Raw genomic sequence first — 57,671 nt, 5'->3', positions numbered from 1 at the left:
CGGGACGAGTCGTCTGGGCAGAGACAGAGAGGCTGCTGGTCATGAGAACCGCAATCAACATCGACAATCGGGTAGTAGGCACGGCGTTTGTAATTCGAAACATGTGAGATTCCTGGGGGCGGAGCGTTCCCGCGTGTTGAGATCGAGCACGCTGGGGTTCATCGAAACGTGGATTCTAGCGGGCCAGTCGCCGCAGTGCAGCTCAGCCAAAAACTCAGTCCGCTGCCTCTGCAGTGGCACAGGCTCAAGCAGTGGCCACACTCTGATAACGTTTCAAAACCGATTTTCATAGCACCGGTGAAAATAGATATCGCTCATCCAGCCGTAGCAAGCTCCATCAGACCGGGACCTACCCACAGGTTTTCCGGCGCCGAAGGCGTATTTGAAAATAGAGGTGGATACACCGCAGGTGGCGCTGCGCTGACCTATGGCTATTCTCGTAAATCATTGACGGGATACTCGTGGGGAATCGCCAAGGTTGACTGCTTCCAATCAATTACCTTCGAGTCGTGCGCTCTCGCTCGCCTGCGGTTTCCGTTGGATGCGTTTGTGGAGGGTTTCCTTCCAGCTCGGTGAGAGCGATTCCAGTTCGGCGAGGCGGGCTGCCGCGGTGAGGTTGGTTCGGTCATGGTGCATGATCTGGTTGGCAGCTCCGATGGTCCACTCGGGGTGGGGCCGCTCGGCCAGCGTCAAGGACATTCCTTGCTGCACGTTCGCTTCGGTGAGAACGCGGAAGTACCAGCCTGTTCGTCCGGTTTGCTGGACTTGCAGGGCCAAATCCTTGATGCCCCAGCGGCGAGCCAATTTCCAACAGGGCTGACGTGGCTGAGAAACTTGCACAGTCGCTGCGCCGATTGTCCATACATCGCCGATGCAAACGTCACTCTCGGTCAGTGAATCGACGGTGAAATTCTCGCCGAACCCGCCACCGCAGAGTTCCGGCATTTCGAGCGTCTCGCGCCAGAACGGATAGTGCGCTGCCGGATAGACACAGACGGCTTTGTGGACACCGCCATGATGGGCCAGATCCGCCTGTCCATCACCGGCCAAGCTCGTCGTTCCTAGCCATAGCGGTTCGGACACGGGATTCTTGAGAAAGCCCGATGTCCACGGCTTCTCTCCGGAGATCTGCTGAGGTTTGCCCACTTGAATGGACAGAACTGCGGCGGTTATCGCGTTCATTGGCTAACGATCTTGATCCAGGGGCATCGAGATCAGCAGGCCGGCTGTGCGATCCTCGGTGCTGAGTCGATTCTTGACATGGCATTTCAAGCACTGTGACGCCAAACGGATGGGGCCGGCGAAGCGATAGCGACCATTTTCGATAGCCTCATGTCGTGGTTCGCCGCTGCGCAGCGCTTTTACGGCGGCGTTCTCAAATTCGTCTTGGGGCTCGTGATCTATGTTGAGAGTATCCGTTTCCACGATCAGCCAGCTCAGTTCGAGCTGATAGGAATCCTCGAGTGCGGCGAACACGTCCTCGAGTGAATTCGATGGGATCGCAATGGGATTGTCGTCATCAAAAAAATCACGATGAACGACTTGGAGGGTGCCATGGATCGACTCGTGCAACAACTGTGCACGCGATCGGGCTTGGGCGACAGTCGTTGGCTGCGAGAATGATTCACCTTCGCTGCCGAGCGGGTTCTTCGTGTCGCCGAGCGGGTTCTTCGCGCCGCTGGGCGGGCTCTTCTTGTCGCGGGGCGGGCTCTTCGTGCCGCGGGGCGGGTTCGCTTCGCCGGTGGAGGGGCTCTCTTGGGCGGGTAGCTTCAAAAAGCAAAACGCTACCCCCAGGATCAAGAGGGTGAGTAGCGTTCTGCGTTTCATCGATCATTTCCGCCGGTGTGAGGTGCACTGCCCGGCAGGGGCTGCGTAACGGCTCGCGGCCTCTGCCAGAGCGAAAAACTGGCTGGCAACAGCCAGTGACTTTCGAGCAGTTATTCTAGCCTATCGGCCGGCACCACCGCGACCGCCACCGCGGCCGCCGCGTTCACCACCTCGACCGCCGCGTTCTCCGCCACGCTCACCGCCTCGTTCGGCGCGATCGCCACCTCGGCCACCGCCCCGGCCGCCGCGATCTCCGAAGTCGAACTCTTCACCCTTCATTTCTTCGAACTTCTCTTTTTGTTCTGGAGTGAGGACACCTAGCACAGACTCTTCGAGCTCCTCTCGGGCTTCGCTCATCTTTTCACGCATTGAGCCACGATCGCCTGACTGCGCGAGTTCTTGCATTTTCTCACGCATGGCCGACTCTTGTTCGCTGCGGACTTTGTCGAGCTTGTCAACTTGCTGCGAGGTCATGCCGAGTGCTTTTTGAGTTTCGGCATCGCCCAGGGCCATCACGCCACGCTGTTGCAGGGCCAATTCATCGAGCCGTTCCAGTTGGGCGGGCATCAGGACTTCTTGGAGCAGTTCACGCGACTTGGCGGATTGCTCTTTCTGAGCCGCTTGCATTTTGGCGAAGAACTCTTGGCGTTCTTCTTCGCTGGCATTTCGAAAATCGAAATCACGGGCGCCGGCATTGTCGCGGGGCTGGCTCCGCACGTGCTCTTCGATCTTCTTGAGAGCAGCTTCTTGCTCGGTGTCGATCTTGAGCTCTTTCCGGACATCTTCAGACCGCAGCAGACTCATGACAGGATCGCCGCCACGTGTCGCGCCACCGCCGAAGCCTCGTTGTCCACCACCAGCTTGGCGACCGCCACCGCGGCCTCGGTCAGCATCGCCTTGGTTGCGGCCAGGGGGTTGTGCTGAGGCAGATGGGACCTCGGAGAGTTCCAACGCGACAACCATCGCGAACAGGGCAGCCATACCAGCAAATAAACGCGTCTTCATTCGGGGACCTACAAGAGAGAGGGTGGTGGGGCGAGTGAATCGCCCGCAAGATTAGTGAACTCCCCTATAGAACCCTCTTCGCACATTAAAGTTTCGCTCAGAGGGTGAATATATCCATCAGCGACTGGCGTCTCGGTCCCCACGCCAATCGCAGCGGCTTTAACGGCGAGCTTTTTTGACCTTGGCACCGCCTTGGCGGACCTTGAATTTCGGATTGCTCTTGCAGATCACATAGATGCGGCCACGGCGTTTGACCACTTGGCAATCGGGGTGGCGGTACTTCAAAGCGCCGATACTGCTGACGACCTTCATGGGTAGGATTCTCGGTTGGTGATCGATGGGAAAAAGGAGCGTTTTCGCTCCTGAATGTTTTTAGCATCGGCAGGATAGCGATTTTTCTGGCGTCGGCAACGCCAAAGCAAGGGCTATCGCAACATTTGCTCAAAGGCGCCCACGAGTTCGGGCAGCGGAAACAGGCAGAATGACAGCTCGCGACTGGCTAAAATCTGCTCCTCTTTGGATTCCAGCCGCAACCGCTGCAGCTCCGCCTGCATCTCCTGACGCTGCGACCGCAGTTCGTCAGCGAGGGTCCCGTTGACGCGGGTGATCTCCCGGTGCCAGTCGCCTCGATCGCCCCGCGGCGGCATGTGCTCGAGCAGTTCCTGCTTTCGCTCAATCAGCCGTTGGTTCGCCGCGCCGGTGGCGTCGACCCAATTCTCCCCGTGATACCGAGTCTCCCGAATTCGATTTTGCAATGCCTGGATCCTGTCGGGACGATTGGGATCGCGATCTTGGCCTGGCAGGCGCAGGGTGGCTGAAACGACTTGCAGGGCAGGCAGTGTCAGTTGAAAGAACCGACAGATAATGCGGTCAGCGAGCTGGTCGTATTTGCCGCCGCCGATGCCGTGTAAGAACAGATCGCTCAGCAATAGTCTGGCGAACATGGTCGTCATCAGGGCGCGCGGGCGGAGTTTCCACTCTGGTGAGGCGGCCTCGGCGAGTATTTCGGCTGCCGCGTCCCGGTCGTCGGCAGGGAGGACGACCGAGTGCCGCGGTGGACTGTTGCCTGCCGGGCCACTGCCCGCCAGATCGCTGGCGCGGTCACTGAGCTCGATCTGGCCCTCCCGACGACGCACCCAAATCGCTCGCCGCACAGGATGATCGTTGCCATAGACCCAAAGGGGGAGTTCCAGCCACTCACCGTCGCGGCCTAGATTGGGCACGGGGTGAGCGGTACTGCGGATTCCGTGCCAGGCCCGATAGTGGTCAGCGGCATCATTGTAGACCTGGTGGAAACGCTCTGCATCGTCGATGACTTCCATCACGAACCGCGCGAAGGGAACACCTCGGACGGCCACGCCCAGCGGAATTTCCAGGGTTTGCCAACCCAGATCAGCCTCGAGGCGATGGCGGGCTTGGGCCAACGCACAGCCCGCGATTTCGCAGCGGCGGATCGCCGCCCGCGCGTGCGGCCACAGTTCGCTCACACAGGGGTCCGACACCAGCGGCGAAATGGTTTGGCGGACGTCCTGGTCAAACCGGTCGAATTGACGCAGGTCTCGGATCTTCGCTTGCTCGAAGGGGACGCCTGCACCGCCCGCATCGTAGGCAACCGACTTGAAGTAGACGCGGCCGACCGAATCGCGGACGGGCACTCGAATCGATCGCCCGGCAGCCACGTCGTTGTCGATGACGAGATTGATGGCATGGGCCCCCACGCTGCTGGCGATCCCCTGCAACGCGAAGTTCTTGAACCACACGCCAGGATGAAACAGCGTTGGTTGGTGACCGGCCATCACGATCGGTCCCAGGCCATGCGTGCAGTCATCGCCCTTCTCCCCGGATTGGGCTGCCGGTCGGGCGGAGCCACCGGGGACATCGCGATAGGCCGCGGTATAATGGCGGGCGTCAGCGAGCAGTTGGGTTCTCGCCTGCTGCCGCAGTCCGGCCCAGAAGTCCGATGGTTGCCGACTGAGATTTTTCTTCAGCAACAATTCGGCGTCGTCGAGGGGTGGTTGGATCAGCGCGCTACGGTTCTCGCTGCAGGCGTGGTAGGCGAGGTATCCTGAAGGAGCAGCGTCTGCGGCCCCGCCGCCGAGTTCAGGGGCAGCGCAGCCAGCTTCGTTCCGTTTCAGGGCCATAGAGACGTCGCGGTGTGTCGTAGGAGCTTGGGTGGTGGCGGTATCGGTCAAAGCGAAATGTCAGGGCCATTGGGGATCAGTGATCGAGCGGTTCAAGGATGCTAGACGCGATTGAACATCGAGTAAACGTTGCCAAGCGGATTGTTTTAGCAAAACCTGTTCCGTCTCTTCGTCGGTCTCGGCTGTTTCAATCAGCCGTTCGAGCCGGTTTTGCAGGTAGTCCAGGATCTCGCATAATTGCGCTTTTTGCCCGGGGGTCAATCCATCGGGAACCGCTGGCAACTCATCGACCTGCATGGCTTCAACCGGCAGCGGGCTGACGGGTTCTTGGTGCAGATCCACGGCGAGCGATTCGTCGGACGATTTCACGTCGAGGTTGTGCGATCCGCTGCCCCCGTGGCCGTGACGCAAACGCTCGGCAATCTGTTGTTCCGACCCGAGTAACATCAGACTGCGTCCGACCGCGATCAGATCACCGTGCCGGAGTATCTTCAGTTGACACTCCGCACCGTTGACCTTGGTCCCGTTGGTGCTGTCGAGATCGGTCAGCACGAGCCGGTCGTTGTCACGCTGGATCTTCAAGTGACAGCGGCTGACACGCTCATCATTGAGCTGGATGTCGTTGCCCTCCTCGCGTCCGATGGTCAACGGCGGGTTGATCTCCTCAAAAATTTTGCCGCGATCCGACCCATGCAAAACCTTGATCGTTACATTCGTCACCAATAGCCTCGATCGTGATGAGGGTGAGTCGATAGTCATCTCGTGGCACATCCGTCGTGCCCGTGCCGCTCACTTCCAGTATAAACGCGTTCTCGTGCAGCGACGCGTGCAATTGTGACCTTTCAGGGTCTTTTGAGGATCTAACCGCCGGCGGGCTGGTGCTCTCGAGCAACCTGCCTCTGATTATATCGGAAATGCGGTGGGACGTCGCCCCGGCGATCGGTCGCGGGCCGCTATTGGACTTGGGCGATGACGCATTTCAGGTAGTCACTCTCGGGGCATGAGACGGCGCAGGGGTGGTCCGGGGAAGGGCCGCGCGACTGCAGGATGATGATATCCCGCTGGCGTTTGCGCCCCGCATCGACGAGCATGTTGAGGAAATCGGCGCGGGACACATGACCTGAGCAACTGCAGGTGACGAGGATTCCACCGGGCGGCAGGAGATCGATGGCCGACATGTTCAATCTTGCATAGGCCCGAAGTGCCGCATCGACTTGGCGGCGAGCTCCAGCGAATCGGGGGGGATCGAGGATCACGGCGTCAAATGACTCATTTTCAGCTCGCCGCGCCTTGAGATCGTCAAAACAGTCGGCGCGCTGAAAACTCACCTGCGTCAGTGAGTTTTCGGTCGCATTACGCTGGGCCATCTCTAGCGCCTTCTCGCTGCTGTCGACGCCGATCACCTCGCTGGCGCCAGCCCGGGCGGCCGCCAACGCGAACCCGCCGGTGTAGGTGCAGATATCGAGTACCCGCCGCCCCTCCATGTACCGCGCCGCCTCGGCGTGATTGGCTTGTTGGTCGAGATAGCCGCCGGTTTTTTGGCCGTCGCGTAGGTCGATCGCCATCTTCAATTCATTGTGTTGATACCAAACGGTATCTGACTCCTGGGATCCTGGCACGACCGCTTGATCGAGCGAGATGCCCCGGCTCCACGATTCCACTTCCGCTACCCGGCCACTGGTAACCCCTTCGTGGCGGGCCGTGGCTGCATCGATCCGCGAGATCACTCGTTGGCAGGGTGTGCCGTGCTTGCTCGCTGCCTGCAGGACCTGCTCAATCAACAGCGGCCCCCGCGAGAGCAGCGCCGCCGCAGTGAACTGCACGCTCAAACAGTCGGCATAGCGATCAACGATCAACCCGCTGATGCGGTCAGATTCACTGAAGATCAGGCGTTCGCCCGTCTCGCGCAGATTGGATGGGGTGGTCAGGCGGCGACGCCCGATGGCTTCGTCGATCCGCCGGGCAAACATCGCGTCGTCAATCGCTTCGTTACGAGAGAAACTGTACAGCCGCAACCGCAGCCGACTGGCCGGGTTGTACAAGCCGCGAGCGATCCAGTTGCCGTCGTGGTCGAGCAATTCCACGGCGTCGCCGAGTTCCGGAGTTTCTGCGGGCGGGTCTGCCGGTCCGGCCGCCGCGACAAATTCCCTCTCGCCGGCGGACGGTTTCGAGGAGGCGTCCGCTCTTCGCTCGCCGCCCTTTTTTCCCCGGTCAGCGATCGCGGTCGCTAACACCCAGGGATGGCGTGAAAGAAATGGGAAGTGACGATTGGGCTTGGTTCTCAGGGTCAGTGGTTGGGACTGGCCGGCGGGCGTCGAGAGGTCCGAGGACGGTTGATCGGGGTGTGAGTTCACGGAGCTGCGTTTCAGAGGGGAAAATGGGTTTTCAGAAGGAAGGCGTTTTCAGAAAGAAGAGGTGCGCCGATAGGACACATGGAAATAAGTTGAGATTTTCGCTGTTGGCCGGTTGGCTGGAAACTGCCGAATAGGCAAAATGGGGTGCCAGCGATTGAGTGAGTTCGTCGAAATGTCGCTAAAAGTGTCGTGCCTGAGATCGTTTTTTTGCGAAGTTCCAACTTCGACATGGTCGATACTCGATGGGTTGCTCGTCACCATGCTGCTCCGACGGACAGCGAGATCGCAACTGTTTTTTCAAAATAAGCAAAGGTAACCAAGTTATGCACGTCGTCGCCGAACCCTGCTCGGGATGCAAGTACACCGATTGCGTCGTCGTTTGTCCTGTGGAGTGTTTCTACGAGGGTGAGCAGATGCTGTATATCCACCCTGAGGAATGCATTGACTGTGAAGCCTGCGTTCCTGAGTGCCCGGTCGAAGCGATCTTCCACGAAGATAATCTACCTGAAGAATGGCAGAACTATATCGAAATCAATGCCACCGAGTCAGAAAATTGTGAAGTGATCACCGAGAAGAAAGAGCCGTTGGCCGATAATTAGTTCCACTGTGCGTTGGCTTGCGTGGATCAAACGTGCTGTTTTCCTACTCGTCGTGATCGGATTGATCAGTGCGGCGAGTCAAGCGGCCCAGCGATGGCACGCCGAAACGGCTGCCTTGACGGCCGAGGCGGAGCGGTTGCGAAGGGAGGCTGCGTCGGAGCCCGATCCCGTGCTCGCGGCGGCTCTACGGCAAGACGCTCAGCGGCATGAGTCAGCGATTCCAGGCTGGGGCAACGTCCGTTGGGGCTACGCCGCGTTGGCTGGGTTGATGTATGCCGCGGGTCTGGTGCCACCCGGATGGGTGCTCCACCGGGGATTGCAGGCGCTCTCGGTTCCCTGCTCGCGCCGCCGCGCGGTCGCCGCCCAATTGCTGGGACATGCCGGCAAGTACATTCCTGGCAAGGCCATGGTGGTGTTTTTACGTGTCGGGGCGATTCTGCCGAAATCGAGTTCCGCTGTTGCGGCGAGTTCTGACGTCGGGCCGAGTTCCGCTGGCGAGGCCCTGCACGCCCACACTACCTCGCTGGATCCTCGTGGGCAGGCCCCCGTTTCCACGCGGCCGATCGGCCGCGTGGCGAGCTGCGTGTTTTTTGAAACGCTGTTGATGATGGGGGTGGGCGGCGCCGTCGCAGGCCTGTTGTTGTGGCGTTCCCCGTTACCGGACTGGGTGCGTCTGATCGCAGCAGCGATGGCGATTGGGTCCTTGATCCCGCTCTGTCCGCCGCTGCTTCGTCGCCTGCTCGCCTTCATTGCGGCTCGCCGCAAAATCAAGCCCGATCAGAATCCGGCCGCGCGTGAGGAAACGTTCTCGCCCGATTCAATCACGTGGTCGTTGCTCATCCAGTGCTGGGGGCTGTCGCTCATCTCCTGGGCACTCATTGGTGGCGCGTTCGCCTTGCTGATCGCATCGATACCGTCGTTCGAGCCCCTGCCCGCTGCGAGCGAACTCGCAGCGGTCGCTACCGCAGCGATCTCACTCGGCATGGTGTTGGGGTTCGCCTCGCTTCTGCCGGGCGGCGCGGGTGTGCGTGAATACGTCACCCTGTTGGTCCTCACGCCGGTCATTGGGTCGACCCACGCTCTGCTCGCGGTGATCGCCGCTCGGCTCATGTTTATCATCGTCGAAGCGTTGATGGCGGGCCTCTCGGCGGCCTATCTTCGCCATCTCCATTACCTGCAACCCCTTGGGGAAGGATGACCTCAGCTCAATCGAACGCAGTCACGCATGGGTTTGGTTTTCTTCCCTACGCGAAACCGCACGGCATGACATCTCGCGAGCTCGTCAATCGAGTGCAGCGTCGCCTGCGCCGGGAACAGAACAATCGAAAGCTCAAAGTGGGGCACACCGGCACGTTGGATCCTCTGGCCGACGGGCTGGTGGTGATCGCCGTCGGTGCTGCGGCTCGATTGACACCTTGGTTGCTCCAGCACTCCAAGCGTTATGTCGCCCGCTTTGAATTCGGCGTCAGCAGCGTGTCGGGGGACCTGGAGGAACCCGTCACCGCACTGCCCAATGCACCGCGCCCCAGTCTCGAAGAAATCGAATCCGTCTGCGCGCAGATGCATGGGTGGCTCGATCAAGTCCCGCCCACCCATTCCGCGATCTGGGTTGACGGTGAGCGGGCGCACCTACGGGTTCGGCGGGGCGAGCAAGTCGAGATGCCCACCCGGCGAGTTTGGATCGATTCGATCGACGTACTCAAGTACGACTATCCGCACCTCGATGTCGATGTGCGTTGCGGATCAGGCACGTATCTGCGCTCACTCGGGATGGACATCGCCGCCCGCTGTCAAAACGTCGCCGTGATGACTCGTTTGACTCGTACCGAAGTCGGCCCCTTCCAACTCGCCGGCGCGGTGCCAGCGGTGCCGCCGGATGATCCACCCCCGGGTAACCCCGCGCAGCTCGCCGAGGGACTGACACCGATGGAAGGGACCGCGGAGCTGCAAAACAGTATTCAGGCTCCCGTCACTGGGCTGGCTCATGTGCCGTCGATGCCACTTTCTCCCGACGATGTAATACGGGTCCGGCATGGGATACGCATTGGTGGTGAGCCGCAGCAACCGCAGCAAACGGAGCTCGATCAAGAGAATGTGCAGGAGCAGTCGCTGCACTGTTCCGAGGGCTCCGGCCTGCCTCCGGATGAGTGCATGGCCGTGGACGCTGGCGGCGATCTTGTCGCCATTCTGCGACGCAAGCAAGGCCGCTGGGCACCCTACCGAGTCTTCGCCGAGTCCCGGCATTCCGTTGATGCAACAAAAAAAGCCGCCCGAACGTGAACCTCACATTCGGGCGGCTGACTCGGCTGTTGCTGCTACGCGGTGCGCCGTTTACTGATCCAGCTGAGCGGTCTCGCGAGAGGCCCGCGTGCCGAGTGCTCCCCACAGACCGAAGCTGCTTTGGGCACCCGAGTGGCCTGGCGTTGCCTGTTGGTTGCCCGACTCGATGCTGTCGGTGATGAATCGAACGGCACCGTCACCCATCAGCACGTGAGCACCCCCTTGGTGACGGCTCGACGCAGAGGAGATTCCCTGCGAGGCGTCACCGCCGCGGAAACAACTCAAGCTGTTGGGCGGCTTGATCGTTTGGAAGGCGGTGTACTGGATCCGGCCATCGGCCCAGCGTCCTCCACGGATCTGGTTGCCCCCACCCACGCTAGCGCTCTGCAGCCAGAACTGAGGCCGCGTTGGGTCGACCTGGTCGTCACAGGCCGCTGGGTTGGTGGTGATCAAATCAGGACCATTGAGCACGAACTCCGAGATGATCTCACGTCCACCGAGGATGGTCGCAATTTCGCCCATCGCAATGGTTCCCGAAAGGCCATCCAAGCAGTCGCGAAAGCGGGTAGTGTGCCGGCACCAGAACAAACCGCGGTTACGGCCCTGTGCCTGTTGAGCCCGGTTGTTGTTATTGCTCCCACCGCCGCGACGCATACTGCACTCGTCATGATCGAGCGGATCGGTCGCGTCATAAATGCCGCTTTCGTTTTTGCCGCCGCTATGCACCAGCTCGATCACGTCGCCGACGCAGACCGCGTAGTTGCAACGACCGAGTGCCGGCAGACCACGTCCGGGATCACTCGGGCAACGCAGCATCGGCAGTTCGGTCATCCACGGCTGGTAATACGTTTGCCAAGGGCCGGGGCCCATCGGAGGGCTGTCAGGGGGGTACGCGAGGACACCGTCACCATTGCGATCGTAGGGATTGGAAATGGTCTGCCACAGAGCTTGCTGCTCGAGGAACGGAGTCAACCCGACCTGGGCACTGATGTAGAGGCGGTTGCATACCTGCGAGTCGTTGGTGTGCGTCCGCGTGTTGCCCGTCATGTGTTGCGGCAACTGGTCATACGCCGAATGATAGTTATGTATCGCCAAACCAATCTGTTTGAAGTTGTTACTGCAACTCATCCGTCGCGCTGCCTCGCGGGCAGCTTGGACGGCGGGCAACAAGAGCCCCACCAGGACGCCGATGATCGCGATGACCACCAAGAGTTCGACCAGCGTGAACGCTGATCTAGAATACCGTTTCATCAAACTGAACCTTCGTAGAAAAGAAAAAAGTAGCGTTTAATCACTGCGCAGCGGCGCCCTCATCGAGAACCGAAACGAAGTGACTCTGAAGAACAAATGCGAGTCGAATCCGACTCGCCGATGATGGATCGAGCGGCGTCGATCAGTCCGGTGCCGGGCCGTCCATCTCGTTGACATAGGCTTCTTGCTCAGCCTGTTGCTCAGTCGTCATCCCTGAATCGTCGACGACCGTAGATTGGTCGCTACCGCAACCGACACAGAAAATCGCCAGAGCGGAAAGGAAAAAGAACTTTGTCATGTAAAACCTGCATGAATCGATGAGAAGAAATCTGGACAGCGAGAGTTCGCTGTGTCCAGCCATGCTCGAATCAGCTCCGCGTCTGGCGTCTGATTCCGTTTCATCGGGTGTCGTTGAAACCACTCAAGAAACTTAGCCAAACCGCGAGCAGATTGTCGCACTTACACTGTTTTAGCGGGTTGTGGGCCCGCGTCAGGTTTAGCCAGTGTTGGGATGTTTCACATTAAGGGGTTGCCAGGGGCTTGTCAACAAAAAAATGGCGTTTTTGTGAATCCTGTTCCCGGCTAGGCGCATCAACGGCCGGGGCGCATCGGCGGGGAGAGCATCCGTGGCTGGGAGGAACGCTCGTTACCGAATCCGTCGCCGTGGTTGAGCAACCGTGTTCGGGTTGCCCAGGTTTTACTGTGACGCGCGTCCTGCCTGCAGCAATTCGAGTGGCTCGGCGCGACCGATCTTGATCGCTGGCCAGAGACCGGCCAACAGGCAAAGCCCCACTGTGATGGCAAACCCTATGGAGAGCTGTGCCCATGGGATCGTGAACGAGGGTGGCCCCGCAAACCAGCCACCGAACTGTGCCATGCCGACCCCGCACCAACCGGCGGTGAGACCGAAGAGCAGGCTCAGCACGCAGGCGGCGATCGCGATCAGTACGGTCTCAGCGACAACCAATCGCACCAATTGCCCCCGCGTCACACCCACCGAACGCATCACACCGAACTCCCACGTCCGTGAACGGACCGATGCGATGACCGTGTTGGCAACAGCGAGCGACATGATTACCAACGTCACCAGGGGCAGGTAACTCATCCCCCAAATCATGTCATCGGCCCGCATCTCGATCGCCTTGCGAACGGTCTCCGACGCCGTCATGCGGGCGAAGGGACGGTAGGCCTTGATCTCTCCGACGCCGGTGGCGGTGAAAGATTCTCCAGCATGCCGTTCGGCGATCGACTGAAATTCAGCTTCCACAGCAGTCAGGTCCGCATGCGGTTTTAAATTCAACCAGAAGAATTCGGTGCGTCCGAGATGAAAGTCTTTGTGAACCTGTTCCCGGTTGGCAAAGATCAATGCTCCTGTCCGTACGAAGTGTCGTCGCACCCCCGAGAACTTGGTTACCCACTGCCAACCCGGCAATGAGACGATGCCAGCGATTCGGTAGCCCACTCGCTCACTATCGGCGGACGGTGGGATCATCGTGATCTCATCGCCGATGCCACGCCCTGTCGCCATGGAAAAGTCCTGCGAGACCACGCAGGCATTGCCTCGCGCAAGAGCAGCGATCGCCGATTCCCGATCTCCCTCGACAAATTCGACGGGCAGCATGGGATCGTCCGCTGCCCAGGCCGCTTGCGGATCGAGTCCGCAGATCACGCCGTTGTCGCCAAACTTCAGCCGGCTCGGCTGCTCGCTTTCCCCCCAATCGAATTTGGCCTGTTCGATTGCCAGTGGCATGACTTGCTCGGGTTCGACGCCGTCGACTTGCTCAATCAAAGGCTCGTCTGCCTTCTCCAGTCCAACGGGATGGAACGCAACAATCGCATCGGGCAACCAGTCGCCGGGGGTGAACGGCTTGAGCATGGAGTAGCCCCACGTTTGGGTTGAGGCATACAGGCCGAGACCCACCGACAGTGCCAACGTCGCGCTGACAGACCGCCACAGATTACTCGACAACTGCGTTTTCATCATGCGTCGGTCGAGCTTTAGCACGCTGTTCAATAGGGGTGCGAAGACACGTTCGCAGATCACCACGACCGCGGGAGCCAATAAAATCATTCCCAGCAACAGGACGGGATAGGTGACGAAGGCATAGCACCATTTTCGCCACGCGTCCGACATGGGAATCACGAACACACACAGCGGCGTGGCCGCCGACAAGACGATTCCGACCATACCCATCACCACCCATTTCCCCGCGTGCGGCGTGGTTACCGGCGCGGACATCGCATCGAGTGGTTCGATCCGCATCGCCCGCCAAGCCGGCAAGATCGCTGCTCCGAGTGCCCCGATCAATACGGTCAACCCCGTCAAGAGAACACAGCCCCACCCCAGCACTGCACCGGAGCTGAACAGTCCTGGCAGCACCCTGCTGCCGACGATCACCATCAACCACCCTGCCAATAATCCCGCCAACCATCCAATCGCAGCCAACAGCACGCTCTCAATCGCGATAATGCCTGCGATCTGCGTTCGTGTCAGGGCGACAGCACGCATCATCGCCAGTTCGCGGGCCCGTTCGCTCACCCCCATGCTCAATGTTGAAAAGATAATAAAGATGGCCGCCAGAGATGCCATGCCGGTAGCTGCCCAAGCCTGGGATTGCTGGCCCGATACCGAGCGGGTCGACTCCATCCCACCGCGGACGGCGGCAAAATCGACGATCTTGAGAGGCGGTCGATTCGACGCCAATTTCTCCTGCCAAACTTGGCGAAACTGGTCGGTCGAGACGGTATGGCGAACGGCAACCTGCAGCACCTGGGGCTGGGACGCGTAGCCGTTGATCTGCGCGGCAATCGAGGGGCGGACATAGATCGCGTTGGTCGCGACGCCTTGGACGAACCCGCTTGGGAGCCCCAGCTGAGTTCCGCCCGCCTCCGCAGCCGGCTTTACCGGGGGGCGTTCTTTGGAGGCTCGGTCGGGATCACGGCCAGCTCGTTTCGCAGCGTCCGGCTGGCCACCGCCGCCGCCGCCACGGCCCTCGCTCAGCGATGGTGTTTCGGGAGCTTGCTCAACCAATCCAACGACTTGCAAGCGAACCTGGTTGGCTAGAGCCGTGACGAGCAGTTCGTCACCGACGGCGACCCCCATCTCCTCGGCCACGTCGGCGCCCACCACCACGAACAGCGACTCAGGATCCGTTCCCAACCACTCACCGCTAACGATTTCATAGGGTGGGTCACTGGCGGGAGTGCTGACCAGGGTGGGGTCGATCGGCGGGGCCCCGTTGACGGGCGGGCGATTGCCCACGAGCAACCCCAGTGATGATGCAGGTTCGCGCGGCTCCGAGTCGGGCTGCACACGGTTGACGGAAACTCGCGAATTGCTGATCGGATTGACTTCGAGTACTCCCGCGTCGAGCCGCAAGCTCGCGATCAGTGATTCGTCGATCGGGGGTGTGGGGGATCCCGGAGGGCCGCCCCGAGAGAGAATCAACGCATCATAGCGACCGAGATACTTGCCAGCGTTCTCGTCGAACTGCGACACCAACGCGTCGTAGCCGCTGACGACCCACACAACCGCACACGTCGATGCCACCACACCGAGGGTCGTGATAACCGCGCGTCCCGGATGCAACCGCAGCTGTGACAATACCAACTTGGCAAGGAATCGAAGGTTGGCCATAGGGTCGGGTTTCTCGATGATGATGAAAGTGATTGCCAGGAAGCACATCGGGGGAAATGATTCCGCACAACTCTGGTGAGCCGACCTGCTCACGCAGCATAAAAACTGCGCGACCTCCAAACCGGAGGGGTGGGCGGATCACGGCGTGCCGCATGCAATCGACGCGCCATGGATACGAGAGGCCGCTAACCCACCGGAAATCTACCGATCGGGGTGAATAGGTGACAGCAGCGAGTCGCAATTTCCGCCTCTCGTGGCGGATTTGCCGCCGCCCTCTTTCACCTAGAATCTGTCCCTTTCGTTACTCTCAGAAGCCGGCCAGCCCGTGACCACACCTGACTCCTCTCTTCCACTCGACGTCGATCAGATCGGCAAGTCCTATCGCCAGGGACGGGCGAGCGTTCGCGCTTTGAAAAACGTGAGTCTGTCCGTGGAAGCGGGCGAGTTCGTCGCCATCATGGGCGCCTCGGGGTCGGGCAAGAGCACGCTACTGCACGCGATCGCAGGCCTGATCGATGTCGACGAGGGGCGTGTTGTGATCGCCGGCCAAGACCTTGCCCAGTTCGGTGACGCGGCGCTCACGCGGTTCCGGCGACGCCAACTCGGAATCGTGTTCCAGGCGTACAATTTGATCCCGACGCTCTCGGCCGAGGACAATATTCGGTTGCCCGCTACTGCCAGTGCCGGGCTCGATCGGGAGGTCGATGCCATGCTCGATCGGCTGGGAATGACCGATCGACGGCAACACAAACCTGCCGCACTCTCGGGTGGCGAACAACAACGCGTGGCGATCGCGCGAGCCTTGATCTGCAATCCTGCGATCTTGCTCGCCGATGAGCCGACGGGCAGTCTCGATTCCGTCAGTGGAACGCATCTTTGCCAGTTGTTGCGGGCGATGGTCGATGAGCAAGGACGTTCGATCGTGATGGTCACCCACGAACCCCACGTCGCGATGTGGGCTGATCGAGTCGTGGTGCTCAAGGATGGCGAGAACCTGGCTGAGTTTGCCACTGATGGTCGACGAGATCCTCAATCGCTGGGCAACCGATACCACCAGTCCCTCGATGCGGGGTGTGAACGTTGAAAGTTCTATCGCTCGCGATTTCATTTTTGCGGGAGCGGATTTCGCGAGTGGCCCTGACGACGGTCGCGACCGCCGCTGCAGTGTGCATGGTGATCTGGGTCAGTAGCGGCTATGAGGCCTTGCACCAAACCTACGACGACTACGCAGATCTTGCCCTCGGACGCTATGAGTTAGCAATCGCTCCGATCAGCGCCGCCGATACCGACTTCGTCGCGCCCGAGGTTCTGCCGCAGCTGCGGCGCGACCCAGCGGTGCGGGCGGTGGAACCGATGTGGGCGAATCGCTTTGGTGTCCGCACAGACGCAGCGAGCGCCGGAGACGGAACTTTCAATCCGACCGCAAGCAGCGGCAGTCCCACGCGCGGTCCGGGCACAGGGCCGCTCGCCCGCCTGCCCAGCATGATGTTCCTGGCGCTCGATTCCGATGTTTCGCCCTTTGACATTATCGCAGGCACGTGGATCGATATGTCCGCATCCACTGCACCGCAGGTGGTTTTGCGCCAGGACGTGGCGGCGCAGCGTGGGCTCGACATCGACGACTTCATCACCGTTGAGCTGCCACGCCCGGGGCTCAACGGAGAATCGCAACTCGACTTGCGAGTGGTCGGGATTGTCAGTGCCCCCGCCCTGATGGGAGCGGAAGCAGTGGGCATCCCGATGCTCACTCCGAGCACAGGAGAAGCCTTTATTGCCACGCCTGTCGCCGAACGCATTGCCGGCCGCTCGTCACAAATCAGCTTGCTCGGAGTGGCGGTGAATCCTGACGCGGATATCACCTCGTTTCGCTTCGGCTGGGCACCTCGTCTGAGTGGCTATGCCACGCCTTTGCAGTTCCAAGAAGCGTTTGAGATCGAGGAGGCATTGGACCAAGCGTCGGCCGCAGAGAACGTGAAGTTGCAGACCTATGCAGCGACCGGTGTGGCGATGCTCGTCGCCATGCTGGTCATCTACTGCACGCTGAGCATGGGCGTGTCCGAACGCACACGGCAGTATGCGATTCTTCGCGCCGTCGTTTTCACCCGTCGCCAAATCGGCTGGCTGATCCTGATCGAAGCGTTCGTCTTGGGGACCCTCGGCCTGGTTGCCGGCATCGCGATCGGCTGGATGCTCCTCCAGATCGTCGAATCCGTGTTCGCTGGATTGCTCCACCATGGTGTGGGTTTTGGTGCGAACAGTTTGCTGCTCGCTGGGATCGCTGGCATCGGTGGCGCATTGCTGGCGGCAATCGTTCCCGCCTATCGCGCCATCCGTGTGAAGCCGGTCGATGCGATGGCCCCCCGCCAAGAATCGGTGATGGAGGCATCTATCCACTGGCCACTGGTCACCCTGGCGGTGATCTTGATCTCGGTCACCCCACTGCTCGCACTCGTCATTCCGCTTCATCAGACCAGCATCGCCTGGGCGATGGGAATCGGGTTCGCTTGTGCCGCGTTGGGGTTCATCTTGATCACACCGCCAACGGTGATTCTCATCGATCGCTGGCTCAGCCCCATTTTTTCGCGGGTGTTCCGGATTGATCCCAAGCTCGTCTCTAGCCAAATAACCAGCAACGTATGGCGGGCTGTGGGGGCGTCGTTATCGCTGGCGTTCGGCCTGAGCCTATTCATCGGCATCCAGGTCTGGGGCTTCACCATGCTTCAGGCCTTCATTCCCGGTGATTGGGTCCCCGACGCAATCGTGATGATGGAGCCTGGACTGCCGCCCGACCGAGTCGCTGAGTTTGCAGCGCTCCCCGACGTGGATGCCTCTCGATGCCTACCGCTCGTGGTCGAGCAACCGCGGTTGGCTGGCGATCCCACCGACAGCGCAGCGCGAGCGTCAGTTGTTCGCCAGGACAACGTGGTCATCGTCGGTCTGGATCCGCTAGGAGCCTTTGGTGGCGAGACACCGTTACTCAAATTGGAGTGGACTGCCGGCGATCCAGTGGCGGCCGTGGAGCGAATGAAACAGGGGCACGCCTGCGTGGTGCCGAATCACTTCCTCGTCGAGGCGGGGCTCGAAATAGGCGATACGATCACCTTGGATCCACCGCGGAATGCTGGCCAACGATGCGTGTATGAGATCGTCGGCGGAGTGGAGTTGCCGGGGTGGCACTGGCAGACAAAGCTGACTGGATTGCGGACGCGTACGCATCGTGCTGCCGCCTTGGTGTTTGCTGACTATGAATCGGTCGCCGAGGATTTTGATCTGAACTCCGCCTCGCATATTTGGTTTTCCTGCGATCACGACGATGCTGTCGATTGGACGCAACTCGAACAATCCGCTCAGACTCTCGTGGCATCGCTTCGGTCAGTGGAGGCGAGTCCCGACGGCGAAGCGGCCGGAGACGTCAATGTCGTGCCTGTCCAGCAGATTCGTGACCATTTGGATGGGGCGGCGCGGCGTTGGATCTGGGTGACCAGCTGCGTGCCGCTGACGGCTTTGTTGATCGCCTGCCTGGGCGTATTGAATGTCATGTTGGCCTCCGTTCGGGCCCGCCGGTGGGAGTTCGGTGTGATGCGCGCCATCGGCATCACTCGCTCTGAGCTGACCAGAGCAATCTTGGTGGAAGGAATTCTGATTGCGTTCGTCGCCATCGTACTGAGTCTCGGGTTCGGAATCCTCAGCGGCTGGTTCGGTTGCGTCATGGCCCAACACATTAGTTTTTTTGGTGGCCTGCATCCGCCGCTGATGATTCCATGGTTGCCGATTCTCGGTGCAATCACGCTGGTGTTACTTCTAGGGATTTTGAGCGCCGCTTGGCCCGCAGTATCGATCGGCAGGGCTCGGCCCATGGAACTACTGCAGACGGGCAGTGAAACGGGGTGAACGCATCGGTACACAGGCGTCAGCCCACCGGGCGGATATTTGTCCGCCGGCGGTGGCAATTTCGCCATCGACCTACCCGGAAAACGCCAGCGCCAGCTACGTCGCTCCGAAACGTAAATGCTCGGTATGGGCATGAAAACCGACATTGCGTTGGGTTTCGCTACCCGTGCGGCACCACTGGCTCTTTGAGAAAGGCGGGCCGGTTGAAGCTGGCACGCCCCATGCAAAGAGAGCAAGGGTCTCCCCGACGCACAACCTCGAATCCTACTGGCTGCCGATCTTCATGAACGATACCGCTGCATCGCCTCTCTCCGTCGTCCACGACGTGTCGAAGAATTATCGGCAAGGTAATCGAACGGTGAGTGCGCTTCAAAACGTGGGCTTGACCGTCGACTCGGGTGAGTTTGTGGCAGTGATGGGCGCGAGCGGCTCCGGCAAGAGCACGCTGTTGCACTTGATGAGCGGACTGACGCGGCCGAGTTCCGGCAGCATCACCATCGACGGGCAAGATCTCGCGGGACTCTCCGATCGCAAGCTCACTCATTTTCGCCGTCGCCGAATCGGTTTAATTTTCCAAGCCTTCAACTTGATCCCGTCACTCGACGCTACCGACAATATTCTGTTCCCGCTCTACGCGGCAGGCATCACTCCATCGGACGATGGAGTACTGCAGGAGCTCGCCGAGCAATTGGGGATTGCAGACCGATTGTCGCATCGGCCTGATTCGCTCAGCGGAGGCGAGCAACAGCGAGTAGCGATCGCTCGATCGTTAATCACCCATCCGGCAATCGTTTTTGCCGACGAACCGACCGGCAGTCTGGACTCAGTGACCGGGCAGGCGATCTGTGAATTACTACGGAAGTTGTGTGATCAACAATGTCGCACGATCGTCATGGTGACTCACGAACCGAGCGTGGCTGCATGGGCCGACCGTGTGGTCATTTTGAAGGACGGCCAGATCATCGATCAGTTCGCTACGTCGGAGCATGCCGACCCACAGTCCCTCGCAGCCTACTACCAACAGGTCGTCGGCGCGGAGGAGAGTGTCCTCGCCGAGACGCTCCCGTGATTTCGCCCCTGGCATCGGTTTGATTGAGCATGCACGCATCGGTCGCCAACGATCGGAGCCATGCTAAAAAATCCCCTTTTTCGCCGCGGGGTCGATCCACCCCGTATTTTCTTCCCTACCCCCTACCTGTTGAACTCCTGTCCAGACATACTATTGCAACTGACTCGCAGTAGCGTTCTCGGTCCCTGCTCTCGCCAGCCACAGACATTCGATGGTCTGCTAGCCAGCCACGCCGGTAATCCCTTGAGATCCTGGCGGCCCTCGGCCGCTCTCGATGAATCCTCAATTGCATTGTTCAGCACGTGTGCCTCTAGCCTGAGACTTCGTCATGTCCTTTCTGAAAACCACCCCAATCCAACTGGCCCCTCGCAGCGGGCGCCCGGCCCGACGGCGGTCGCGAAACGCCTTCACGCTCGTCGAACTGTTGGTCGTGATCGCGATCATTGGTGTCCTCGTGGGCTTGCTCCTTCCGGCTGTCCAAGCAGCCCGTGAAGCGGCGCGTTCCATGCAATGTGGCAACAATCTTAAACAGGTTGGACTGGGACTGCACAACTACGCCTCCACCTATAACGGCGCCTTTCCAAACAATGGCTACTCGTGGACGGGCGGCTACCCGAGTGATTACTCACCACTGGCAAAACTGTTGCCTTACCTGGAGCAGGCGCAGCTACAGGAACTCATCGATTTTGATATCTACATGGGGCATCCGGCGTTGGCTGATCTTCCCGCGGAATTGCACCAGGCGGCGGGGACACGCGTGGCGACCTATCTATGCCCCAGCGACGTCAATACAGAACTACACTCTCTGACGATGCCTTCGGGAGCCTCGATCCAGATCGCCGGTTCGAGCTACGCGATGAATCAAGGCAGTGGACTGGATGGCGTTTTCCATCCAGCTGTCAAGTCCGATGGGCTGTGTTGGATTGATGCGAAAGTCAAATTCCGGGACATCCTAGATGGGACTAGTAACACGATCGTTTTCGCCGAAACGATCGTCGGGTCGGGAATTGACACAGCATCTCCCACGCCTGCGATGGATGTGCGTGGATACCGGGCCTCAGCCAATACTGGGATCGACGTCACGCTCGCCGAAGCCGCTGATTCCGGTGGACTCAGTGGAGTCCAGAGCTACATCAGCGGCTGGAGTGGCGATCGCAATCACTACTGGCTGCGTGGCAGCGTTCCCAATGGCCCGGTTATCAACGGCCGCCTGACACCCAATAGCCCGGTTCCGGACCTGGTTTACGGATCTTCGAAGATCACTGCGGCACGTAGCTACCATACCGGAATTGCCAAGGTCGCCCTGGCCGACGGCAGCGTTCGCAACGTCACCGACTCCATCGACCGTGATGTCTGGCACGCGAGCTGGACCCGACACGGCAGTGAAGTCAAAACGGTTTCGTCGGAATAATCCTGGTTCGTTCCTCACGCCAATAGCATCATGCCATCCGCGCCAGCTAACGATCCCGCTGAAGTTGCTCAACGCAAGTATCGCTTGCGAACGATCATCACATGGCACTGGATCAGTTCCGCGATCAGCCTGGTGGGAATGATGCTGTTCGCGATAACGGGAATTACGCTCAACCATGCGTCTCAGATTTCAGCCAAGCCCGATGTTCAAACTCAGTCGGCTGAGTTGCCACCGGATCTGCAGGAGCTTCTCCAAATCGAGCAGCATGAGGACAAAGCCGCCCTGCCTGTGGAGCTAGCCGATTGGCTGGGCGAACGTTTTCAGAAACCGATCGGCCAGCGTCAAGCCGAATGGTCGGAGTACGAAGTCTATCTTTCCATGCCTGGGCCGGGCAGTGATGCCTGGCTGGCAATCGATCGAGAGACAGGATTTGTCGAGTTTGAGCAGACTCAGCGAGGTTGGATTTCCTATTTCAACGATCTGCACAAAGGTCGCAATACCGGGCCGGCGTGGAAATGGGTATTGGACCTGTTTGCGATCGCCACGCTCGTGTTTTGCCTGACAGGACTCTTGTTGCTGATCGAGCATGCTCGCCGCCGGAGCCTCACCTGGCCGCTGGTCGGTCTCGGATTGATCGCACCCTGGTTGGTTGCGATTCTGTTGATTCATTAAACGGAAACCTTATACACGCAGAGAATTGATTGATGAACAAAAAAATCACTACCCTGATCCTCGGCTGCGCGATCGCTGGGATGGCTTGGGCCGATGAGCCAACACCCGATGTGGCAGTCACGATCGAGATTCCCCGGATCGACGTCTCCGAATACCATCGCCCCTACGTGGCTGCGTGGATTCAAGACGAAGATCGCCAAGCCGTCGCCAACCTGAACGTTTGGTACCAGATGACCGAGTCGAGTGAAGGCGCCGGTACGAAGTGGTTGCCGGACCTACGCCAGTGGTGGCGTCGATCGGGACGCAGTCTCGAAATGCCAGTCGATGGGGTGTCCTCTGCAACGCGTCCGGCGGGGAAGCACACTCTGTCCTATTCTAGTAGTGATCCTCGGCTGGCGAAACTCCCGCCCGGAGAATACAGCCTCGTCGTGGAAGCCTCACGCGAAGTCGGCGGCCGTGAACTGCTGACCCTCCCGTTCACATGGCCCGCCAAAGACCTCCAGGAAGAACAGGCCGCAGGCAAGAAAGAACTGGGCGAAGTCACCCTCACGATCCAGCCAACCCACTGACGCATCGATGCGACCGCACTTTTTGAATTGCTAAGCAGTTGTGGGTAGGTCGTTTTGGATAACCCGATGAGCCGATGGACGTTAGTCCCGGTTTTCCCACGCTAAATGCGAAGCGTTTTGAAAACCGGGGCTAACGCCCACCGGCTGATGCACCCAACAATTTTTCACACCTACTTACCGTTCTTGAATCCCCTCTCCATTGAAGGAACTGAAGATGACCCGAAGCTTTCTACTCGCCCTGACGCTCATCATCGCGCTACCCGCGACGAGTTTCGCACACAAAGTCTGGCTCCGACCTTCGCAAACGGTCCTCTCCGGGCCGGAACCCTGGGTAACCGTTGACGCCGCCGTCTCCAACGACCTGTTCTATTTCAATCACTTCCCACTTCGGCTCGATGGACTCGAGATCATTGCACCGAGCGGCGAGGAAGTCAGCGCCCAGAACGAATCGGTGGGCAAGTACCGCAGCGTTTTCGATCTACCGCTGACTGAAAAAGGCACCTATCGAATCGCCATCGTCAATCGCGGCGCTTTCGCGAGCTGGGAAGTAGACGGCGAGCGGAAGCGATTCCGGGGCTCCCCCAAGGAACTCGCCGAATCGATCCCGAGCGATGCTACCAACGTTCGCGTTACCGAGAGCATCGGCCGCATTGAAACGTTTGTCACCAACGGAGCTCCTTCGACCGAATCGATCCAACCCGCCGGGGAAGGCGTGGAGCTGGTTCCACTGACGCACCCGAACGATCTCTACGCCGGTGAAACGACGAAGTTTCGCTTGGTCGTTAACGGCAAGCCCGCCGAGGGATTGACGATCACCGTCATTCAAGGTGGCACTCGCTATCGCGATGCACAGGAAGCCAAGGAGCTGACCACGGACGAGAACGGTGAGTTCTCAGTGGCCTGGGACGAGCCAGGCATGTACTGGCTAGAAACCAGCACGGAGGATGACGACACGTCGATCCCTCAAGCGACGAGTCGACGCCTGAGCTACGCGGCAACACTCGAAGTATTGCCACAGTAGTTGCCCGATGATGAATTGTTGCTCTCTGCCTACCAAGACCACTCTCGCGAGCGTTCTCGCGGGCGTGGTGGTCGCGATCGCCGCACTGCTGTGTCTGTGGTGGACGCCTGGAGATTGGTGGCCCGCCTCGCCGCTGCCATCTCGCCTGTACTGGGCCGCTGGCGTGGGAGCAGCCTACCTCCTCCTGGCCGGATGGGCCTGGCGAAATTCAGCGCAACGCCAGACCCGGGCTCAGACGCCGACGCCGCACGTCGCTCCCCGCAGCGATAGCGTGCTCGTTGTCTACGCGAGCGAAACGGGATTCGCTGAATCGCTGGCTCATCAGACCCACGATCACTTGCAGCAACGCGGCACACCAGTACACCTCGCCCCGATCGATGCCATCACCAGCGAACAGTTGGTGGCGGCGAAACAGGCGTTGTTCATTGCCAGTACCGCTGGACAAGGCGATCCACCCGATCACGCCATGGAGTTCTCGGAATCCCTCATGCAACAGTCGCTGAGTTTGCGAGAACTCAAGTTCGGAGTGTTGGCCTTGGGAGACCGTAGCTATGACGAATACTGTGCATTCGGCCACGACATCACTACATGGCTGCGAGGCTGCGGCGCTGAAACTCTGTTCGATATCATCGAAGTTGACGATGGCGATCCGGAAGCACTTCAGCACTGGGAGTCGCGTGTGGCCTCGGTTTCCTAAACTTCGCGCGATCGATGAGTGGAGGATCTTGCGAGAGCGGTTCGGTAGTGGACGAGGCGACACCAATTGTCCCCGCCTTCCTAAACACGTAGCGGAATGTCTTTCCTGGCAAATTTCACCATGAACATAACGACGATTTCAGCGACCTTCGCGGGCGTGTTGGCATTCACGCTGGCAGCTCTCCCTGTTTCGGCCCAGCCGCCGATACCCTCACGGCAGCAGCCGGCGGATCCTGCCGAGCATGCGACCGATGTTTTGGACATTGAATCGGCCGGCCAGCGGTCGTATCGAATCTTCATCTCAGTGCCCGGTCCAGAGCCACCACCGGGCGGCTATTCGGTGACCTACGTTCTCGACGGGAATGCCTATTTTGCCGATGTCGTTCGCGCTCGCGATGCGTTGGCTGAACTGCGACGGACCATGGTGGTCGTTGGCATCGGCTACCCCATCGAAGGCCGCATTGATTTCGTGCGCCGGACATTTGATCTGACTCCGCCGGCCGAGCAACGCACCCTGCCGCCGCGTCGCGGTGGCGACGCCTGGCCCACCTGGGGTGGCGCGGATGTGTTTCTCCAGTTCATCGAGACGGAACTGAAGCCGCAGCTACAGAATCGATATGCCATCGATCAGACAAAGCAAACAATTTTCGGGCATTCCTTTGGTGGGCTGTTCGTGCTCCATACGCTCTTCACACGTCCTGGATGCTTCCAAACCTACATCGCCGCCAGTCCATCGGTGTGGTGGAACGACTATGCGATCGGTGAAGCCGCAGCTGCGTTTGGCGAAAAACACTCGCAGGGCCGGACCTCGTTGAATCTAGTGCTAACGGTCGGCGAGTTGGAGCTGGGCCCCGATGCGGGGCCAGCCGCGGCGCTTGATGAAACGGAGGCCAAGCGTCAATTCGGCACGACGGAAGACTTCGCTGACCGAATGGAGACGCTCCAAGATACTCAGCTCCAAGTGACATCCAAAATCTTTCCCGACGCATCGCATGGTGATGCCGCGCCCCAGGCGATCGTATTTGGGATGAACCAACTCTAGGATGGCCGCCGCCCAAGGACGACGAAGCACCGCCAGAACCATCAGAGCCTACAATCGAGAGAGCAAATCAGATTTTTTCGCCTGGAACTCTTCATCGGTGAGATACCCCTTGTCGTGCAGTCCGCCGAGTTTTTCCAGCATGGCTAGGATGTTGTGTTCGTCGGCGGGGGTGGCGGTCGACGTGCTGTTCCCATCCGGGATCGCATCGGGGGCTTCCACGTGAGATTCCACTGGTGGGATCGGGTTCCGTTCTGGAACCGAGGGACTCGTGGCAGGCTGTTGGTCCCTCTCCACGGGAGTGCCATTTCGCGTTACGACCGGTAGTTCAGACAGGTTCACCGTACCGAGCTGGCTACTAAACGTGATCGAACCGCCGACGCCTTGCTGTTGTGAGAAGCCGCCAATCTGATGGTTGCCGGTGTCATAGACCCAGACGTCGCCGTTTGTGGAAACAGCCAATCGGCGTGCATTGGAAAAGTAGGCGTAGCGGATGTTGTTCTGGTTTCCCACCGCATTGGGGGCACCGAGATCCTGTGGCCACCAATTTTGATCTGGGTCAGGCACGAACAGCGAGTTCGATCCGCCAAGACCTCCCGCCGCCTGTGTCTGTTGGTTGGAACCGTTTTGTGATTGCGATTGAAACGAGCCAAACAGGGGGGAGGTCTGGTGGTTGGCAAGCGCGTTGGTGATATCGCTGCACAGACTGTCGACGCGGAATTTCAATTGGTTGTTGAACAGATCGCTGACCATGGTCATGCCGCCCCGCATCCACTGGCCCGAACCACCAAATTCGGGATGGTTGAATTGAGCCATGCTGCCATTGCCATTCTGGACGGCAATCAACATATGCGTGACAGCCTCAGGTGAAACATGATGGCGTTGGGCCAGATCTTGAACGAGCTGCTGGCCAGCGGGTGATAAAGTGGACACGAGTTTTCTCTTGATAACGATGAATGGCACCAAACGCGAACAAAGAATCCCGCCTGAACCTCCCATTGTCGCACGCTCGTGATCCACGAGGAAAGGGGGCGTTTGGACATTTGGTACTTCCTGACGACGCGTTCGCGGCGCAGTTCGGGATCAAAGTGGATGGTGCGGAGGTGCATCGCGATGCCTGCCCGAGCAGCTCCGAACACACCTGATTTCGATAAGAACATTGCCGAGGCGTGATCTGTTCCGCTCCATCCCCCCCGAGGGATAACTCACACTACTTAGCCTTGCGTTCCCGGTCCATCGTGCGAATTGTCTTTTTACGGGACGCTTCGCGGAGCACCATCGCTCGAGCCAATCCCCTCACGTTGGATGCGACATTTTCGAGCCCCTGGATCCCTGCAAGCTGGGGCCGGTTCGCCAGTTCGTTTTGCTCGACCGGACTCAGGGCACTCGCGGCGGTGTTTGCGTTGTGTTGTAGGTTCTCGATGCCATCGTCGGCGGCATCCATGATCCGGTCCCAACCCAGGAGGACCTGTTGCAGGCTCGCTCTCGCGATTCGCCGGTCACCGGATTGGTCATCCCGTTGTGAGTCCACGATGCTACGGTCCTTCTCAAGCTGGTCGCGGAGTTGATCTAGAAAGACGACCTGGTTCGCCGCGACGACGCTTCGCCATCGCTTGCGCACATCGAATGGACGAGCAATCGTTTGCTCCAACTGATTGATCTGATCGGCATCGAATAACCCTTGCTCAATCGCTTCGATGACGATTGTGTCGCGTTGCTCAAATATCTTGCTGAGCTGAACCTCGACGGACACGGATAACTGCCAATCAAACGCATCCAACGCCGCCTGATGCGTCGCAAACGCCTCCATCGCGGTTTCTGCATCGCGGCTATCGACCGCATGCGACATTCGCGTCAGCATGAATGACTGGATCTCCCAAATCATGCCCAGCGGCGATAGCCCACCCGTGTCGGCATTGGGTGGCCACGGCAGCCAGACCTGGTCACCATGGCGGCAGAGCTCTTTCAATCGCTCGTAAACCGGTTCGCTCTGCTGGAGGAGCACGTCGAGCACCGGATCGTCGGACCATGAACCTCCCGAGTCGGGGTCAGCGACCTGAAGTTCACCACTATTGCGATCGAGCACACCAGCAGAAAGGGCGATTTTACGAAACTCAAACGCAATATACATCCACTCCAACCAGGCAACGGTATGCTCATCGCTCGCCGTCTCTCGGAATTGCTGCAGCAGCGAGTTTACGTCGCCAGGGTGGCCCGATTGACGAAGTGATGCGGCCTGCGCGCCAACCTCACGAACGACGGTGGCGTGGCGCATGTGTTGCCATGCGAAAGGCGCCGCCAAACCCGCCAGCGAGATTGCGACGAGCAACCACCAGGGAGAAAGCACTCGCTTGATGTTCATCGGTTCGCCTCCAGGTCGGTATCGTTGGAACTGGTGATGCCCGGGGCCGCTTCCCAACCGGCGCCCCACTGGGAAGCAATCGGCATGCTACCGGATTCAATATTCGCGAACTTGCGGACATCATCAATACGGTAGTAGTCGCCCCCTGGGCCTACGCCATACATGATTGACGGGCCATCCCAGTACTCCAAGAGTTCATCAAGCGGGTAGTCGTTGTTGCCTTGACGGGCTCGGTCGATGTACTCCAGCAGCGTTTTGACGAGATGCTCAGTCTCGCGCACGTGAACTAAATTTTCGTAGCTGTTTCGGTCGTCTCTGTAGGTCGTGGACAGCTGAACTCCCCCGAGGTGCTCGCCGATACCAAATCTCGCGTTGCTGCGATAAAGATCTCTGGCGGAATAGATCAATGCCCGGCGCCGGGCCAGCCACCGAGCGTCGGTCGCACCGGTCACGTCGAGGATCGCTTGACGTGTTTCGTCATCGATTCTCGTCGCGTTCTTCGGGTTTCGAAGCTCGGCGATCAAGAAGATCTCAAGGGAATCAGCGGCTTCCTGTGTTCCCAATTGCAGGCTATTTCGCATCGCTGAAGCCAAATCAGGTAGGGTCCGCATCCAGTCTCGATACTCACGCAAAGCTTGCTCGTCGTTTGCCGAGTTCGTTTCGATCCGCATCCGCAGCGATGTTGGCCGGCCGACGCATTGTTGCAAATGCCATGACACCAATTCGACCGATTGTTTTCGGTCACGCTGCAGTTCTTTCAAGCTAGTTTTTAATGAAGCGAGTAACTCTCTGTGTTGTGATTCCAAATCGACCGCTCGCAGACGAGACGCTTGCTGCTGCTCCTCGTCCTTGATTTTTCTCCAATCGAGAAGGGGGTCCTGGTCGGCTGACGGGGCAATATTCAGAGACGCAGGAACGCCATCGACAAATTCGTTCGCTTCGAATAGCAGTTGTGCTTTTTGCCAGGACGAGAAACCACCAGAAAAAGCGTACACACGCAGATACTGGAAAGCTGGCATTGCCACGGCAACCACAATCAGACCCGCGTGCATCATCCAGTAACTCCAGCCTCGCCGCCCATCCATCCAATGCCGCATCATCAACCAGGTCGCCAACATGGGGATAGCAATCAACGAGATTGCCACGGTCTTTGCTGACGTCGCCATCTCGGCATGGGTGGCCGAGCCATACATGCACGCAAAGAGGCTGGCAATCGGAGCCAGTAGGGCGACAATCACAACGGGCCGGATCAATTGGCTGAGCCACTGGGAGACTGCGTAGAGAATCCCGCAGGCGATGAGCACGTGCAGGCTCTCGCCTTTGCCGAAGATGCTTTCGGAGACCAGACAGACGATTGTGAAACCGAGTACACACAGCGCGGGCACGAGTTGCCGCGTCCACCACACGCGCGGCGGTGACACGCCGCGTTCGGCGAGGAATTCGATGCGTTTGTCGACCTGGTCTCCGTGAAACGTCAGCAACGCGAACCAGCACGGTGAACTGACAAAGATCACGACACAAATCGAATTGAGAAGGACGAAGTTGGTCCCTTCGCTGATGTGCAGAATCTCGCGGATCGCGATCGGAGCGCAAACTGCCACCGCAGCGACGAGGCTGAAAAAAATGAGACGATTTTGATTTCGGAATTGCCAGAGCAGTGTGCCCGTGGCGGACAAGGGCTGCTGCTTGGTCTGACTGTCGCCACGAAAAAAGTCATCGGCGATGGTGGTCCAACGCTGCCAGGACGCCTTCCATGACTGTTCGCGCTGCGATGGAGTTCGATTCGCTTGACCGGTGAGCTGTGCTCGGGCGATGCGATAGCCAAGTGTGCCGATAACCACGATGCCGAGTACGAGCGCTGTTGCGATCATCCCAGGCGACGGATCCGAGGGCAGGTAGATCTGGTCATCGAACGTATTGAGTACATACTGCCATGCGTATGCAGCCATGTAGGGAAGGACCGCGAGTGGCAATACACTGACCAATCCCATCAGCGGTGAAGGACTCAGCCACGACATCGTGAATCCACACACGAGCAAGTACAGCGAGTTGAGGACAACGAACAGCATGACCGTGGTCTCATTCCAATTCCTTAGCAGCGGTTGGTTGGCCAACGCCGCGACCGCGCAAAACACCAGGAAAGCCGCCAGCCATAAGATGGCGAGCAGGCTGAGGGCAAACAAGAACTGATGTCGGATCAGATAGTTCGGCGGAACGGGCAGGGAGTTGAGCCAGTTCAGAGACCGACTTTCCTTCTCCTGCCCCACGAGTACCGTGCCTGCACCCAACGAGAAAAGGATCGGCGGAATGCAGGCGATGACTTTGTAGACGTATGGATCGACTGAATCGAACCCCAATTGCCAGGACGCGCGCCAGACAATGAGCAGCACGGCCAAGCCGACAATCGTGACGACCAGCGGGATAGCTTGTCGAGTTTCTTTCCACAGCAGCCGCCGGCTCATGGAAGCAGACGTGTTCATGGCGTGACTCCTTGCACTGGGGGTGCTGGAGCTGCTTCATGCTCGGCGGCAATCGCCTTGGTCGCGTCGACGCCACGGGTGCAGGCGACAAACAGTTCCTCCAAACTCGCGGAGCGGTGTGCGACGTCGAAAACGCCATAGGAACTCGACAGCAAAGCCTCATTCTCCGGTGTCAGATCGCGGACGATCATCCGCCGCTGCCGACCACTGGTTTGTTCGCTCAAAATTTGCGACGGCTGAGTGAGCGATGGTAGCGTCGTCAAAGGATCATGGAGCTTGACGGTGACTTCCGAAATCGATTGGCGAAGGTCCGCCAATACCCCAGTGAGCTGGACACGGCCCTGATGCACAATGGCGATCTCGTCTGCGACCCGCTCCACCTCGCTGATTTGATGACTCGACAACAGCACGGTGCGCCCCGTGGCCGCCCGGTCGATCATGCTTTCGAGAAACTCTCGCCGGACCAGCGGATCGAGCCCCGACGTCGGTTCATCGAGAATCAATAACTCCGGGTCATGAGCGAGGGCGAGACTCAGGGCAACCTTCGCCCGCTGGCCTTTGCTCAGTTCGCGGATTCTTCGTGTGGGCGGCAGTTCATAACGGCCGATCAGATCGCGATAACCTTCGAGGTATCCGTCTGGGTAGAAACCGGCGGTAAACCAACCGATCTCGTCGACCTTCATCCAATCGTACATCGTCGGCGAGTCCGAGACGTATCCGATCCGGCGGCGGATCTCCAAGGCTTGCCGCGTCGGATCCATGCCACACACCCGAGCGGTGCCCGAGGAAGGCGGCTGGAATCCGGTCAAGATACGGATTAACGTCGTTTTGCCAGCACCGTTCTCACCGAGCAAGGCGAATACCGTACCACGGCGGACAGCGAGATTGACACCTCGCAGCGCGTCACAGCCGCTGAAGTGCATCTCGATCTCATTCGTACTAATGACGGGGGCCACGGAGTCATCCGTCGCCGGATCACGCGAGCCAGTTTCGTTTGTTGCCGAGCTCATGCAGGACCACCATGGGAAGAGGAGTTGGTTTTTGAGGCGACCGTGGGGGTCGCTCCTTCGAGTGATTCGAGTTCCGTGTGCAGCAATTCACGGATCTGGTCCGCAGTCAGCCCACCGTGAAGCGCTTCGCGAAGAGCACTCCGCAGGCGTGCGGTAATCAGATCCGCACGGGCGGCATGGCACTTCTTGACCGCATCGACGCAAACGGCCATCCCGCGTCCCCGCAGCAATTCCAGCACGCCGTCGGACTGCAACTGCTGATAAGCCCGATTAACCGTGTTGGGGTTGATCGCCAACTCACCACTGAGCTGCCGAGCACTGGGGAGTTGTTGCCGCGGTTGGAGGCTGCCCTCAGCGATCGCGAACTTCACCTGACGAACGATTTGCTCGTAGATGGCAACGTCATCGGAGGTATCGATGGAAAAAAACATAACGCACCGTTGAAAAAACGCCGTTTGCGATCGCCTGATCGGTTGGCTGGTGTACTGGTTGCATGGTACAGGGGTCGGGTGTCTTGGTCAAGCGATTTCTGGCGGTTTTTTTTAGGGCGGGCTGCCACGCTATGCGAAGCTGCCCACACCCATCGTGTTGATCACGCGTTGCGAAGTGGCCAGGTAGGCTGCGCTACCCGGGGTTTCACGGCCCTCAGCTCAATATTGCGGCGACCCACATCGATTAAGTCGGCAGCCTGTTGAATTGGGTGGGCGGAGTGAATCTGGTGCGATAGCATGAATACCTCACCACTCGCGGATTGGACTCGACGGAACACAGTGTGATGAAAACAACTCGGATGGAACTTTTGTTGGTCGGCTGCTTGTGTCCGCTGCTACTGCTGTGTCAGGACATGGCGGTTGCCGCCGCACCTCCCAGTCGTGGCGGTGGGCCGCCCCTGCCGCCGGCTCTCGCCGAGCGGACCACGCTCTCGCTGGCGCGTATCTATCATGGCCCCGATTTCAACCTGCAGCAGGAGTCCATTCGCTGGGACGCACGCCAGAATGTGCTGTGGTCGCTGCGGGACAACGATGCGGGGCACCCCGAGATCATCCGCCGGTCCATTCCCGAAGGCAAGGAAACCGTTGCGGTTTCTGCCGATCAGTTTCGACTTCCCTCGGGCGAGCGGATTTCGATCGACCAGTACCGCTGGTCTCCCGACCACCAATACCTGCTCGTCTTCACAAACTCAGTCCGGGTGTGGCGATCGCATACTCGCGGTGACTACTGGCTACTCGATTTAATCTCCAAGTCTTGGCGGAAACTGGGGGGCGAAGAAGCGGCCAATCAGTCACTGATGTTCGCGACGTTCTCCCCTCAAGGAGACAAGATCGCCTACGTCCGAGATCGGCATCTGTACTGGGAATCCACCGCCAGCGGCGAAGTCGACGCGATCGCGGCGAGTGACGAACCGAACCTCATCGAAGGCACTTTTGATTGGGTCTATGAAGAGGAACTCAAACTCACCCGTGGATTTCAGTTCAGTCCCAACGGCGAGAAAATCGCCTTCTGGCAATTGGACGAATCGGAGGTTCCCGTCCACTCGCTTATCGACAACACGTCGGAACGTTATCCGATTATCAAGCAGTTCGCTTACCCGAAAGTCGGGCAAACCAATTCAGCGGCCAAGATCGGCATCTTTCACTTCGACGACGCTCAAACGACGTGGTTGCGAATTGCCGGCGATCCGCGCCAGCACTACCTCGCGGCGCTGCGGTGGTTGCCCGCGGAATCACCCGGGAGCAACGAACGGTTGCTCGTTCAGCAACTCAACCGCCCCCAGAACGCGAATAGGTTGTGGCTTTGCGACGCTTCCTCAGGCGACTGTGTTGTCCTGCTCAAGGAAACGAGTCCTGGCTGGGTCATGCGGCAAGCGAACATGCCATTGCTACCCCAACAAGAATCGGGCCCGAGCGCGGGGGTGCGACGGGAAACGGTGGATTTAATTTGGCTGAGTGAACGCAGCGGGTGGCGTCACCTGTACCGCGCGGCCATCATGCCATGGCTGTTGACCAGCCCGATCGACACCAGCGAAGTGCTCGATGATGCCAATACCCACCGAGGTGTTCAGCTCGATCCAATCACAACGGGGGCCTGGGACGTGATCGATCTCGATGCGGTCAGTCAAACGACGGGTGATCTTTTCTTCACGGCATCTCCCGACGATGCCGCGGCACGAGCTCTTTACATGTGTGCAAGCAATCGGGAGCAACCCAATGCTCACCCCAGCCGGGTATCACCTGAGAAAGAGGGGACGTTCGAGTATCGGATCAGCCCCACTGGGCAGTTTGCGTTGGAAACGTGGTCTGACATATCCACTCCCCCCGTCGAGCGTCTTGTGCACCTCGATGCCTATCAACGCATCGAAGTGCTCCATGACAACGCCACATGCCGGGCAGCGATCGAGGCGCTGCGGCCGATCGAGCAGCAGTTCATTTCGCTTCAAATCGATGATCAAGAATCACTCGATGCGTGGATCATGCTGCCGCAATCCAGTGGCAACGCGGACGCCACGGGCAGTCGTCATAGCGTGCCCCTCGTTCTGCACGTTTACGCGGAACCCGCCGGGCAGACGGTGCGAGATCGTTATCTCGGTCGGACGTATCTATGGCATCGCTACCTGACTCAACTCGGCTTCGCCGTCGCCACCATCGACGCTCGCGGCTCTGCCTCGCCGCGTGGCCGCGAGTTCCGGCAGAGCGTGTATGGCAAAATCGGTATCCTCCCGCCTGCCGATCAAGCCGCGGGCGTGCAGCAGCTGCTCAAACGATTTCCGCAGCTCGCCCCTGACCGTGTCGGTGTCTGGGGTTGGAGCGGCGGAGGTTCGACGACCCTGCACAGCCTGTTCCGCTATCCCGAACTCTATGCCGCTGGGATTGCGGTCGCTCCGGTATCGGACCAACTCGATTACGACACGATCTATCAAGAACGATACATGGGCTTGGTCGAGGACGACCGCCAGCCCTTCGTCGAGGGGTCGCCGCTGACGCACGCCGAGGGACTTGCCGACCCCTTGTTGCTCATTCATGGAACGGGAGACGACAACGTGCACTTCGCATCGACTGAGCGATTGATTAATCGCTTGGTGGCCCTTGGGAAACAGTTTGACATGATGAGCTACCCCGGCCGATCTCACTCGATATCCGAGGGCGAGGGAACGGTGATGCACTTGCACCAGCTGATGACCAATTTCTTCCTCGAGACACTCCACCCGGGTGATTGAATGCACACTGGGTGTCACGGCCTGGGCACTTGTGCGATAATTTCGCGTTGCTACCCAACGACTCGGTAGCGACGATGATGGGTCGCGCCGAACCACCTTTGAATTCCCTACGCGAAGCAGCAACGCCATGCACATTGCCAAGTTCTCGGACGCATCGGGGGGGCCGCGCGTCGCCATCGTGGAAGGCGCGCAGCTGGTCCCGCTCCAGTTGACGCCGGAGCTAGCCACTCTCGCGGACATTCTCGCCGCGGACCGTCCCGTGGCAGCAGCTGAGTCGTTGGCGCGTGACGAACCGATCGCCATTGATGCTCAGACCGCATGGTTGCCGCCGATTGACCAGCAAGAGGTCTGGGCAGCCGGGGTGACGTATCGACGCAGCCAAACGGCGCGGATGGAAGAGTCCGCTGCGGCGGCATCTTGCTACGATCGAGTCTACCAAGCCGACCGGCCCGAGCTGTTCTTCAAAGCCACACCGAGCCGTGTCAGTGGGCACGGCCAACCACTACGAATCCGCTACGACGCGACCTGGAACGTCCCGGAGCCCGAAATCACACTGGTGCTCTCGCCAGCCTTGCGGATCGTCGGATTGACGATCGGCAACGACATGAGTTCGCGAGACATCGAAGGCGAAAATCCGTTGTACTTGCCGCAGGCGAAGTGTTACGACCAATGCGCGGGGCTCGGGCCATGGATTCGCCTCTACGACGAATTGCCACCGGTTGAAGCAATCACGGTCGATCTAAAAATCCGCCGTGGTGACTCCGTTGTTTTCGAGCAATCCACCAGCGCGGCCGAGATGGCCAGGCAATTTGACGATCTCGTCGGATGGCTGGGCCGCGACAACACTTTCGCAAACGGCGCGTTCTTGATGACAGGAACTGGGATCGTGCCGGGCAACGACTTCACCCTGCAGCCCGCTGATATCGTCGAGATCACGATCGCTGACATCGGCACTCTGTCCAACCCCATTGTGCAACCCACTTCCCCCACCGCTCCTTGATTGGATGGAACCGACGTGGCACGTAACGAACAGCTCATTCGTCAGCACAAGTTGCTACAGCTTCTCGAGGAATCCCGCTTCGGTCGAACGGTCAATGAACTGAAGGCCGACCTGGTCGCTGACCTGGGGCTGACGACGCTTCACGGCCGCACGGTGCGGCGGGACATGGAGGCGCTCCAAGCAGCGGGATACGACATCCAGAACGAGATGGTCGAACGTGGCAAGGTGTACAAACTCGGACGCAATCACACCGCGGTCCACGAAATCGCCTTCTCGGCAACCGAACTGATCGCGCTTTCAATCGGCCGTGATCTGCTCACACCGCTGATGGGGACACAGTATTGGCAGGGCATCGAAACGTTCTGGAACAAGGTCCAAGAAGCGATTCCAGAGGGAGTCTACGAGCACTATCAACGGTATCGCAAGGTACTCTATGTGTCGGGAACGCCGTCGAAAACCTATGCTGCCCATTCAGGGATGCTCAAGACGATCACCCGCAGTATTCTGGAACATCGGGTCGTCGAAATTGAGTACAAATCCGTTGGCCGGCCGGCTACCCGGCGCCGGATTGAGCCCTACGCCCTCGCCGTTCATCAGAGCAGCATCTACGTCGTGGCCGCGGCACCGGAAGTGACCGACGCGACCGAGCGACTGCGAAACTGGAAGCTCGATCGTTTCCAGCATGCCCAGGTCACCGACGACTATTTCAAGCCCGATTCCAAGGTCGACCTCGCCAAGTTCCTGAGCAAGAGCATCGGTATTTTCTCGGGGGAAACCTCGACGCAGGTCCAGATTCGGCTCGGGGCTCGATCCGCCTCCTATCTCAAAGAGGACCCCTGGCATCCCGACCAATTGCTGGAGCCAATCAGTGACGACGCAAGCTCGCCGGAGGCTCAGGATTCCGATTCGCAGACGAGTGATGAAATAGCGCCCGCCACCGATTTTCTGCTCACAGTCCCTGCATCACACCCACGTGAATTGCTACCCAAGGTGCTCGCCCTGGGAGCAGACGCCGAAGTCCTCTCACCGCCCGAATATCGCGACGCGGTCGCAGCGGCCGTCGCAGTTTTGGCCGCGCGATACAGTGAGCCCCAGGGCAAAGACGAAGCAACGCCGGAGTAATGAATGTCGTCTATGACGAGGCAACGAGCTGTTGATTCCGGTTCATCCGACGGAAGCGTTCTTGAGCCCCAACGGGGCGGCTGTATGAAAGCCCAGGGCATCGCCCTGGGGTCGGATAATCGGATAGCGAAATGTTTCGTTAGCCCCAACGGGGCGGCCCTCATGTTCGCCGCAATCCTGCGGTTCGGATGGCATGTGCAAATAGAGCCGCCCCGTTGGGGCTAACGCGAGGTGGTGGCGTCTGAAACCCCAGGCGTTGCCTGGGGCTTTCATAGAACTGCCCCGTTGGGGCGTTGTCATGAGCTATCTTCAGCAATCGATAGAATGCTGCACTTGTGGGTAACCAACAGCTCGTCGCCTCGTCCACTACTAAAACCGACACTTATCATCGTGTGTTGCTAAGCAGGCGCGAGGAAGTCATTCAGACGTCTCCGGTGATGTTCCCTACGCTCATACCACCGGCTCATGCACCGGAAAAAAGGGCGCACGCTTTCTTTGCATCGAGTTCAGAGGGTACTGGCGGCGGCCGGTGAGAGTTCGCTCGCCACCATTAGTTCGTCGAGTTGCTCGGCGATCGACTCGGCGGCGGGTGACTGCAACATGTGAGCATGGTCGCCGGGGACTTCACGAACCAAGGTTTGCTCGGTGACCTCTCGCCAACCCAATAGCGGGTCGTCGAAGAGTCGGTTCGTTTTCCCTTGATCGGCGGGCCGGAACAGATGCACGTCGCCGGCGTAAGGCTCGGCGATGTACTCATGGACCGCCTTCACGTTGGCCTGGAAAACACCAAACACATGTGCCGCATCCGGAGCATCCTTGGTCGCGACGATATCGTGCAGCTCATCCGGTACGATCCCGGCCTGAGAAGCTCGATCGACAAAGAACTGCAATTGATCAGCAGGACTCTGCTGCCGGATCGCTTCGAGATCGAGGTTCATTGCACCGGGGAATAACGCCGTTAGCAGTGGCAGGAAATCCTCCTCGCGGAGTTGCTCCTCGGGCGACAGCAGTCCCGAGTCGAGCAGGGCGACGACACCAACCGGCGTACCTCGCGAGTGGAGTTGCCGAGCGACTTCAAAGGCAATGTTGCCGCCGAGTGACCAGCCTGCTAGATGCACTTGCCCCTGGGGATGAATCTCCCGAATCGTGCGCGCGTAGTGGGCCGCCATTTCAGCGAGGGTCTCATGGGGCGGTTGATTTCCATCGATACCATTGGCCTGCACCCCATAAACGGCTCGTCCCGCACTCAGCGACTGCGCCATTTCCAGATAACAGAAGACTGTTCCGCCGGCGGGATGGATACAGAACAGCGGCGATTGCGAATGGGAATCCCCGGGTTCCTGTGGCGGTGGCCCGTTCGCGCGGAGCGGCATCAACGTCGTCCCTAATGTCGCCAGCTCGTCTTGATCGATGATCGTTGACAGATGGTCGATCGTAGCGTTCTGGAACAAGGCTACCAACGGTAGCCGTTTGCCCAATAGTCGTTCGACTTCACTCGTCATGCGAACGGCGAGCATGGAGTGACCACCGAGTTGAAAAAAGTCGTCCTGGATCCCGATCGGACGGGTATCGAGGAGTTCTTCCCAGATGGCGACGAGCGTCTCCTGCGTGGGGGTAGTGGGGGCTTCGAAATGCCCCGCCCAAGCCGGGCGTCCAGCTGGTCGTGGCAGGGCGGCCCGATCGATTTTGCCGTTGATCGTTTGTGGCAATTCGTCGAGCACCACGAATGCGGACGGGATCATGTAGGCGGGCAAGCGTGCCGTCAACTCATCGCGGAGTCGCTGGGTGAGCTGGCGAGACGATTCCGTACCTGTCGGATCGTTTGCGAAGTCGGCGAAGTCGATGGGCCGATCATCGCTGGGCTGCGTCGATAAAGATCCACCCACCACGACATCAAATGCCGCGGGGTTGGCATCATTCCATGTCGCGATGGCAGTTGCCGAGTGAGCCAACGTCGTGTTGGGTTCGTGCATGCGATTCGACGCGGCGAACCCCGCGACGTGCTCCTTGAGATCGGCGACCGTGGCCGATGCGGGCAGTGACGCAATCGATTCAAAGAGATGGCAATCCTGGGCCACACGTTGATTGACGATATCAGTGAAACGGGTTGGTGCGGCTGCGTCTGCAATCGGCTGGGGCACGTCTTCCTGTGAATCGCATGGCACCAAATCTCGAGCCGTCACAACATCCTCGGTATCGGCGTGCAGCACGGTGTCGTAGCGAAAGCGGCCGAGTTCATTGGTTTCGGCAGCGCCTTTGAGCTGGACCGTGGCCGCGGTGATTCGTGGATGCAGCGCGTCTCGATGGGCGAACAGACGCGGATCGAGCAGCAACTCTTCTTCATGTTCCATTCGCGCATGAATCCGATGGCGCAGTTCACCGACGGCTAGTGAGTCGTCGGCGTGCAGCAGTTCGATGCCAGCGGCCATGGCGGGCTGTAGCCGCAGATTGCGTAGGTCGCCCAAGAAGATCTTGCCACCGGGGGCGAGATGGGCAATCGCTCCGTCGAGGACACGCAGCAGATAATCGATGCTCGGGAAGTACTGCACCACCGAATTGAGCACGATGCAGTCGAACATTTCGCCGTCGAGGTGGCCGAATTCATCCGCGTCGGCATGGTGCAGCGAGACCGTCTCATCCAATTCCGGGCGTCGGCCAAGTTCAGCACGAATATTATCGAGGGAAGGCTCGAGCAAGTCTGAGCCGACGTAGCGATCGCAATGTTCGGCGATCCTCAACAGCAGCAGGCCGGTTCCGCAGCCGATTTCGAGCACACGGCGCGGCTGCAAATCCAGGATCCGAGCCACGGTCGCATCGGTCCACTGCTTCATCTCGTCACTGGGGATCGGCGTGCCGGTATACGTGCTCACCCATCCCGTGATATTGAACGAGTTGTCGAGTACGGGTGGAGCGAGACGGTGGGTTTGCTCAAACAGGTTTCGCCAATGCGTCACATGATCGGCTTGCAGTTGGGATCCCTTGGCGTCTTTCGCCGCGTTGGGCTGCGGGACGACATAGGCGACGAGCTGTGTGTTCTCGCGGTCACGACGTTCGATGACGGCCGCTTGGCGGACTTCGCCGAGTGTTTCGAGAGTTGCTGCGATCTCGCCCGGTTCGACCCGGTATCCACGCAAGCTGACTTGATCGTCCGCTCGTCCGACGAATTCCACGACACCGCCGGGAAGCCATCGTCCCAGGTCGCCGGTGCGGTACATACGGGAATGCGGCCTTGTTTTCTCACCGAGAAATGGATTGGGCAGAAAAACGGCGGCGGTTTGTTCGGGTTGATTCAGGTAGCCGCGTCCGACTCCGCGGCCACCGATGTAGATCTCGCCGGTGGCACCAATGGGTAGCGGTTGCCGATGCTCGTCGAGAACATACATCAGCATGTTATGCATCGGGCCACCGATCGGCGGACGCTCGCCGGTCCACTCGCGGTGCAGCGGCATCATCGAGCAGCCTACGGAGACTTCGGTCGGACCGTATCCGTTGAACAGACGCCGGCCGCCCTCGGTCCAACGACGGGCGAGCTCACCACTGAGCTTGTCACCAGCGGACGCAACCGTCCGTAGGTAGGGGAGGTGCTCATGATCGAGCATCGCCAGTACCGCGGGTGCAAACTTCGCTACGCTGACGCGTTGATCGCGGAGCAGTTCGGCCAATGCATCGGGGACCAACAACGTCTCTTGGTCAACGACCACGCACGTGCCGCCACTACCGAGTGCGTAGAAGATCTCCGAAACGGCGCCATCGAACGATGGGGAAAAGCTGAAACTGAAGCGATCGTCCGCTGTTAGCCCCATCCGGTCGATCTGCGCACGAACAAAGTTGCTGATGCCGTCATGTTCGATCTCCACGCCCTTAGCGCGTCCGGTCGAGCCGGAAGTGAAGATCACGTAGGCTCGATCGCCCGGATCGATGTCGGGAAAGTGAGTGGGTACAGTCAGCTCGCCGCGCGTCGCAATCCACTCCTCGTCCACGACGGCCACCGCAGCGGTATCCGTGACGATGTGTTCGACTCGGGCCGACGGCAGGCCCGGATCGACTGGCACGAAAGAGCCTCCCGCTTTCAAAACACCCAAGATCGCAGCGATTAGGTCGACCGATCGCGGCAGACGAATGACGACTGCGGACTCACGCTGGACGCCCGCTTCGAGTAGTTGCCCGGCGAACCAATCGACACGCCGCATCAATTCGTCGTAGCTGATGCTCTGCGATCGATCGACCACAGCCGTTTTCTCAGGAAACTTTGCCGCTTGAGTGGCAACGAGTTCATGCAGCAAGTGCGGTCCGGGATAGCCCTTTTCGGTTGCATTGAATGCATGGACTACCTGGTCGTATTGGTCGCTCGAAAGAATCGGCAATCGATCGACTTGCGTTTCCGGAGAGCCGGTCGCTGCCTCGAGTAGCGTGCGAAAGGAGTCGATCAATCGCTCGATCGTCTCGCGGTCAAACAGAGTCGAACGATACTCGACATGACCGATCAGCCGGTGGGACTCCTCCCACAAAAAGAACGTCAAGTCGTACTTGGCCGTACCGTTATCGACGAGCATGGGTTCGACTTCCAACCTGCCCTTCTCACTGATGTCGCGCGGCAGATTCTGCATCACCAACGCCGATTGAAAGATTGGCGAGAAACTGCGATCGCGGGACGGTGCAAGTTCCTCAACGAGTCGCTCGAAAGGGACATCGGCGTGCTCGTGGGCCTCGACTGTTCGCTGATGGACCTGCCCGACGAGGTCCGCAAACGTGGGTTGATCATGCAAGCGAATGCGCAGGGCGAGCGTGTTGACGAAGAATCCGATTAGGGGCTCAATCTCCGGATGCGTCCGGCCGGCTGAGGCGGTCCCCAGCACGAGGTCATCGCTCTGCGAGTATCGCCCGAGCAGAACGGCCTCCGCCGCCATCAGAACCGCGAAAGGTGTCGTTTGCAAACGGGTCGCGAGTTCATTGATGGCGGTCGTTAATTCCCGTGAAAACTCGAACTCGACCGTCGCACCGATGAAGTCTTGGACTGCCGGCCGAGGTCGATCCGTGGGCAGGTCGAGGACCGCAGGCGCATCCTGGAGGTTGCGTCGCCAATAATCCATCTGCTCTTCGATACGCTCACTCGAGCTTCGTTCCTGCTGCCAGCGAGCGAAGTCTGCGTACTGGATCGCCAGCGGTGGCAGTGTCGCATTGCTCTCATCGCTAGCGGCATGGTCGCCTTGAGCGACTTCGTAAACGAGCGTGAGCTCACGTAGCATCACGATCATCGACCACCCGTCCGAGACGATGTGGTGCATGACAAACAGCACGACGTGTTCGTCATCGCTGATGCGATAGACGTTCACGCGTAGCAGAGGGCCGTGCTCGAGATCAAACGGCGTCCGACCGGCAACCCGCATGCGGCGTTTCAGGTCCGCCTCGACATGCTCGCCGTGCGAGACGTCATACCAAACGCAGTCGACACGCATCTGCTCGTGAATCGTTCGCTGGGGTTCTCCGTCGACGAGATGATAGGTCGAACGTAGCGATTCATGCCGGGCCACTAACTGATCGACCGCATGCTGCAGCGATTCCCGGTCGAGGGGACCGCGCAAGCGTGCTGCCAAAGGCATGTTATAGAATGGATCGTCCTTGGCAATTTGGTCCACAAACCACAGCCGGCGTTCCGCATCGGAGAGCTGTTCATCACAACCACGGGGCCGCGGCATGATCTTGGAACCTCGTGTCCCAGCCCGCTCCAGCAGCATCTGCTCAAGCAACGCCCGTTTCGCCGGGGTGAGTGAGGCTAGCCGTTTCTGGATGTCGGACATGAGGTTCCTGCTGAATGAGTAGCTGCGGGGATCGCTGGAGAAGGGGAGCTCATCGAAGGACACGAAGAGTCGTCTGGCATCTCAGCGAGCGAGGGTGATCCCACTGCCAGCTGCGCGTTGAGGAAACAGAGCAATTGATTTCGATGCGTGCGTTGATAGTCCGTCGGGTCTGCTTGACCGATAAAATCAATCGCGCGGATCAAGGGGCGTTCGCCGGGATGCTCGCCGACGCGCCAATCATTCTCGAGTGATTCGGAGATATGGTGTTCGGCAATCAACCGGCCGCGGCACATGCGGCGGATCCGAGGGTGCAGGTAGGCATCGTCGTACCCTTTGGCTGCATCGGGGACACGCTGCTTGTTGAAAATGTCACCCTCGAACTCACCGTATTCCATCGTGATGATGTAGTAGTGGGGATTCGATGCAAACGCGCTGTCCTGGATGTAGTCGACCGCCAGATTTTCGTGATACTTGGCTTGGCCGCTCTCGTCATCAACCACGAGACAATCGCCGAGGAAGCCAGGTTGGTGCATCAATCCGGCCGCCGAACTGACCTGCGCAGTGATCTTGTCGGCAATGTTCTCTGCCGTGGCAGCGAAGGTGTCTGCGGGCCAGGGTGCGTCCATGAACTGCTCAGCGATCACGTTGAATAACGAGGCAGTATTGAAACGGAACCCATGCAGAACGCTCGACATGGTCTTCTTCAAATCGCGGATCTGGGTGATGGTGCCGGCATAGAACACGCCCGGCAGATTGGTCGACTCCCACGAGCTCGTCATAGCCGGCAAGCGATCTTCGCAGCCCATCTCAGGGCGGCAGTCATCGGCGAAGAACGTGGGGTCCCAACGAAATCCCGTGCAGCACAGGACACGGTCGTAAGCCAGCAAGGCTCGTTGACCCTCTGCATGGGCAAACGTGATCTCAACGTGGTACTCACCGTCAACCTTTTGGATGGAGTCCACCGTTGCATCGAGAACCGAGTTCTGTCCTTTGAGAATATACGTGTCTAGAAAACTATTGTTGACCGCGCGAAGGTGACCGAAGAAATGCGTTTGCCACGCCATCTTGATCGGACTGGGACTGCACAGGTGGGTGACCCGCGTCGCGGCCGTCAGATGGTCTGCGGTTTCGAAGGCAGAGTTTCCCTTGCCCAGAATCAGCACACGTTGCCCGGCGTAGTCCTCTGGATCGAGCGACATCTCCATGTAGTTCTCGGTCAGCTCGATGCCAGGAATCTCGGGGATGTAGGGTTTCTGAACTCCGACAGCGACGATCAGGCAGCGGACGTGGTAGGTCGTCCCATGTGAATCACGAACAAGGTGCCCCTCTTCGCCATCGATCGCTTTTTCGACGGACTCCACACGAGTGTTGAACTGAATATCCAGATCAAAGCGTTCCGCAAAGTCGCGGGTGTAGCGGGCATAATCCTCCGTGCTCGGGAAATACTCTTTGGAGTATTTCGTAAACGCCATCTCATCGTCGTCGCATAACAGCGAGTTCCAATCGTAGCGGAGCTGGGAGGCTCGATCGGTGTATCCGGTGTGGATCTTGTTGATCGACAACAACTTGCCGTGCCTCGGGTACTTCTCGAGAAAAGTGCCGGGGCGATCATTGGCCTCGAGGATGAGATGATCGTAACCAGCCCGTTTGAGGAAGTATCCCAACTGCACACCGGCAGGCCCGGCGCCAATGACGAGGAAGTCGATGTCGCGTTCTTGACTCGTTTTAATCATGGTTTGTTGGTCTCTTCGAGAGCTCGCAGGACATCGTCGTCCGAAAGCGTGTCGAGCTGGCCGAGCAGGTCGCTGAGATCGTCCGCCTCGGTTTCAGCTTGATGGATGACAATCGCTTCGGCCAATGCGGCAATCGTGGGTCGTGAGTAAACTTCTCGCAGCGGTAGGTTGACATCGAATCGTTGTCGCAACCGAGCAAACAACTGAGCCGCCATCAACGAGTTCCCGCCAAGATCAAAAAAGTGATCATGCCGCCCAACGCTTTGGCGACCCAGGACTTCGCACCACATCTCGGCCAGCACACCTTCCAAAGGCGTCTGGGTGGATGCATCGTCTGGCTCCCCACGCGGCGGTGTATCTAACGGCAATGACGTGTAATCAGTTTTTCCTGCCGGAGTGCGTGGCAGGGTTTCTAACCAAGCGATCGTTGCAGGTATCATGTAGTCAGGCAGCATCCCAGTCAGTTGAGCCCGGACAGTTTCCACCGTTCCCGGTCCACTGAAAAATGCGACCATTCGGCTGCCACCAGGAACGTCGGCGTTACGCAGTACCACGGCGGCGCGATCGACGCCACGGCACTGCTGCAGCATGGATTCGATTTCATCGAGTTCGATGCGGAAACCACGCAGTTTGATCTGTCGATCGTTCCTGGCGAGAAACTCTAGGTCACCATTGGGTGTGCGGCGGACCTGGTCGCCGGTTTTATAGAATCGTTCGCCCTGATCGATGAAGAAACGTTCCTCGGTTTGCGTAGGATCACGCCAATAACCCTGCGCCACCCCCGCACCTCCGATGTGCAGTTCCCCCGCGACACCGGTCGGAGCGAGCAAACCATGACGATCGACGACGCGGCAGATCGTGTTCGCAATCGGGTGACCGATGCTGATTTTCTCAGCCGAATCGATGCGAGTGACCGTGGACCAAACCGTCGTCTCGGTAGGCCCGTACACGTTCCATAACTCACAGGATGTCGCTAACAGATCGCGGGCCAGATCGGCGAGCATGGGCTCGCCGCCGCAGAGCAGTCGTGTCCCGGGCGCGGGACGCCAATTCGCCGACAGCAGCATTCGAAATGCCGAGGGTGTGGACTGAATCACCGAGGGATGCGACTGCTCGATTGCCGCGATCACGGATTCTGGATCTTCACCAATTCGGTGCGCCGTCAGGCAGACATGACCGCCACACCATAGCGGGAGAAACATCTCGAGGAGTGAAATGTCGAAGGACATTGTCGTCACGGCGAACATGGAATCACTCGCCGAAAATCCGGGCTCGTCACCGAAGGATGTCAACAGATTGACAAGGTTGCTGTGGCTCACGGCAACCCCCTTGGGTTTCCCGGTCGATCCCGAGGTATACATCACGTACGCCAAATCGGTTGGATTGATCGAAGCGTCCAGAAAGGTCGGTTGAGGCGACGTATCGCAACGCTGCGTCCAAACATCCCATCGTTCTGGATCGACGACAATCTCCGCACCTGATTCGCGAAGGATCTGATCACGACGCCCGTCGGGAAGATCGAGGTCAATCGGCACGTAGGCCGCACCGGCTTTCCAGATGCCGATAATGGCGACAATGGCTTCGGCTCGTCGTGGCATCGCCAGAGCGACGAGTGGTGAGGGACGCACGCCTTCGTTGACCAAAGCCGCCGCGATTCGATCACTCTGTTCGTTGACCTCGCGATACGTCAGTCCCGTGTGATCGTCGCGGATGGCCAAGGCATCGGGCTGATGCTCGACGTGCTCACGCAGCCGATCCACCACGCTGGTTTGACTCCGGTTCTCAATCTTCTTGCCCTGCTGCGCAGATTCCAGGCTGGCTCGATCCGAGACCGACAGGATGCTCAATGACGAGATCGGCGATTGGCCCACATCGGGGGCAACGAGTTGCCGGAGCACTGTCTGCATCGAGCTGAGGATGCGATCACCGAGGTCGGGTGAAACGAGTTCGCCCAGGACGACGGTCATTTCCGTTGTTTCGCCTGGTTGAACGATCAATGAAACATCATATGCCGTGACCGCCGAGTAGTCGGGCTGGACGGACGTGACGCGGGCGGCTCCGAACCGAGTGACCGATGGCAGCGGCGGCTGATACAAAAACATTACTGGTGAGAGCGGCATCCGATCGGTATCTCGGGCACCACCGGTCACGGCGACCACGTCTTGAAAAGGCACATCAGCATGTTCGAGATCCGATAGCAATGCATCGCGTGTTTCCGACAGCAGGCTAGCGACGGTCTGCTCACCATCGACTTCAGCCCGGTACACGATGGGGTTCACGAAACAACCCACGACGTCTCGAAGCTGCGACGCTGGACGAGAGGATGTGGGAATCGTGATCCCGAAATCATCGCTCGCACCGTAGCGTGCTAGCACCCATTCAAGCGCGGTCAGATAGACCATCGACGGGGTGAGGTTGTGACTGATCGCCAGGTTGTCGATCTGGCGCATCAGATCGGGGCTGACGCATGTCGACGCCGGTATGCCGGAATCGGACGAATGTGCTACCGCCGCATCTCGATGGCGATTGCTGCACTGCGGCAGATTCAAGTCCGCGGGCATTCCCGCTAGCCGCTCGGCCCAGTAGTTCACTCGCTCCTGTATCTGGTCGCGCCGCTGCGGCGCGAAATCCCACGCGGCGTAGTCGACATAGCGTAGCTGCGCTGCCGCCGATCCCTCGTCGCACCCGGAATCGTCATCACGCTGCGGACGACGATCTGAATCGGGGGCAAACTCGCGCTGTAGATCTGCGAGCAGGATCTGCAGGCTGCTCGCATCACATACCAAGTGATGTAGGACGATATCAATCCGGCAGCCGCCCGCGGTTTGGTTCGTGACCGCCACCCGCATCAGCGGCGGCTGGCTGAGGTCGAAGGGCGCATTGAGAAACTCTCGCCGTTCTGATGAAAGCTCATTCTCGTCGGACGGATCGTTGAGGAAGGTTCGGATATCAACCTCCGCCACTTCATCGACCGATTGTGTGACGTCCGCCCCAATCTGTGTAAACCGAGCTCGCAGCATTGGATGGCGATCGAGCACCCGCCCACACGCCGACTGCAGTTGTTGCAGGGCTAGCGGACGGTCGAGTTGTATACTGATCGGTACGTGCACGAACGCATTGGTCTGTCCCAGCTGGTCGAGCAGCCAAAACCGTTGCTGCGCCGAGGAAAGCGGGTTTGTTTCGTTCCATTGGATGCCCGACGGCGCGATCGTGGGCGGAGCAGCGGTCCCAGCGCTGTGAGAGTCCACCAACGCCGAGAAGCCCTCCAGCGTGGGACTGCAGAACAGCGCTTTCATCGGAATCGCGACCGAATAGCACTCACCGACCTCGATGAGCATGTTGGCGACCAGAAGTGAACTGCCACCGAGATGGAAAAAGTCGTCGCCGCGACCGATGGCCTCGACGTCAAGGATACGAGACCAGATCTCCGCAATCTGAGTTTCCGTCGCCGTGGCTGGAGGCTCGATGTCCCGCGTCGTCGTCGCCCGCAGTGTTCCGGATTCCCAGCGAGCCAGTTCCACCAATTCGCCCTCGAGAAAGAGCTTCTTCGCGTCGGTCCGGCGCAGTTTGCCGCTGGAGGTTTTCGGCAACGACCCGCTGCGGACGAGCACGATCGACGCTGGTGTCACTTGAGCTTGCTCGGCAATCGCCGCAACGACCTCCGGCAGCAGTTCATCGGCTGGGAATTTCTTGGGCCGCCACAACTCTTGGATGACGACCATCTCTTCACTGTCGCCGATATCGACGCTCAACGCCGTTCCCGTGTCCGGTTTGAACGCTTCGCTGGTCGATTGCACGATCTGTTCAATGTCGTGCGGATAGAAATTGCGGCCCGCGACGATGATCAGTTCCTTCAGCCGTCCGGTAACGATCAATTCGCCATCGACTCGGGCAGCGAGGTCGCCGGTGCGCAAATAATCGGCCGTTGCATCGACGGCTCGCACGTCCGGATTCTCCGGCGCAGCGGCAAGGTTGGCATGGAACGTGTATTGACTCGCCTCGTCATCCTGCCAGTAGCCTGAGGCGACCGATCCACCGCGTACCCAGATCTCTCCGATTTCGCCATCGGGTAGTGCACGATGAGTTTGAGGGTCAACGATTTCGTAGTGCATTCCGGCGACTGGGGTCCCCGAACTCACTAACTCCAGCACCGGCCGCGACCGACCGTCGTCCGACGACTCCGCCCGTCGCGAGGAACCAGCGTCGCTCATCGTCCCGGTAACATCTTCGGACACCGTCGATTGGGGGCCCGGTGAGACCAGTTCAATCTTGCCGAGCTGGAGAGATTGGGCGTCGACATGAAAGGTCCGGTAGGGTTCGCCCAAACGAGATCCCGTTGCCATCACCGTCGTCTCGGCCATCCCGAAAGCGGGACAGAATGCCGTGGATTCAAAACCGTATCTCGCGAATTTCTCTTCAAATCGACGCAGCGTTGCGGCTCGAACCGGCTCTGCGCCAGCCACGGCCATCTTCCATGAGCTCAGATCGAGCCCCTCGCAATCGGCGTGATCTACCCGCCGCACGCAGAGTTCGTAACCGAAGTTCGGGGCCCCGTTACTCGAACCGCGGTAATGGTCGATGCAACGCAGCCACAGCAGCGGATTGCGAACGAAGTCAGCGGGCGAAATGATGACAGTCTCCACTCCCCGATAGATCGGCAACAGAATGCCTCCGATCAAACCCATGTCATGATAAGGTGGCACCCACTGCACACTGCGGGCCCCCTCGAAGTGAACATGCTCGACAATCGCCGCCAGATTGCTGAGCAGGGTCCGGTGTGTGAGCACCACGCCACGCGGGTTGCCCGTCGACCCGGATGTGTACTGCAGCAGGGCGATATCGTGGGGCTTGGGCAGCCGACCGTCCCAACCGTCGGCAGCAGCGGAGTCGATCTCATCGACGGCGATCGCCCCGTCGCTGGGCATCCGCCACATCGAACTGAGCGATTCTCCGATCGTGGATCGATCGCTCAGCATAATGTTCGCGTCGGCGTTCTCAATGATCGCCTTGAGTCGTGGCAGAGTATGCTGCAGTCGCAGCATCTGCGGCGGATAGATGGGAACCGCGATCGCCCGGGCGTATAAGCATCCGAAGAGCGAAGCGGCGTAGTCGGCCCCCGGATCGAGCACAACGAGAACGGGTTTTCCAACGCCACCTCGTCGCTGAATCTCTGCGGCAATCGTGCGGGCGCGGGCATCGAGCTGGGCAAAACTCAGCCGGTCGTGCTCACCCGGCTCTCCGGTAACATGCGTGAACGCCGGCGCAGCGGCCATCCGCCCGTGAGCATGATTGCGGCAGTAGTGAACGAGTGTCGACACCTCAGGGGAAGCTGAGCCGCACGGGGTCCAAATATCAGAAAATTGGGTTGCCGATTCGATTCCGGTTTCGTGATCCACGAGCCAATCGTTGTGTGAAATGAGGCGATTGAGCGCGACCAACCCCATTGATTGGCCGACGAGTCCGCAATTGCCTAAGCAACGCACGATCAATTTCTGTCGTAGTGGACGAGGCGACGAGTCCAAAGCCGCAGGACTCGTCGCCTCGTCCACTACTAAAACCGACACTTATTCATCGTGTGTTGCTAAGCATATTTTACCCAGACCTCATAGTGTAGCTCACAAAACTGGCACGAAGCCACGCTCCGAGATCGCCGCCCCACCGATCTCGAAGTCGACAACAGGAAAGAGGAAGGACTGTACGCATTCTGCGGATTTCATCGTTTATCGTTTCGTTTGCCCTTTCGATTGATTGGGGTGGACATTGCGTCTAGGAAGTTGATACAGCCCGAGGTGGTTGCGGCTTTGGCCGCGTGAATCGCCCCGAACCGGCTGGCTCGCTACGACGCCAGCTCAACGAGAAGAGTGGCCTCCGTTGAGGCACGTGTGCCTGCGGAGTCGTCGATGAGTACTTGGATTGGAAGCTCCTTTATTTCCGTGTTTCTGCTGTTCATGGGCGGGATCCTGATCGGTCACCTGCTCTGGTACCGGGACCGCAGCAGCGATCTCCGGGCCGTCAAGGAAGCGGAGTCGAAATACAACCGGGCCAAGGCTGCGGCGCGAAATCGGAAGCGCAAATTTGTTCTCCTCTCGCGAGACGCCCGCAATTTTGAGACGCAGTCGAGCGAGTATCGCTCCGAGGCAGAGTCGCTGCGTCAATCGCTCGCCATGCAGACCGCGCGAGCCGAATCGTTTGAGAGCGAATTGGGGAAACTCCACGCCGAGCAAAGCCGATTCGAACTCGCCTGTCGAGATGCGCAGCACCAGCGTGATGCAGCTCACGGGCAGGCGGAAGATGCGAGCACGGAACTCGCCCGTTTGCAGGAGAGTTTGCAGGAAGCCGAAACAAAACTGGAACAGGCGTCCGCTGATGTTCGCGATCACGCCGAGGCGGCTGAACGCGCGAACGCCCAAGTCGGGGAACATCGTCTACGCGCCGATCAACTCGAAACCGAACGCGATCAGCTCGCCCAGCTCCACGATGACAGCACCCGTGACTTGGGGCAAATCAGTCGACGAGGAGAACAACTCGCTGCGGAGATGGAGCAACTGCGCAGTCGATGTGACGAACTGATCACGTTGCGTGATGCTGCCCATGAGGAACGCGACCAAGCGATCACGCAGCGCAACTCTCTCGCGGACCAACGCCACTACCTCGCCCGCGAGCGGGATCAAATTGCCACCGAACGCGATGACGCCGCCAGCCAACGTGACCAACTCACCGCCGAACGCGACCAACTCGCTGCTGATCGCGACCAACTCGCGAGCGAACGAGACCGAATCGCGGAACAGCTCGAGGCTATCACCAGCCAGCACACCCATGTTGTTGCTGAACAGGATCAAACCGCGTCCGACCGTGACCAAGTTGTTGCCCAACGCGATCAGGCGGTCGTCCAACGTGATCAGGTAACCGCCCAGCGCGATCAAGTCGTTATCCAACGCGATCAACTCACCGCGGAACGCGATCAACTTACGGCTGAGCACGAACGATGCACTGCCGAACGCGATGAGGTGGCTCGTCAACGCGACCAACTCCTCAGTGAACGTGATCGACTGGCGGGCGAACGAGTACAAATCGCTCAACAGCTCGAGGCCATCACCAGCCAGCACACCGAGCTCGTTGCTGAACAGGGGCAAACCGCCTCCGACCGCGATCAAATCGTTGCCGATCGCGATCAGGCTGTCGCTGAGCGTGATCAAGTAACCGCCGAGCGCGATCAGGTCACCGCCGAGCGGGACCAACTCACTGCCGAACGCGAGCAGCTGACTGTCCAGCACGATCAACTCACCGCCGAACGCGACGAGATGGCTCGTCAGCGAGTCCAGCTTCTCAGTGACCATGATCGACTGACGAGCGAACAAGAACAAATCGCTCAACAGCTCGAGACGATCACGAGCCAGCATACCGCGGTGGTTGCCGAGCGGGATCGACTCGTCGGCGAACGCGACCAAATCGTTGTCGATCGCGATCAAGCGACGGTTGAACGCGATCAGATCATTACTCAGCACGATGAACTCGTGACCAAACACGACGAAGTCACGCGGGAACGCGACCAGCTGCGGAGTGAGCGAGAGGAAACGTCAACGCAGGTGGGGCAGACCGACGAAGAGTACACTCAGCTGCAGAAAGACTACGCTGCCCTCCGTGACGAGTATGCAGCGGCCATTACCGCCAACCAGGAACAGTCGAGCACCTTTGAATCGCACCAAGCCGAGATTCAGCGGTTGGCCGAGGCGCTCGATCAGTCCACCGTTCAAGTACAGACGATGCAGGTCGAACACGATGAGTTGCTCGATCAGCTCGATGAACGCACCTCCCGAATCCAAGCTGCGATTGACGGCCGGGTCACTGCCGAGACAGCCCTGAGTGAAATGGAGTTTCGTACCGAATCGTTGCTCGCTGAAATTGCGGCAGCCAACGAACTCTGCGCACACCACGAAGCGAAACTGGCCGACCTACAACTCAGCAAGACCGAGATCGAATCGCAATCGGGCGATCTCACCACCACACTCAGCAAGAAAGATCAACAGATCGCGGAACTCGAGAAACAGATCTCCGAGCAGACGGAGGCGATCGATCGGCATCTCACCGAAGTGGAGCGACTCAGCGCGGACGCCCCCGAGTTGGCTGAGCTCGAGGACGCGGTGACGCAGAAATCAGCAGCCTTGGCGCAGACGCAGTCGGAACTGCAATCGATCCGCGAAGACCAAGCGAGACTGCGCACGGAACTCGAGAGCCGGGACCGCCAAATCAGCTCACTCAATGAACATCAACAACAGAGCCAGGTGCAGGCCGAAAACCAAGCGGCGGTGATCGAGCGGCTGGGACAGGAGCTTCGCGATGCCAGGGCTCAATTTGAGTCCGCTCAGCGGTTCGAGCTGCTAGCGGGCGAGATGCACGAGAAGGTGGTCGCGACGCAAACCCACCGGGACGACTTGCAACAGCAGCTCCACCGGGTTTCTGCTGAACTCGACGCTAGCCTCGATGCCAATGTGGTGATGCAACAGCGGTTGCGTCAAATCGAGGGGCAACTGCACGAAAATGCGGTGGCGATGAGGGACCTCCGGCGCAAGCGAGCCAATGTCCCTGCCCTCGGCGCATCCGATCCCCGCGAACAGAACAAGGCTGCCTGATCGCCGCCGCCCACGCGGGGCTGGTGACGATCATGAGACCGGCAGCGACGGGGCAGTTCTGTGCCCCTCAGGGGTTCGTCACGACCACCTCGGCTTCGCCCCAACTCAGATCCAGCCCGACTGAGGCGGCGACGAGTTCGGCCAGCTCTTCGAGGGTCTTCTTGGTTTCATCAAGCGAGACCAATGTTTCACCGGCGGCTTCGGCTTCAGGATCGAGACGAAATTTCTTGCCCGCCGCTTGAGCGAGCTGACTCAGGACGGACGAGGCGGGCGTATCGATCAGCTGCAAATCGAACACGGCTGGAGTACCATTTTTAGCCACCGCTGCCCGAGCCGCTTTCTCAGTCGCTGCTTTCCAGTGCACCGCAACGAGGCGGAGGTGATGTGAGGCGAACGTATTGATCAGCAATCGGTTGTCCGAGACGCGGATCGAGGGCCGGGGGCGAACCTTGGCGAGAGCCGTGCGAATCGGCAGCGCCGAATCGCCCGCGGGATAGGCCAGCAGAAATGGCTTGGCAGCAGGCATCGCCTCCCAAGGCAAGACGCCAGCAGGGGTGTCCGATCGCCCGTCGAGCGGATCGGTATCCGGCTGGGTCGACTGCTTGCCCGTGAGGCTCGCCAGCGGTGTGCCGGGACGGAGCCCACAGCGGAATTGGGCCAGCAGCAGGCCGACCGCTAAATTGCGATCCACGCCGATCAGGCTGCCCGCCGACCAGATGTCATGCGGGACCCAAGTCGGAATCCTGCCAGCTCGCTTGCCAGCCGCCTGCAGGGATTCTAGCTCCGCCCAATTCGTCACCGGACCGCCAGCGGCCTCATCGGAAGGAGCCGCCAGGATGAGGGCCAATATCTCCGCTGCCGTACTCCCTGTCGGCCAGCGGATCGAGATCGAGTCGCGGTTTGCCTGCTCGTTCGTGTGCAAGTGGCTGAGCATCGCGTCGATCCACTCGGGAGGTCCCACGACCAGCACACCGGGCAACGGGAACACAGCCAAATCCTTTGACTGGGCTACCTTTAAGAACAACTGGGCGGCGGGCGTCTGAGCTTCGGCGAGGCTCACGCGGGCCTCGGTGTCGACCCCGGGGGCAAACCAAAGTGACCGGATCGGTCGCTGCTGGCCCCGCCGAGTCCCCTCGATCGCTGCGACCGAGCTGAGCAGTTGGGACAGTAACTCACCGATCGTCTGTTCGTCGACACTGAGCGTGATCGGCGTCTGGACCAACGATTCACTGGCAATCACACTCAAACGAGGCGGCTGACAGGCGGCCCCACGTGGAAACAGCAGGGGCCCGGACACGAGTAGAATGATCGCCGATCGCAGTAATGAAGCTCGATTCATCTCCCACTCTTTTTTCAGTTGTTGTCTTGCCTGCTAGTCTAATCGGTCTAACATCGAAGGGTCAGACGGGGGAGAATTCGAAGGCAAAATGGCTCCGTTTGGCGACACTGCTGTTGGTTGGCTGCACCGAAAATATCGACCCCAATGGAAACCCACGTGACGACACCTCAAGTACACACCACCCATTTGGCGAAGTCCTATCGGCGATATCTGCAATCCGCCAACCCGTGCCGTTTCGCTCACGAAATCGATGAATTTTACACAGCTGCGACGTTGAACGCTCTGCTCAGTCGCGGTCAGGTGGAACAGCGCCGCGCCGCCGCTTTGGCCCTGGGGATGTTAGGCGATCGGTGCAGCGTGGAAGCTCTCGGCCGCGCCATCTGCGACAGTGATCCAGGAGTTCGGTTGGTGGCGGACGACTCTTTTCGGGCTGTGATGGTCCGTGACGCAGCGCCGCTGCATCATCAGCAGTTGCTCCGTGTGATGCATCTCAATGACGGAGCCGAGTATGCTGCGGCGCTCTCGCCAGCGATGATTCTTATCGACCAGGCCCCGATGTACGCCGAAGCCCACCATCAACTCGCCATCTGTTGGCACGGTTTAGAGGACTTCTCACGTGCCCAGCAAGCCTATGAGAATTGTCTCTGGCATTGCCGATTTCACTATCTCGCCTGGCAGAGTTTGGCCAAGATCCGCTATCTCAAGGGCGATTTCGAAAAGGCCCTGCAAGCGCTCGACTATTGTTTGGCGATCAATCCCGATCTCGATACCGCCCGCATGCAGCGGGGCCAGATCCGCCGGCGGCTGCGCCAAAGCGACGTTTGAACGCCCAAATTAAGAACCTGTTTTGACTATGGATGAGTTTTTTGTTGGCTCGTTGGCCCTGGCTCTGGCGATCCTGACCACGGTGATCGCGATTGGCCCTTGGACGGCCCCCTATCAAATCCGGTCGGTAAAGTACGTGCAGAATCGCTTTGGCAAATCCGCCGCGCGAGCTCTCTGGTTGGCTGTCGCGATCATCACCGCCGCCAGTGGTGTGGCGATCCTCCAAGGAATCCGACCGGGCTACGCAATCCCCAACGTGCGTACCGAGTCGCTGCGATAACCGAGTGGCCACCCGTCGGGATATTTTTCTCTGCCGACTGGGTGAGAATCGACGCCTTTCTTGCCGCACCCATGGGGTGTTCCGCAGCAGTCCCTCGCTGGCCGAACTTTCACAGTGAGTACATGCGTAGGATGGGTACGTTCTGGCTTATGAATACCCGCCGGGTGTTCGAGACTGTCGTAACAGTTCCCCCCCTCTCTCAAAATCACCCTTCCAGGTTAGTTAACGTTAATGATTCGTCATTTGATCGTCGTTGGTTCCCTCTTGCTGTCGGCCGCCTCTGCATCCGCAGGCGTGCTGAAAGATTTCAACCTGATCGCTTTCGGGAATGTTAGCGGGAAAAGTCACGTTCACGGTCGATCCTTGATCTTTGGCGACATCGTAAAGGGCACGATGGATTTCGCGCAGGACAAATTAGTGGACTCAGGTCCCGTTACACCGGGGGCCTCGTACGAAAACGACGGTCTGATTCTGGGGGGGCAACTCAAAACCAATATCAAAGTGAATAATGGGAATGCGAAACTCAAGGAAGCCCAGATAGCTGGGGCCAAAATTGATAACGCAAAAACGATTTATGACGCGGACGGAGTGCAAGCGATCCTGGACGATGCTCGCGCTGAGGTTGATCGCTTGACGAGCTACTTCGACACTCTGAACGCGAATAGTAAAACTGACTTGGCGGACATGAACAACGCGAAGTTCATCACTACCCCCGGCAAGGACGGTGTGGCAGTTTTTGACTTGACGGAACAAGTGGGACAGCCGTACTTCTTTGACCGCAAAAACGGTGGAGCGAGCCTGGTGGGTGATCCGGAACCGACGGGAGATCTGTTTCTGATCAAGGACGATGCCACCAGTATTAATTTCCTGTCCGGGCTGAACCTCAACATGAACGAGTTCAACAAAGCCAGCTTTCTGGATCGTATCGTGTGGTATTTCCCAAATGCGACAACAGTCAATGTTAATGGAGCTTTGAACGGCGCTTTGATCGCTCCAAACGCTACAATCGATTTTCAATCCAACATTACCGGCACGGTAGTTGGCAATAACGTTGTCCTCAGTGCAGAAATCCACCTCCCGAATCTGGCGCTGCCACCACTGCCGACGGTACCACCGACGCCACCCACCAGCGCCGCGCCGGAACCTGCCTCCATCGCTTCATTTGGAGTGCTACTGTGTGCCGCCTTGGCCCACCGTCGACACCGCCGCCGAGCAAAACGATCCCAGATCGCCTAAGCGAATTTTCTTAGAGGCCGAACAATCTGACGTGGGGGTAGCCCTGGGCTGTTCAATCTTTGGGGTTGACGCTCGATTGGTCTTGCGCAATTTCTTGACTTCACCCTCTCCAAACGAAGTTTGGGGAGGGTCGACGGGCGAAGCCTCGTCGGGGAGGGGCCCAGCACTGGGAAAACGCCTCAATCGCTGCAAAACCCTGACCGAGCCCTCCCCGAGAAACTCGCTGAAGGCTCGTTTCTCGACCCTCCCCAGCTTCGCTCGGGAGGGTGAAATCAGGACAGAAATCACCTCCATGAAAATCAACCGAAACGGGTCGCAACCCCAAAGATTGAACAGCCCAGGCTTGCCCCGCATGAGAGCAAAGTTTGTCGGCTTGGTTTCCTGCCAGACAAGCTGACAGGGGACCGCGTGTCGATGCCGCGGTTTTCTCATTTGAAAACGTCGCATCGGCGTATGACAAGCACACGGGGGAGCAAACTCATGGGGAATCAACAGCTCGTCGCCTCGTTCACTACAGAAACAATCTCGCAAAATCCGCTACCTATTGATCATGTTCTTCTCGGAATTTAGTGGCAGGCATCGAATAGATCGACAGGCCGTGGCGCCACCGGCTGGGGTTCTGGTGGCCTCCGGCCTAAAACAATTGCTATTTCGGCTCATCCGACGGAAGCGTGCGCCCGAGGTTTTCAAGGCATGGCTCCCGTATCCAAGGATTTATTTTTGGGATGTGATTATCAATGTTAGACTGGCACTGCCGAGAGAAACGGAGCCGAGCTCTGCAGAGGTGCTGGCTTGGCAAGGGATATCTCGGTCGCCAGCGTTTCCCTGCAAAAGCGGTACGCCAATGGTGTTGTCGGTCCCTGGCGAGCCCTTGTTCGTCAGGGACGCATTTCTGAACGATCATTGGATACGAGAGCCATGCCTGGTATGTCCCCAAGTTAGCCTAAATAACTACCAGGGGCGCATTCTGAGTGCTTTCATTGAAGGAATTCACTTCCCCTTCAATCAAGGAACTCCGATATGGCAATCGCCACCAAGAAACGTTCGTCAAAATCGTCAAAATCCAATCAGGCCCGTTACATCGGCAAGCCAGCTGGGGTGATTCAGCAGCGAGTCGAGGCGGTCGGTCCCTCTCACTTTGGTGTCGTTTCGGTCGACTGCGCCAAACGCAGATCCAAGT

At 59.2% G+C, this 57,671-nt stretch carries 39 protein-coding genes (1 of these 39 running past the window's edge); 19 read left to right on the top strand and 20 right to left on the bottom strand.

Annotated features, from left to right (window positions below):
* The 8 genes from CA85_RS25010 to CA85_RS16505 form a co-directional block, all read right to left on the bottom strand.
* Nucleotides 1-103, bottom strand: the beginning of a protein-coding gene (locus CA85_RS25010; RefSeq protein WP_186775002.1) for a heme-binding protein. The gene continues 833 nt to the left of window position 1, outside the view; 103 of the gene's 936 nt are visible here — the first part of the coding sequence; it begins with the start codon at nt 101-103; the stop codon falls past the left edge of the window.
* A gap of 389 nt (nt 104-492) precedes the next feature.
* Nucleotides 493-1,182, bottom strand: coding sequence for an MOSC domain-containing protein (locus tag CA85_RS16535; RefSeq protein ID WP_146392483.1), 690 nt, complete (start codon nt 1,180-1,182; stop codon nt 493-495).
* Between the two features lie 3 nt (nt 1,183-1,185).
* On the bottom strand, nt 1,186-1,827 hold the full coding sequence (locus tag CA85_RS25420) for a c-type heme family protein (protein WP_222435466.1): 642 nt from the start codon (nt 1,825-1,827) through the stop codon (nt 1,186-1,188).
* 120 nt (nt 1,828-1,947) lie between these two features.
* On the bottom strand, nt 1,948-2,832 hold the full coding sequence (locus CA85_RS16525) for a hypothetical protein (protein WP_146392482.1): 885 nt from the start codon (nt 2,830-2,832) through the stop codon (nt 1,948-1,950).
* A gap of 159 nt (nt 2,833-2,991) precedes the next feature.
* Complete coding sequence (gene ykgO, locus CA85_RS16520) at nt 2,992-3,144, bottom strand: type B 50S ribosomal protein L36 (RefSeq protein ID WP_040763550.1); 153 nt, start codon at nt 3,142-3,144, stop codon at nt 2,992-2,994.
* A 113-nt stretch (nt 3,145-3,257) separates the two neighbouring features.
* Nucleotides 3,258-4,973: a hypothetical protein gene (locus CA85_RS16515; protein WP_146392481.1), complete on the bottom strand. Its 1,716-nt coding sequence runs from the start codon at nt 4,971-4,973 to the stop codon at nt 3,258-3,260.
* A gap of 60 nt (nt 4,974-5,033) precedes the next feature.
* The gene (locus CA85_RS16510) at nt 5,034-5,732 is read right to left on the bottom strand and encodes an FHA domain-containing protein (RefSeq protein WP_246112872.1); all 699 of its coding nucleotides are present in this window, start codon (nt 5,730-5,732) and stop codon (nt 5,034-5,036) included.
* Nucleotides 5,733-5,926: 194 nt separating this feature from the next.
* On the bottom strand, nt 5,927-7,264 hold the full coding sequence (locus CA85_RS16505; RefSeq protein ID WP_246112902.1) for a class I SAM-dependent rRNA methyltransferase: 1,338 nt from the start codon (nt 7,262-7,264) through the stop codon (nt 5,927-5,929).
* Between the two features lie 386 nt (nt 7,265-7,650).
* Here CA85_RS16505 and CA85_RS16500 point away from each other — a divergent pair, with 386 nt between their 5' ends.
* Genes CA85_RS16500 through truB form a run of 3 tightly spaced genes read left to right on the top strand, consistent with a single transcriptional unit; the run spans nt 7,651 to nt 10,206 of the window.
* On the top strand, nt 7,651-7,926 hold the full coding sequence (locus CA85_RS16500; RefSeq protein ID WP_146392478.1) for a ferredoxin family protein: 276 nt from the start codon (nt 7,651-7,653) through the stop codon (nt 7,924-7,926).
* 7 nt (nt 7,927-7,933) lie between these two features.
* Nucleotides 7,934-9,124 (top strand): lysylphosphatidylglycerol synthase transmembrane domain-containing protein, encoded by a 1,191-nt coding sequence (locus CA85_RS16495; RefSeq protein WP_146392477.1) that lies wholly within the window; start codon nt 7,934-7,936, stop codon nt 9,122-9,124.
* A complete protein-coding gene (gene truB / locus CA85_RS16490) occupies nt 9,121-10,206 on the top strand; it encodes a tRNA pseudouridine(55) synthase TruB (protein ID WP_146392475.1) in 1,086 nt (361 codons plus the stop codon). The genes CA85_RS16495 and truB overlap by 4 nt, the downstream gene beginning before the upstream one ends.
* 51 nt (nt 10,207-10,257) lie before the next feature.
* On the opposite strand, the gene CA85_RS16485 is transcribed toward truB, so the two are convergent.
* From CA85_RS16485 to CA85_RS16480, 3 genes are all read right to left on the bottom strand, one after another.
* Nucleotides 10,258-11,457, bottom strand: coding sequence for a DUF1559 domain-containing protein (locus CA85_RS16485; protein WP_146392473.1), 1,200 nt, complete (start codon nt 11,455-11,457; stop codon nt 10,258-10,260).
* Nucleotides 11,458-11,599: 142 nt separating this feature from the next.
* On the bottom strand, nt 11,600-11,755 hold the full coding sequence (locus CA85_RS25005; protein WP_186775001.1) for a hypothetical protein: 156 nt from the start codon (nt 11,753-11,755) through the stop codon (nt 11,600-11,602).
* A 399-nt stretch (nt 11,756-12,154) separates the two neighbouring features.
* Nucleotides 12,155-15,094, bottom strand: coding sequence for an ABC transporter permease (locus CA85_RS16480; RefSeq protein ID WP_146392471.1), 2,940 nt, complete (start codon nt 15,092-15,094; stop codon nt 12,155-12,157).
* 325 nt (nt 15,095-15,419) lie between these two features.
* On the opposite strand from CA85_RS16480, the gene CA85_RS16475 reads away from it, so the two are divergent.
* From CA85_RS16475 to CA85_RS16435, 9 genes are all read left to right on the top strand, one after another.
* Entirely contained in the window at nt 15,420-16,178 is a 759-nt protein-coding gene (locus CA85_RS16475; protein ID WP_146392468.1) for an ABC transporter ATP-binding protein, read from the top strand.
* Nucleotides 16,175-18,985, top strand: coding sequence for an ABC transporter permease (locus tag CA85_RS16470; RefSeq protein ID WP_146392466.1), 2,811 nt, complete (start codon nt 16,175-16,177; stop codon nt 18,983-18,985). Before CA85_RS16475 ends, CA85_RS16470 begins: the two co-directional genes overlap by 4 nt.
* A gap of 283 nt (nt 18,986-19,268) precedes the next feature.
* Complete coding sequence (locus CA85_RS16465; protein WP_146392464.1) at nt 19,269-20,054, top strand: ABC transporter ATP-binding protein; 786 nt, start codon at nt 19,269-19,271, stop codon at nt 20,052-20,054.
* 328 nt (nt 20,055-20,382) lie between these two features.
* Nucleotides 20,383-21,465, top strand: a complete 1,083-nt coding sequence (locus CA85_RS16460; RefSeq protein WP_146392462.1) for a DUF1559 family PulG-like putative transporter — start codon at nt 20,383-20,385, stop codon at nt 21,463-21,465.
* A gap of 30 nt (nt 21,466-21,495) precedes the next feature.
* On the top strand, nt 21,496-22,137 hold the full coding sequence (locus tag CA85_RS16455) for a PepSY-associated TM helix domain-containing protein (RefSeq protein WP_146392461.1): 642 nt from the start codon (nt 21,496-21,498) through the stop codon (nt 22,135-22,137).
* Between the two features lie 29 nt (nt 22,138-22,166).
* Nucleotides 22,167-22,706, top strand: coding sequence for a DUF2271 domain-containing protein (locus CA85_RS16450; protein ID WP_146392459.1), 540 nt, complete (start codon nt 22,167-22,169; stop codon nt 22,704-22,706).
* Between the two features lie 214 nt (nt 22,707-22,920).
* Nucleotides 22,921-23,727, top strand: a complete 807-nt coding sequence (locus CA85_RS16445) for a DUF4198 domain-containing protein (RefSeq protein ID WP_146392457.1) — start codon at nt 22,921-22,923, stop codon at nt 23,725-23,727.
* Nucleotides 23,728-23,734: 7 nt separating this feature from the next.
* Nucleotides 23,735-24,424: a flavodoxin domain-containing protein gene (locus tag CA85_RS16440; RefSeq protein WP_146392456.1), complete on the top strand. Its 690-nt coding sequence runs from the start codon at nt 23,735-23,737 to the stop codon at nt 24,422-24,424.
* A 120-nt stretch (nt 24,425-24,544) separates the two neighbouring features.
* Nucleotides 24,545-25,465 (top strand): alpha/beta hydrolase, encoded by a 921-nt coding sequence (locus CA85_RS16435; RefSeq protein ID WP_186774999.1) that lies wholly within the window; start codon nt 24,545-24,547, stop codon nt 25,463-25,465.
* 48 nt (nt 25,466-25,513) lie between these two features.
* On the opposite strand, the gene CA85_RS16430 is transcribed toward CA85_RS16435, so the two are convergent.
* The 5 genes from CA85_RS16430 to CA85_RS16410 all read right to left on the bottom strand — a co-directional run bounded on the left by CA85_RS16430 (nt 25,514) and on the right by CA85_RS16410 (nt 31,745).
* Nucleotides 25,514-26,395, bottom strand: a complete 882-nt coding sequence (locus tag CA85_RS16430; RefSeq protein ID WP_146392452.1) for an SHOCT domain-containing protein — start codon at nt 26,393-26,395, stop codon at nt 25,514-25,516.
* Nucleotides 26,396-26,672: 277 nt separating this feature from the next.
* On the bottom strand, nt 26,673-27,824 hold the full coding sequence (locus CA85_RS16425) for a hypothetical protein (protein WP_146392450.1): 1,152 nt from the start codon (nt 27,822-27,824) through the stop codon (nt 26,673-26,675).
* Nucleotides 27,821-30,304: an ABC transporter permease gene (locus CA85_RS16420; RefSeq protein ID WP_146392448.1), complete on the bottom strand. Its 2,484-nt coding sequence runs from the start codon at nt 30,302-30,304 to the stop codon at nt 27,821-27,823. Before CA85_RS16420 ends, CA85_RS16425 begins: the two co-directional genes overlap by 4 nt.
* Nucleotides 30,301-31,260 carry an ABC transporter ATP-binding protein gene (locus CA85_RS16415; protein ID WP_246112870.1) on the bottom strand — a complete coding sequence of 320 codons (960 nt, stop codon included), beginning with the start codon at nt 31,258-31,260 and terminating at the stop codon, nt 30,301-30,303. The genes CA85_RS16420 and CA85_RS16415 overlap by 4 nt, the downstream gene beginning before the upstream one ends.
* A gap of 50 nt (nt 31,261-31,310) precedes the next feature.
* Nucleotides 31,311-31,745, bottom strand: coding sequence for a GntR family transcriptional regulator (locus CA85_RS16410; RefSeq protein WP_146392445.1), 435 nt, complete (start codon nt 31,743-31,745; stop codon nt 31,311-31,313).
* 344 nt (nt 31,746-32,089) lie between these two features.
* Between CA85_RS16410 and CA85_RS16405 the strand changes: the two genes are divergently transcribed.
* From CA85_RS16405 to CA85_RS16395, 3 genes are all read left to right on the top strand, one after another.
* Nucleotides 32,090-34,528 carry a S9 family peptidase gene (locus CA85_RS16405; protein WP_146392443.1) on the top strand — a complete coding sequence of 813 codons (2,439 nt, stop codon included), beginning with the start codon at nt 32,090-32,092 and terminating at the stop codon, nt 34,526-34,528.
* Nucleotides 34,529-34,655: 127 nt separating this feature from the next.
* Nucleotides 34,656-35,528: a fumarylacetoacetate hydrolase family protein gene (locus tag CA85_RS16400; protein ID WP_146392442.1), complete on the top strand. Its 873-nt coding sequence runs from the start codon at nt 34,656-34,658 to the stop codon at nt 35,526-35,528.
* Nucleotides 35,529-35,543: 15 nt separating this feature from the next.
* On the top strand, nt 35,544-36,650 hold the full coding sequence (locus tag CA85_RS16395; protein ID WP_146392440.1) for a helix-turn-helix transcriptional regulator: 1,107 nt from the start codon (nt 35,544-35,546) through the stop codon (nt 36,648-36,650).
* A gap of 506 nt (nt 36,651-37,156) precedes the next feature.
* Here the strand turns inward: CA85_RS16395 and CA85_RS16390 are convergent.
* Genes CA85_RS16390 through CA85_RS16380 form a run of 3 tightly spaced genes read right to left on the bottom strand, consistent with a single transcriptional unit; the run spans nt 37,157 to nt 49,577 of the window.
* Nucleotides 37,157-42,448, bottom strand: coding sequence for a non-ribosomal peptide synthetase (locus CA85_RS16390; RefSeq protein ID WP_246112869.1), 5,292 nt, complete (start codon nt 42,446-42,448; stop codon nt 37,157-37,159).
* Nucleotides 42,424-44,181, bottom strand: a complete 1,758-nt coding sequence (locus CA85_RS16385; protein ID WP_146392438.1) for an NAD(P)-binding domain-containing protein — start codon at nt 44,179-44,181, stop codon at nt 42,424-42,426. Before CA85_RS16385 ends, CA85_RS16390 begins: the two co-directional genes overlap by 25 nt.
* Nucleotides 44,178-49,577: a non-ribosomal peptide synthetase gene (locus CA85_RS16380; protein WP_146392436.1), complete on the bottom strand. Its 5,400-nt coding sequence runs from the start codon at nt 49,575-49,577 to the stop codon at nt 44,178-44,180. The genes CA85_RS16385 and CA85_RS16380 overlap by 4 nt, the downstream gene beginning before the upstream one ends.
* A gap of 504 nt (nt 49,578-50,081) precedes the next feature.
* On the opposite strand from CA85_RS16380, the gene CA85_RS16375 reads away from it, so the two are divergent.
* On the top strand, nt 50,082-52,811 hold the full coding sequence (locus CA85_RS16375) for a coiled-coil domain-containing protein (protein ID WP_146392435.1): 2,730 nt from the start codon (nt 50,082-50,084) through the stop codon (nt 52,809-52,811).
* Nucleotides 52,812-52,878: 67 nt separating this feature from the next.
* On the opposite strand, the gene CA85_RS16370 is transcribed toward CA85_RS16375, so the two are convergent.
* Nucleotides 52,879-54,150 carry a hypothetical protein gene (locus CA85_RS16370; RefSeq protein ID WP_146392433.1) on the bottom strand — a complete coding sequence of 424 codons (1,272 nt, stop codon included), beginning with the start codon at nt 54,148-54,150 and terminating at the stop codon, nt 52,879-52,881.
* Nucleotides 54,151-54,306: 156 nt separating this feature from the next.
* Between CA85_RS16370 and CA85_RS16365 the strand changes: the two genes are divergently transcribed.
* From CA85_RS16365 to CA85_RS16355, 3 genes are all read left to right on the top strand, one after another.
* Nucleotides 54,307-54,975: a HEAT repeat domain-containing protein gene (locus CA85_RS16365; protein WP_246112868.1), complete on the top strand. Its 669-nt coding sequence runs from the start codon at nt 54,307-54,309 to the stop codon at nt 54,973-54,975.
* A 28-nt stretch (nt 54,976-55,003) separates the two neighbouring features.
* Nucleotides 55,004-55,255 carry a hypothetical protein gene (locus tag CA85_RS16360; protein WP_246112867.1) on the top strand — a complete coding sequence of 84 codons (252 nt, stop codon included), beginning with the start codon at nt 55,004-55,006 and terminating at the stop codon, nt 55,253-55,255.
* A 231-nt stretch (nt 55,256-55,486) separates the two neighbouring features.
* Nucleotides 55,487-56,491 (top strand): collagen-binding domain-containing protein, encoded by a 1,005-nt coding sequence (locus CA85_RS16355; RefSeq protein ID WP_146392588.1) that lies wholly within the window; start codon nt 55,487-55,489, stop codon nt 56,489-56,491.
* The last annotated feature ends 1,180 nt before the right edge of the window (nt 56,492-57,671 follow it).

The organism is Allorhodopirellula solitaria (genome assembly GCF_007859855.1).
Taxonomy (GTDB): Bacteria; Planctomycetota; Planctomycetia; order Pirellulales; family Pirellulaceae; genus Rhodopirellula; species Rhodopirellula solitaria.
This window is presented reverse-complemented; position numbering and strand designations above follow the sequence as displayed.

Excerpts from the sequence above, each read along its gene's own strand:
- CA85_RS16535 (WP_146392483.1), bottom strand. The coding sequence starts at position 1,182 with ATGAACGCGATAACCGCCGCAGTTCTGTCCATTCAAGTGGGCAAACCT.
- CA85_RS25420 (WP_222435466.1), bottom strand. The coding sequence starts at position 1,827 with ATGAAACGCAGAACGCTACTCACCCTCTTGATCCTGGGGGTAGCGTTT.
- CA85_RS16525 (WP_146392482.1), bottom strand. The coding sequence starts at position 2,832 with ATGAAGACGCGTTTATTTGCTGGTATGGCTGCCCTGTTCGCGATGGTT.
- ykgO (WP_040763550.1), bottom strand. The coding sequence starts at position 3,144 with ATGAAGGTCGTCAGCAGTATCGGCGCTTTGAAGTACCGCCACCCCGAT.
- CA85_RS16515 (WP_146392481.1), bottom strand. The coding sequence starts at position 4,973 with ATGGCCCTGAAACGGAACGAAGCTGGCTGCGCTGCCCCTGAACTCGGC.
- CA85_RS16510 (WP_246112872.1), bottom strand. The coding sequence starts at position 5,732 with ATGACTATCGACTCACCCTCATCACGATCGAGGCTATTGGTGACGAAT.
- CA85_RS16500 (WP_146392478.1), top strand. The coding sequence starts at position 7,651 with ATGCACGTCGTCGCCGAACCCTGCTCGGGATGCAAGTACACCGATTGC.
- truB (WP_146392475.1), top strand. The coding sequence starts at position 9,121 with ATGACCTCAGCTCAATCGAACGCAGTCACGCATGGGTTTGGTTTTCTT.
- CA85_RS16485 (WP_146392473.1), bottom strand. The coding sequence starts at position 11,457 with ATGAAACGGTATTCTAGATCAGCGTTCACGCTGGTCGAACTCTTGGTG.
- CA85_RS25005 (WP_186775001.1), bottom strand. The coding sequence starts at position 11,755 with ATGACAAAGTTCTTTTTCCTTTCCGCTCTGGCGATTTTCTGTGTCGGT.
- CA85_RS16480 (WP_146392471.1), bottom strand. The coding sequence starts at position 15,094 with ATGGCCAACCTTCGATTCCTTGCCAAGTTGGTATTGTCACAGCTGCGG.
- CA85_RS16465 (WP_146392464.1), top strand. The coding sequence starts at position 19,269 with ATGAACGATACCGCTGCATCGCCTCTCTCCGTCGTCCACGACGTGTCG.
- CA85_RS16460 (WP_146392462.1), top strand. The coding sequence starts at position 20,383 with ATGTCCTTTCTGAAAACCACCCCAATCCAACTGGCCCCTCGCAGCGGG.
- CA85_RS16455 (WP_146392461.1), top strand. The coding sequence starts at position 21,496 with ATGCCATCCGCGCCAGCTAACGATCCCGCTGAAGTTGCTCAACGCAAG.
- CA85_RS16445 (WP_146392457.1), top strand. The coding sequence starts at position 22,921 with ATGACCCGAAGCTTTCTACTCGCCCTGACGCTCATCATCGCGCTACCC.
- CA85_RS16440 (WP_146392456.1), top strand. The coding sequence starts at position 23,735 with ATGATGAATTGTTGCTCTCTGCCTACCAAGACCACTCTCGCGAGCGTT.
- CA85_RS16435 (WP_186774999.1), top strand. The coding sequence starts at position 24,545 with ATGAACATAACGACGATTTCAGCGACCTTCGCGGGCGTGTTGGCATTC.
- CA85_RS16425 (WP_146392450.1), bottom strand. The coding sequence starts at position 27,824 with ATGAACATCAAGCGAGTGCTTTCTCCCTGGTGGTTGCTCGTCGCAATC.
- CA85_RS16420 (WP_146392448.1), bottom strand. The coding sequence starts at position 30,304 with ATGAACACGTCTGCTTCCATGAGCCGGCGGCTGCTGTGGAAAGAAACT.
- CA85_RS16410 (WP_146392445.1), bottom strand. The coding sequence starts at position 31,745 with ATGTTTTTTTCCATCGATACCTCCGATGACGTTGCCATCTACGAGCAA.
- CA85_RS16405 (WP_146392443.1), top strand. The coding sequence starts at position 32,090 with ATGAAAACAACTCGGATGGAACTTTTGTTGGTCGGCTGCTTGTGTCCG.
- CA85_RS16400 (WP_146392442.1), top strand. The coding sequence starts at position 34,656 with ATGCACATTGCCAAGTTCTCGGACGCATCGGGGGGGCCGCGCGTCGCC.
- CA85_RS16390 (WP_246112869.1), bottom strand. The coding sequence starts at position 42,448 with ATGTCCGACATCCAGAAACGGCTAGCCTCACTCACCCCGGCGAAACGG.
- CA85_RS16385 (WP_146392438.1), bottom strand. The coding sequence starts at position 44,181 with ATGATTAAAACGAGTCAAGAACGCGACATCGACTTCCTCGTCATTGGC.
- CA85_RS16375 (WP_146392435.1), top strand. The coding sequence starts at position 50,082 with ATGAGTACTTGGATTGGAAGCTCCTTTATTTCCGTGTTTCTGCTGTTC.
- CA85_RS16370 (WP_146392433.1), bottom strand. The coding sequence starts at position 54,150 with ATGAATCGAGCTTCATTACTGCGATCGGCGATCATTCTACTCGTGTCC.
- CA85_RS16360 (WP_246112867.1), top strand. The coding sequence starts at position 55,004 with ATGGATGAGTTTTTTGTTGGCTCGTTGGCCCTGGCTCTGGCGATCCTG.
- CA85_RS16355 (WP_146392588.1), top strand. The coding sequence starts at position 55,487 with ATGATTCGTCATTTGATCGTCGTTGGTTCCCTCTTGCTGTCGGCCGCC.